The sequence below is a fragment of the Aeromicrobium sp. S22 genome, from assembly GCF_009661045.1.
Classification (GTDB): Bacteria; Actinomycetota; Actinomycetes; order Propionibacteriales; family Nocardioidaceae; genus Aeromicrobium; species Aeromicrobium yanjiei.
This window is the reverse complement of record NZ_WJWV01000001.1, coordinates 111296-167004: the sequence shown is the minus strand read 5'-3', so window position 1 is coordinate 167004 and position 55709 is coordinate 111296. Positions and strand designations below refer to the sequence as shown.

Annotated in this window: 53 protein-coding genes and 1 riboswitch (2 of these 54 running past the window's edge); of the genes, 29 read left to right on the top strand and 24 right to left on the bottom strand. The window is 70.6% G+C overall.

Annotation, left to right across the window (positions count from 1 at the left end):
* From GEV27_RS00855 to GEV27_RS00835, 5 genes are all read left to right on the top strand, one after another.
* Positions 1-194: the end of a nuclear transport factor 2 family protein gene (locus tag GEV27_RS00855; protein ID WP_153909755.1), read on the top strand. Its footprint begins 217 nt before the window's first position; 194 of the gene's 411 nt are visible here — the last part of the coding sequence; the start codon falls outside the window, past its left edge; its stop codon occupies positions 192-194.
* Complete coding sequence (locus tag GEV27_RS00850; RefSeq protein ID WP_153654836.1) at positions 191-2215, top strand: NADPH-dependent 2,4-dienoyl-CoA reductase; 2025 nt, start codon at positions 191-193, stop codon at positions 2213-2215. Before GEV27_RS00855 ends, GEV27_RS00850 begins: the two co-directional genes overlap by 4 nt.
* A 144-nt stretch (positions 2216-2359) precedes the next feature.
* Positions 2360-2884 carry a DUF1697 domain-containing protein gene (locus GEV27_RS00845; RefSeq protein WP_309221954.1) on the top strand — a complete coding sequence of 175 codons (525 nt, stop codon included), beginning with the start codon at positions 2360-2362 and terminating at the stop codon, positions 2882-2884.
* Positions 2885-2918: 34 nt separating this feature from the next.
* Positions 2919-3806: a hypothetical protein gene (locus GEV27_RS00840; protein ID WP_153933228.1), complete on the top strand. Its 888-nt coding sequence runs from the start codon at positions 2919-2921 to the stop codon at positions 3804-3806.
* A gap of 36 nt (positions 3807-3842) precedes the next feature.
* On the top strand, positions 3843-4721 hold the full coding sequence (locus GEV27_RS00835; RefSeq protein WP_153933227.1) for an NAD-dependent protein deacetylase: 879 nt from the start codon (positions 3843-3845) through the stop codon (positions 4719-4721).
* On the opposite strand, the gene serA is transcribed toward GEV27_RS00835, so the two are convergent.
* Positions 4625-5869: a phosphoglycerate dehydrogenase gene (gene serA / locus GEV27_RS00830; protein ID WP_228764906.1), complete on the bottom strand. Its 1245-nt coding sequence runs from the start codon at positions 5867-5869 to the stop codon at positions 4625-4627. The genes GEV27_RS00835 and serA overlap by 97 nt on opposite strands.
* Before the next feature lie 45 nt (positions 5870-5914).
* A riboswitch (ZMP/ZTP riboswitch) is annotated at positions 5915-6002 on the bottom strand.
* Between the two features lie 7 nt (positions 6003-6009).
* Positions 6010-6453 (bottom strand): PaaI family thioesterase, encoded by a 444-nt coding sequence (locus tag GEV27_RS00825; protein ID WP_153654841.1) that lies wholly within the window; start codon positions 6451-6453, stop codon positions 6010-6012.
* Between the two features lie 55 nt (positions 6454-6508).
* On the opposite strand from GEV27_RS00825, the gene GEV27_RS00820 reads away from it, so the two are divergent.
* The 4 genes from GEV27_RS00820 to GEV27_RS00805 are packed head-to-tail and all read left to right on the top strand — an operon-like array spanning position 6509 to position 9836.
* A complete protein-coding gene (locus GEV27_RS00820) occupies positions 6509-7069 on the top strand; it encodes a DUF305 domain-containing protein (RefSeq protein WP_153933226.1) in 561 nt (186 codons plus the stop codon).
* On the top strand, positions 7066-7365 hold the full coding sequence (locus tag GEV27_RS00815; protein WP_153654843.1) for a metal-sensitive transcriptional regulator: 300 nt from the start codon (positions 7066-7068) through the stop codon (positions 7363-7365). The genes GEV27_RS00820 and GEV27_RS00815 overlap by 4 nt, the downstream gene beginning before the upstream one ends.
* A gap of 27 nt (positions 7366-7392) precedes the next feature.
* Positions 7393-7635, top strand: coding sequence for a heavy-metal-associated domain-containing protein (locus GEV27_RS00810; RefSeq protein WP_153654844.1), 243 nt, complete (start codon positions 7393-7395; stop codon positions 7633-7635).
* Complete coding sequence (locus GEV27_RS00805) at positions 7632-9836, top strand: cation-translocating P-type ATPase (RefSeq protein ID WP_153654845.1); 2205 nt, start codon at positions 7632-7634, stop codon at positions 9834-9836. Before GEV27_RS00810 ends, GEV27_RS00805 begins: the two co-directional genes overlap by 4 nt.
* Here GEV27_RS00805 and GEV27_RS00800 read toward each other — a convergent pair.
* Positions 9826-10806 (bottom strand): NAD-dependent epimerase/dehydratase family protein, encoded by a 981-nt coding sequence (locus GEV27_RS00800; protein ID WP_153933225.1) that lies wholly within the window; start codon positions 10804-10806, stop codon positions 9826-9828. The two genes, GEV27_RS00805 and GEV27_RS00800, sit on opposite strands and share 11 nt — an antisense overlap.
* Positions 10807-10919: 113 nt before the next feature.
* On the opposite strand from GEV27_RS00800, the gene GEV27_RS00795 reads away from it, so the two are divergent.
* The gene (locus GEV27_RS00795) at positions 10920-11228 is read left to right on the top strand and encodes a YbaY family lipoprotein (RefSeq protein ID WP_153654847.1); all 309 of its coding nucleotides are present in this window, start codon (positions 10920-10922) and stop codon (positions 11226-11228) included.
* Complete coding sequence (locus GEV27_RS00790; protein WP_153933224.1) at positions 11228-13237, top strand: ABC transporter ATP-binding protein; 2010 nt, start codon at positions 11228-11230, stop codon at positions 13235-13237. The genes GEV27_RS00795 and GEV27_RS00790 overlap by 1 nt, the downstream gene beginning before the upstream one ends.
* Before the next feature lies 1 nt (position 13238).
* Here GEV27_RS00790 and GEV27_RS00785 read toward each other — a convergent pair whose 3' ends face one another.
* Genes GEV27_RS00785 through GEV27_RS00775 form a run of 3 tightly spaced genes read right to left on the bottom strand, consistent with a single transcriptional unit; the run spans position 13239 to position 15538 of the window.
* Positions 13239-13925, bottom strand: a complete 687-nt coding sequence (locus GEV27_RS00785) for a hypothetical protein (RefSeq protein WP_153654849.1) — start codon at positions 13923-13925, stop codon at positions 13239-13241.
* Between the two features lie 60 nt (positions 13926-13985).
* Positions 13986-14879, bottom strand: coding sequence for an ABC transporter substrate-binding protein (locus tag GEV27_RS00780; RefSeq protein WP_153654850.1), 894 nt, complete (start codon positions 14877-14879; stop codon positions 13986-13988).
* Complete coding sequence (locus GEV27_RS00775; protein WP_243838816.1) at positions 14876-15538, bottom strand: DedA family protein; 663 nt, start codon at positions 15536-15538, stop codon at positions 14876-14878. Before GEV27_RS00775 ends, GEV27_RS00780 begins: the two co-directional genes overlap by 4 nt.
* Before the next feature lie 4 nt (positions 15539-15542).
* On the opposite strand from GEV27_RS00775, the gene GEV27_RS00770 reads away from it, so the two are divergent.
* On the top strand, positions 15543-17018 hold the full coding sequence (locus GEV27_RS00770) for a hypothetical protein (protein ID WP_153933223.1): 1476 nt from the start codon (positions 15543-15545) through the stop codon (positions 17016-17018).
* Positions 17019-17028: 10 nt separating this feature from the next.
* Here the strand turns inward: GEV27_RS00770 and dnaB are convergent, their stop codons facing one another.
* Complete coding sequence (gene dnaB / locus GEV27_RS00765) at positions 17029-18447, bottom strand: replicative DNA helicase (RefSeq protein ID WP_153654852.1); 1419 nt, start codon at positions 18445-18447, stop codon at positions 17029-17031.
* A gap of 364 nt (positions 18448-18811) precedes the next feature.
* On the opposite strand from dnaB, the gene GEV27_RS00760 reads away from it, so the two are divergent.
* Positions 18812-20134 carry an MATE family efflux transporter gene (locus tag GEV27_RS00760; RefSeq protein WP_153654853.1) on the top strand — a complete coding sequence of 441 codons (1323 nt, stop codon included), beginning with the start codon at positions 18812-18814 and terminating at the stop codon, positions 20132-20134.
* A 4-nt stretch (positions 20135-20138) separates the two neighbouring features.
* Positions 20139-20831 carry an alpha/beta hydrolase gene (locus GEV27_RS00755; RefSeq protein WP_153654854.1) on the top strand — a complete coding sequence of 231 codons (693 nt, stop codon included), beginning with the start codon at positions 20139-20141 and terminating at the stop codon, positions 20829-20831.
* Here GEV27_RS00755 and GEV27_RS00750 read toward each other — a convergent pair.
* The 6 genes from GEV27_RS00750 to GEV27_RS00725 all read right to left on the bottom strand — a co-directional run bounded on the left by GEV27_RS00750 (position 20815) and on the right by GEV27_RS00725 (position 25445).
* Positions 20815-22503, bottom strand: coding sequence for an ABC transporter substrate-binding protein (locus GEV27_RS00750; RefSeq protein ID WP_153933221.1), 1689 nt, complete (start codon positions 22501-22503; stop codon positions 20815-20817). The genes GEV27_RS00755 and GEV27_RS00750 overlap by 17 nt on opposite strands.
* A 55-nt stretch (positions 22504-22558) precedes the next feature.
* Positions 22559-23005 (bottom strand): 50S ribosomal protein L9, encoded by a 447-nt coding sequence (gene rplI / locus GEV27_RS00745; RefSeq protein WP_153654856.1) that lies wholly within the window; start codon positions 23003-23005, stop codon positions 22559-22561.
* A gap of 10 nt (positions 23006-23015) precedes the next feature.
* Entirely contained in the window at positions 23016-23252 is a 237-nt protein-coding gene (rpsR, locus tag GEV27_RS00740; RefSeq protein ID WP_108580638.1) for a 30S ribosomal protein S18, read from the bottom strand.
* 35 nt (positions 23253-23287) lie between these two features.
* Entirely contained in the window at positions 23288-23878 is a 591-nt protein-coding gene (locus GEV27_RS00735; RefSeq protein ID WP_153933220.1) for a single-stranded DNA-binding protein, read from the bottom strand.
* Positions 23879-23975: 97 nt separating this feature from the next.
* Positions 23976-24266 (bottom strand): 30S ribosomal protein S6, encoded by a 291-nt coding sequence (rpsF, locus tag GEV27_RS00730; protein WP_108580963.1) that lies wholly within the window; start codon positions 24264-24266, stop codon positions 23976-23978.
* Between the two features lie 186 nt (positions 24267-24452).
* Entirely contained in the window at positions 24453-25445 is a 993-nt protein-coding gene (locus tag GEV27_RS00725; protein ID WP_153933219.1) for a hypothetical protein, read from the bottom strand.
* A gap of 190 nt (positions 25446-25635) precedes the next feature.
* Between GEV27_RS00725 and GEV27_RS00720 the strand changes: the two genes are divergently transcribed.
* The gene (locus GEV27_RS00720; RefSeq protein ID WP_309221953.1) at positions 25636-26169 is read left to right on the top strand and encodes a molybdenum cofactor biosysynthesis protein; all 534 of its coding nucleotides are present in this window, start codon (positions 25636-25638) and stop codon (positions 26167-26169) included.
* Here the strand turns inward: GEV27_RS00720 and hrpB are convergent.
* The 6 genes from hrpB to GEV27_RS00690 all read right to left on the bottom strand — a co-directional run bounded on the left by hrpB (position 26150) and on the right by GEV27_RS00690 (position 33685).
* A complete protein-coding gene (gene hrpB, locus GEV27_RS00715; protein ID WP_153933218.1) occupies positions 26150-28576 on the bottom strand; it encodes an ATP-dependent helicase HrpB in 2427 nt (808 codons plus the stop codon). The genes GEV27_RS00720 and hrpB overlap by 20 nt on opposite strands.
* Before the next feature lie 74 nt (positions 28577-28650).
* Complete coding sequence (mgrA, locus tag GEV27_RS00710; protein ID WP_153654861.1) at positions 28651-29721, bottom strand: L-glyceraldehyde 3-phosphate reductase; 1071 nt, start codon at positions 29719-29721, stop codon at positions 28651-28653.
* 9 nt (positions 29722-29730) lie between these two features.
* Positions 29731-30351 (bottom strand): hypothetical protein, encoded by a 621-nt coding sequence (locus GEV27_RS00705; protein WP_153933217.1) that lies wholly within the window; start codon positions 30349-30351, stop codon positions 29731-29733.
* Positions 30352-30361: 10 nt separating this feature from the next.
* Positions 30362-31204 (bottom strand): transglutaminase family protein, encoded by an 843-nt coding sequence (locus tag GEV27_RS00700; RefSeq protein ID WP_153654863.1) that lies wholly within the window; start codon positions 31202-31204, stop codon positions 30362-30364.
* 13 nt (positions 31205-31217) lie between these two features.
* The gene (locus GEV27_RS00695) at positions 31218-32144 is read right to left on the bottom strand and encodes an alpha-E domain-containing protein (RefSeq protein ID WP_309221952.1); all 927 of its coding nucleotides are present in this window, start codon (positions 32142-32144) and stop codon (positions 31218-31220) included.
* Positions 32138-33685: a circularly permuted type 2 ATP-grasp protein gene (locus tag GEV27_RS00690; RefSeq protein ID WP_153655163.1), complete on the bottom strand. Its 1548-nt coding sequence runs from the start codon at positions 33683-33685 to the stop codon at positions 32138-32140. Before GEV27_RS00690 ends, GEV27_RS00695 begins: the two co-directional genes overlap by 7 nt.
* A gap of 192 nt (positions 33686-33877) precedes the next feature.
* Here GEV27_RS00690 and GEV27_RS00685 point away from each other — a divergent pair, with 192 nt between their 5' ends.
* Complete coding sequence (locus GEV27_RS00685; protein WP_153654865.1) at positions 33878-34315, top strand: HNH endonuclease; 438 nt, start codon at positions 33878-33880, stop codon at positions 34313-34315.
* Between the two features lie 127 nt (positions 34316-34442).
* On the opposite strand, the gene GEV27_RS18170 is transcribed toward GEV27_RS00685, so the two are convergent.
* Complete coding sequence (locus GEV27_RS18170; protein ID WP_153933216.1) at positions 34443-35324, bottom strand: siderophore-interacting protein; 882 nt, start codon at positions 35322-35324, stop codon at positions 34443-34445.
* 85 nt (positions 35325-35409) lie between these two features.
* Between GEV27_RS18170 and GEV27_RS00675 the strand changes: the two genes are divergently transcribed.
* Positions 35410-36546 carry a peptidoglycan bridge formation glycyltransferase FemA/FemB family protein gene (locus tag GEV27_RS00675; protein WP_309221951.1) on the top strand — a complete coding sequence of 379 codons (1137 nt, stop codon included), beginning with the start codon at positions 35410-35412 and terminating at the stop codon, positions 36544-36546.
* A 7-nt stretch (positions 36547-36553) separates the two neighbouring features.
* Positions 36554-37606, top strand: coding sequence for an alanine racemase (locus tag GEV27_RS00670; RefSeq protein ID WP_153933215.1), 1053 nt, complete (start codon positions 36554-36556; stop codon positions 37604-37606).
* 6 nt (positions 37607-37612) lie between these two features.
* Here GEV27_RS00670 and GEV27_RS00665 read toward each other — a convergent pair whose 3' ends face one another.
* Positions 37613-39820: a transglycosylase domain-containing protein gene (locus GEV27_RS00665; RefSeq protein WP_194944095.1), complete on the bottom strand. Its 2208-nt coding sequence runs from the start codon at positions 39818-39820 to the stop codon at positions 37613-37615.
* 193 nt (positions 39821-40013) lie between these two features.
* Between GEV27_RS00665 and GEV27_RS00660 the strand changes: the two genes are divergently transcribed.
* Together GEV27_RS00660 and GEV27_RS00655 are read left to right on the top strand one after the other, a co-directional pair.
* Positions 40014-40598: a PadR family transcriptional regulator gene (locus tag GEV27_RS00660; protein ID WP_153654870.1), complete on the top strand. Its 585-nt coding sequence runs from the start codon at positions 40014-40016 to the stop codon at positions 40596-40598.
* A 20-nt stretch (positions 40599-40618) separates the two neighbouring features.
* Complete coding sequence (locus tag GEV27_RS00655; RefSeq protein ID WP_153933213.1) at positions 40619-41698, top strand: inositol-3-phosphate synthase; 1080 nt, start codon at positions 40619-40621, stop codon at positions 41696-41698.
* Positions 41699-41748: 50 nt separating this feature from the next.
* Here the strand turns inward: GEV27_RS00655 and GEV27_RS00650 are convergent, their stop codons facing one another.
* Both GEV27_RS00650 and GEV27_RS00645 read right to left on the bottom strand, forming a co-directional pair.
* Positions 41749-42360, bottom strand: coding sequence for a TetR/AcrR family transcriptional regulator (locus GEV27_RS00650; protein WP_153654872.1), 612 nt, complete (start codon positions 42358-42360; stop codon positions 41749-41751).
* An 8-nt stretch (positions 42361-42368) separates the two neighbouring features.
* Entirely contained in the window at positions 42369-42965 is a 597-nt protein-coding gene (locus tag GEV27_RS00645) for a TetR/AcrR family transcriptional regulator (protein ID WP_153654873.1), read from the bottom strand.
* 58 nt (positions 42966-43023) lie between these two features.
* On the opposite strand from GEV27_RS00645, the gene GEV27_RS00640 reads away from it, so the two are divergent.
* The 5 genes from GEV27_RS00640 to GEV27_RS00620 are packed head-to-tail and all read left to right on the top strand — an operon-like array spanning position 43024 to position 47826.
* Positions 43024-43839, top strand: coding sequence for an ABC transporter ATP-binding protein (locus GEV27_RS00640; protein WP_153909737.1), 816 nt, complete (start codon positions 43024-43026; stop codon positions 43837-43839).
* Positions 43839-44558: an ABC transporter ATP-binding protein gene (locus GEV27_RS00635; protein WP_153654875.1), complete on the top strand. Its 720-nt coding sequence runs from the start codon at positions 43839-43841 to the stop codon at positions 44556-44558. The genes GEV27_RS00640 and GEV27_RS00635 overlap by 1 nt, the downstream gene beginning before the upstream one ends.
* A 1-nt stretch (position 44559) precedes the next feature.
* A complete protein-coding gene (locus GEV27_RS00630) occupies positions 44560-45438 on the top strand; it encodes a branched-chain amino acid ABC transporter permease (protein WP_153654876.1) in 879 nt (292 codons plus the stop codon).
* A 2-nt stretch (positions 45439-45440) separates the two neighbouring features.
* Positions 45441-46544 (top strand): branched-chain amino acid ABC transporter permease, encoded by a 1104-nt coding sequence (locus tag GEV27_RS00625; RefSeq protein ID WP_153933212.1) that lies wholly within the window; start codon positions 45441-45443, stop codon positions 46542-46544.
* Positions 46537-47826, top strand: a complete 1290-nt coding sequence (locus GEV27_RS00620) for an ABC transporter substrate-binding protein (RefSeq protein WP_153933211.1) — start codon at positions 46537-46539, stop codon at positions 47824-47826. Before GEV27_RS00625 ends, GEV27_RS00620 begins: the two co-directional genes overlap by 8 nt.
* Before the next feature lie 3 nt (positions 47827-47829).
* On the opposite strand, the gene GEV27_RS00615 is transcribed toward GEV27_RS00620, so the two are convergent.
* Positions 47830-49263, bottom strand: a complete 1434-nt coding sequence (locus GEV27_RS00615) for a CCA tRNA nucleotidyltransferase (RefSeq protein ID WP_375335579.1) — start codon at positions 49261-49263, stop codon at positions 47830-47832.
* 68 nt (positions 49264-49331) lie between these two features.
* Between GEV27_RS00615 and GEV27_RS00610 the strand changes: the two genes are divergently transcribed.
* The 4 genes from GEV27_RS00610 to trxB all read left to right on the top strand — a co-directional run.
* On the top strand, positions 49332-51398 hold the full coding sequence (locus tag GEV27_RS00610; RefSeq protein ID WP_153933210.1) for a DUF6049 family protein: 2067 nt from the start codon (positions 49332-49334) through the stop codon (positions 51396-51398).
* On the top strand, positions 51391-53058 hold the full coding sequence (murJ, locus tag GEV27_RS00605) for a murein biosynthesis integral membrane protein MurJ (RefSeq protein ID WP_153933209.1): 1668 nt from the start codon (positions 51391-51393) through the stop codon (positions 53056-53058). Before GEV27_RS00610 ends, murJ begins: the two co-directional genes overlap by 8 nt.
* A 75-nt stretch (positions 53059-53133) precedes the next feature.
* Positions 53134-54702, top strand: coding sequence for a protein kinase family protein (locus GEV27_RS00600; protein ID WP_153933208.1), 1569 nt, complete (start codon positions 53134-53136; stop codon positions 54700-54702).
* 88 nt (positions 54703-54790) lie between these two features.
* Positions 54791-55709, top strand: the 5' portion of a protein-coding gene (gene trxB, locus GEV27_RS00595) for a thioredoxin-disulfide reductase (RefSeq protein WP_153654883.1). It continues 65 nt past the right edge of the window; the window shows 919 of its 984 coding nt (coding positions 1-919); it begins with the start codon at positions 54791-54793; the stop codon falls past the right edge of the window.

The window sequence follows — 55709 nt, the reverse complement described above, 5'->3', positions numbered from 1 at the left end:
TCGAGACGTACGTCGACGGCACGAGCGTCAACGGCATCGACCTGATCAGGCTCGACGGCGAGGGCAGGATCGCAGAGCTCACCGTGATGGTCCGACCCCTGTCGGCCGCCAACGCGCTGGCCACGGCCATGGCCGCCGAGTTCCCCCAGATCCAGGCCGAGGCCGCGGCCGCGATGAGCGGAGAGACCCCATGACCCCCTATCCGCACCTGCTCGAGCCGCTCGACCTCGGCCACACGACCCTGCGCAACCGCGTGGTCATGGGCTCGATGCACACCGGCCTGGAGGACCGCGCCAAGCACCTGCCCGAGCTCGCGGCGTACTTCGGTGAGCGCGCAGCGGGCGGGGTGGCCCTGTCCGTGACCGGCGGCTACGCCCCCAACTGGCACGGCTGGCTGCTGCCGTTCGGCTCCCAGATGACGTCGCGGCGGTTCGCCGACAAGCACCGCATCGTGACCGATGCGGTGCACGAGCACGACGGCAAGATCGTGATGCAGCTGCTGCACGCTGGCCGCTACGGCTACCACCCGTTCAAGCGGGCCGCCTCGGCGATCCCCTCGCCGATCACCCCGTTCGGCAAGCCGAGGGCGATGACGACCAAGGAGGTCGACCGGACGGTCGACGACTTCGCGGCGTCCGCCCGGCTCGCTCGCCGGGCCGGCTACGACGGCGTCGAGATCATGGGCTCCGAGGGCTACCTCATCAACCAGATGCTCACGGCCCGCACGAACGACCGGACCGACCGATGGGGCGGCAGCGCCGAGAACCGGATGCGTTTCCCGGTCGAGATCGTCGAGCGGGTCCGCGAGGCCGCCGGCGAGGACTTCATCGTGATGTACCGGATGTCGCTGCTCGACCTCGTCGACGACGCGCAGAGCTGGGAGGAGACCGTCGAGCTGGCCACGAAGCTGCAGACCGCCGGCGTCTCGATCATCAACACCGGCATCGGCTGGCACGAGGCGCGCATCCCCACGATCGTCACGTCCGTGCCGCGGGCGGCGTTCGCGTGGGTCACCGCCAAGCTGCGGTCCGAGGTCTCGGTGCCGGTCGTGGCCTCCAACCGCATCAACACCCCCGAGGTCGCCGAGGAGATCCTCGCGTCGGGCCAGGCCGATCTGGTGTCGATGGCCAGGCCGCTGCTCGCCGATCCGTTCTTCGTCGTCAAGGCCGCCGAGGACCGCGCCGACGAGATCAACACGTGCATCGCGTGCAACCAGGCCTGCCTCGACCACACGTTCGTCAACAAGCGGGCCAGCTGCATGGTCAACCCGCGGGCGGGCCACGAGACGCAGCTGGTGCTCACCCCGACGCGGACGGTCAAGCACATCGCCGTCGTCGGGGCCGGCCCCGCCGGGCTCGCCGCCGCGACCGAGCTGTCCGGTCGCGGACACACGGTCGAGCTGTTCGAGGCGCTGCCGGAGGTCGGCGGCCAGTTCCGGCTCGCGATGCAGATCCCCGGCAAGGAGGAGTTCCGCGAGACGATCCGCTACTACTCGCGCCGACTCGAGGTCGCAGGCGTCAAGATCCATCTCGGCACGCGCGTCGGTGTCACGGACCTCGCAGGCTTCGACGAGATCGTCCTGGCCACGGGCGTCGAGCCACGGGTGCCGGCGATCCCGGGCGTCGATCATCCCTCCGTCGTGGACTACCAGGACGTCATCCGCGGCACCGTGCCGGTCGGCCGCACCGTGGCAGTGGTCGGCGCCGGCGGCATCGGCTTCGACGTCTCCGAGTTCCTGCTGCACGAGCCCGACGAGTCGCTCGACGACTGGATGCTGCGCTGGGGAGTCACGGATCCCGCGCTCGAGCGCGGGGGTCTCACCACGAAGGTCGCGGCGCCGCCTCGGCGCGAGGTGTTCCTGCTGCAGCGCAAGACGACCGACCTGGGCAAGGGCCTCGGCAAGACGTCCGGCTGGGTGCACCGCCAGACCTTGAAGGACTCGGGCGTCCAGATGCTCAAGGGCGTCACGTACGACCGGATCGACGACGCCGGCCTGCACATCACCGTCGCGACCGGCAAGGACACCAGCGAGACGCGCGTCCTGGACGTGGACACGATCGTGCTGTGCACGGGGCAGGAGTCCGTGCGCGATCTCGTCGAGCCGCTCGAGGCCCTCGGCACGCCCGTGCACGTGATCGGCGGCGCCGACGTCGCCGCCGAGCTCGACGCCAAGCGTGCGATCAAGCAAGCCACCGAGCTCGCCGCCCGCCTCTGACCCCCCGCCGCCCCGCCCGCGGATTCCCAGGAGAACCCCCTTTCCTGACACCTCACCCCTGTTGCAACCGGGGTGAGGTACCGGCTCCCGGGGATCTCCTGGGAATCGACCACCCCGGGGGGCGGGCGGGGTGATACTGGCCGAGTGAGCACCCGCATCGTCCTGCTGCGCGCCGTGAACGTCGGTGGCGCGCAGCTGCCGATGGCCGATCTGCGGGCGATCGCGACCGACCTCGGGGCGCGCGACGTGTCGACGTACATCGCCTCGGGCAACCTGCTCGCCGACGTCCCGGACGAGCCCGAGACGTTCGACCGGGCGCTCGAGCGGGCCGTCGAGGAGCGCTTCGGCTTCTTCCGCGAGGTCATCTCGCGGACGCCCGCGCAGGTCGCCGCCGCGCTGGAGGCGCACCCGTTCGAGGTGCTCGAGCCGAAGTTCTCCTACGTCTCGTTCCTGGCGGGCGAACCGACCGCCGAGGCGATCTCGAAGGCCGAGACGTACGAGACCGGCGACGACCGCTGGCAGGTCATCGGCACCGAGATGCACATCCGCTACGCCGACGGCGCCGGCCGCCCGCAGATGAAGGCCAACTCGATCGGCCGCGCGCTCCGGGTGCCCGGCACGGCCCGCAACCTCAACACCGTGCGCAAGCTCCTCGACCTCGCGGGCTGAGCCGTGACCATCGGCAGGCCGTACGGTGTGGGCCATGGGACTCCTGAGCTTCTTGAGCGGCAACCGCAAGCCCTTCGACCCCGTCGCCGCCGCGGGTCGCGTCGAGGCACTGCAGTCGGCGCTCCCGCCCGGGACGAAGATCAACCTCCTGGAGCCCGACCGTGACCTGCGCCGGCTCGTCTACATGATCGAGCTCGTGGGTGACCGGCAGCTGGCGTCGCAGATGCTCGGCACGGCCGCCGCGATCGTCGCGTCGACCGAGGAGCGCTGGGACCTCGACCTGTCGGTGCACGACACCGCCGACGAGGAGTCGACGTACTCGTCGTTCGCCCTGCCCGACGTCCAGGTGGAATGGGTCGACGTGCTCGGTCGGGCCCACGACGAGATGTACGCGATCGCACCGGAACAGACGATCGTGCTGGACGCCGACGGCGGGGACTTCACCATCAGTGACCTCCCCCGCGGAAAGGCACTCGCGATCGCCACGGCTGCAGTCCGCTGGTGGGAGGGCATCCTGCGGGACACGGCCGGTCGCTGGTCCGACTCGACCCTGTCGGTCGAGGCCGGACCCGTCGGTGACGGCGTGAGCTCCGAGGTCATCTACAGCGCCACGGTCGAGCGGGACCCCGACCCGATGGGCTACAACAAGACCGCGACGGGATCGAAGCGCGTCACCGACGAGGAGTGGTCCCAGCGCGTCTTCGCCGCCTGGAACCAGAACCTGCCCGCGTTCGAGGCCATGCTCCGGCTGCCCGTCCCGGCAGGCCACGAGGCGGAGATCTCGTTCACCGCCACGAAGCTCAAGCCCCGCCTGTCCGTCCGGTCCCACGAGTCGTACAGCGACGAGGACAAAGCCGTCGCGAAGGATCTCGTCGCGACGATCCGCAGCCAGATCCCGGACTCCAAGCTCAAGGTCGAGTGACCCCGAGGACCACCACCGCGTACGTACGCTGGAGACATGCCCGATCAGCTCATGGACGTCCTCGGCGACCGGCGCTTGCTGGTCCTCACCGGGGCAGGGGTGTCCACCGACTCCGGCATCCCCGACTACCGCGGACCGGGGTCGCCGGTCCGCACCCCGATGACCTACCAAGAGTTCATCCGCGAGCCCGACGCTCGCCAGCGCTACTGGGCGCGGGCGCACGTCGGCTGGAGCCGCATGAAGACGGCCGAGCCCAACACCAGCCACCTGCTGCTGGCCCAGCTCGCACACGAGGGCCGGCTGACGGGACTCATCACGCAGAACGTCGACGGGCTCCACACCCGCGCGGGCCACCCCGACGTGATCGACCTGCACGGACGCATCGACCGGGTGATCTGCCTCGGCTGCGGACGGACCACCTCGCGCGCCGAGCTCCACGAACGCCTCGCAGCGCTCAACCCCGGCTACGAGGAGCGCATCGGCGAGATCGCCCCCGACGGTGACGTCGTGCTCGACGACACAGGCGACTTCCGGGTCGCCCCCTGCCTCGCGTGCGGGGGACGGCTCAAGCCCGACGTGGTGTTCTTCGGCGAGAACGTCCCGAAGGACCGCGTGGCTCGCTGCTACGCGCTCGTCGAGGAGGCCGAGGCGCTGGTCGTGCTCGGATCGTCACTGCAGGTCATGTCGGGCCTGCGGTTCGTGCGCGCCGCCCGCAAGCGCAGCATCCCGGTCGCGATCGTCAACCGCGGCGCGACCCGCGGCGACGACCTCGCGACGCTCAAGCTCGACGCAGGATGCGCCGAGACGCTGTCGGCGGCTCAGCTGAGCTGGCGCAGCCGAACCGTTTCGGGCAGCGAGGCGAGCTCGCGCAGCACGTCCTCGCCGATCTCGTCCGCGACGTCGGTCACGACGTAGCCGATCTCGCCGCGGGTCGACAGGGACTGGGCCTCGATGTTGACGCCGTGCTCGCCGAGCAGGCCGTTGATCGTCGCGAGGACGCCCGGCGCATTGCGGTGCACGAGGGCCAGGCGGTGCTTGGACCCATCGGCCGGCAGGTTGAGCTCGGGCATGTTCACGCTCAGCGACGTGCCGCCGTACGACGCGTAGGACCGCAGCTTGGAGGCCACGAAGCGCCCGATGTCCTGCTGCGCCTCCTCGGTCGAGCCACCCACGTGGGGGGTCAGGATGACGTTCTTGAGACCGCGCAGGTCCGAGTCGAACGCATCGCCCTGGCGCTTGGGCTCGATCGGGAAGACGTCGACCGCGGCGCCCGCGATGTGGCCGGACTCGAGGTTCTCCCGCAGCGCGGCGGTGTCGACGGCGATGCCGCGCGACAGGTTGAGGAACAGCGAGCGCGGCTTCATCTGCGCCATCTCCTCGGCGCCGAACAGTCCTGCGTTGCCGGGACGGCCGTCGACGTGCAGCGTGACGACGTCCGAGACCGCGAGCAGCTCCTCAAGGGTCGAGCAGCGCTTGGCGTTGCCGAGGGCGAGCTTGTCGTCGATGTCGTAGAAGACGACCGACAGACCCAGCGCCTCGGCGATGACCGAGAGCTGGCTGCCGATGTTGCCGTAGCCGATGATGCCGAGCGTACGTCCGCGGATCTCGTGGCTGCCGGCAGCGGACTTGTTCCACACACCCGCGTGCATGTCGGTCGACTTCTCGTGCAGGCGGCGCGCGAGCGAGATGATCTCGGCGATCGCGAGCTCGACCACGCTGCGGGTGTTGGAGTAGGGCGCGTTGAACACCGCGACGCCCTGGCGGGTCGTGGCGGTGAGGTCGATCTGGTTGGTGCCGATGCAGAACGCACCGATCGCGAGCAGGTCGGGAGCCGCGGCGAGGACCTTCTCGGTGATGTACGTCGTCGAGCGGATGCCGAGCAGGTGGACACCCTGGATCGCCTCGATCAGGTCGTCCTCGCCCAGGGCGCCGTCGCGGGTCTCGACCTGGAAGCCCTTGCCACGCAAGAAGTCCGCACCGTCGGTGTGGATGTTCTCGAGCAGCAGGACGCGCACGTCGCCGTCCTCGAGCCGTGCAGTGGGGAACGGAGCTGTGGTCGTCATGGTCATCATCATCGCGGTTGCCTTCAGGTCAGCGGAACTCGGCTGACGTGGGGCCCAGGCGAACGGTCCCGATGTCGTGTGTCGCAGCCGCTCCCCGGTGGTATCCACCTCAACGCCAGTCGCACCTGCTTGCGCCGAGTCTAGCGGGACTCCCCACCCAGCTCGTACGCTCCGGTGAACTGTGAGATGAGCTCCGGCGGGAGCTGCTTGTCGAGGTTCGCGAGGCGGACCTGGCCCTGTGCGATGAGCCGGCCGTCCTGGTCGGTCGAGTCCAGGTGCCAGAGCTGCTGGCTGCGACCACGGTGGATCGGTGTGGCCGTCACGGTGATCGTGTCACCGAGCTTGGCCTGGCGGATGAAGTCGGTCGAGTTGTTGCTGCCCACCACGATGCCCTTGTCGCCGAGCCAGATCTGGCCCGCGACGCTCGCGGTCGACTCGTGCACCGCACAGTAGACGCCGCCGTGCGGGATGCCGAACGGCTGCAGGTGCTGCTCGCCGATCGTGAACTGCGCGACGACCTTGTCGGGTCCTGCCTCGACGTGCTCGACACCGAGGGTGCCGTCCAGCCCGGGGATCTCAGTCATGTCCCCAGCCTAGGGACCCCTTGAATCGGGTACCCCCTGGGGGTATGGTCGCCATATGAAGACGATGCTGACCGGCCTGGTCCTGCTCCTGCTGGTCTCGGCGTGCGCCGGCGGCACCAAGCGGAGCGACAGCTCCCCGTCCGACCACAACGCCGCGGACGTCGAGTTCCTGCAGCAGATGATTCCCCACCACGAGCAGGCGCTGGAGATGACCGAGATCGCCGGACGATCCAAGGCCACCGTGGTCATCGAGCTCGCCGACAGGATCGAGGCCGGCCAGCAGCCCGAGATCGAGCGCATGCGCGGCTGGCTCGACGACTGGGACGTCGACGAGCGCGCGGCCGCGGAGCACGGCAGCGATCGGCACGACGACATGGCCGGTGACGGCATGATGACCCGAGCCCAGATGGACGAGCTCGAGTCGATGGGCGACGGCAGCGCCTTCACGAGCTCGTGGATCGCGATGATGACCGAGCACCACGAGGGCGCGATCGCGATGGCCCGTACCGAGCTGGCCGAGGGCAGCAACCCCGCCGCCAAGAAGCTGGCCCGCGAGATCATCGCGACCCAGCAGCGTGAGATCGACGAGATGTCGGCGACGGGGGTGTCACGATGACCCACGACCACACGGCTCCCGGCTACTCCGACGACAAGGTCGCCGTCCTCAAGCGGCTCAAGCGCATCGAGGGCCAGGTGCGCGGGCTCACCCGGATGGTCGAGGACGACACGTACTGCATCGACGTCCTCACCCAGGTCTCCGCCACGACGAAGGCCCTCGAGGCCGTCGCGCTCAAGCTGCTCGACGAGCACCTCGCCCACTGCGTGGTCAACGCCGCGCGCGCCGGCGGCGAGGAGGCCGACCTCAAGGTCAAGGAAGCATCCGACGCCATCGCGCGCCTCGTCCGCTCCTGACCACCCACGTTCCACGAGAGGCATGACATGACCACCAGCACCGACACCTACCGCGTCACCGGGATGACCTGCGAGCACTGCGTCGCGGCCGTCACCGAAGAGCTCTCCGCCCTCGACGGCGTCGCGTCCGTCTCCGTCGACCTCGTCCCGGGCGGCACGTCCGCCGTCACGGTCGAGAGCGACGCCCCGCTGGACCCCGCCGCCGTCGCCGAGGCGGTCGACGAGGCCGGTTATGCGGTCGCGGGCCCCCGCGACCTCCCCTTGGCATGACGCAGGAGATCAAGCTCGACATCACCGGCATGACCTGCACGTCGTGCGCGATGCGGGTCGAGAAGAAGCTCAACCGGCTCGACGGCGTCTCCGCCACGGTCAACTACGCGACCGAGAAGGCGACCGTCGAGGCCGAGGACGACGTCGAGGTGCAGACGCTCCTCGACACCGTCGCCAAGACCGGCTACTCCGCGTCCGTACGTCCCGACGTCTCCCGCCCCCGGCACGACATGGCCGACGGGGACATGTCCGGCCACGACCACGAAGGGCTGCACGGGGCCGCGTCGATGCTGCGACGGCTCAAGATCTCCGCAGCGCTCGCGATCCCCGTCGTCATCTTGTCGATGGTCCCGGCCCTGCAGTTCGACAACTGGCAGTGGCTCGCCCTCACCCTCGCCTCACCCGTGGTGGTGTGGGGCGCGTACCCGTTCCACCGGGCCGCGTGGGTCAACGCCCGTCACGGCGCGGTCACGATGGACACGCTCGTGAGCGTCGGGGTCGGCGCGGCCTGGCTCTGGTCGCTCTGGGCGCTGTTCTTCGGCGACGCCGGGACGACCGGCATGACGATGCGCTTCTCGCTGCTGCCCGGATCGGCCGGCCACGACGAGATCTACCTCGAGGTCGCCGCCGCGGTGACGGTCTTCATCCTCGCCGGCCACTATCTCGAGGCCAACGCCAAGACCCGCTCGAGCGCCGCGCTCCGCGCGCTGATGGACCTCGGGGTCCGCGACGTCACGGTCCTGCGGGGCGGACGCGAGACGTCCGTTCCCCTCGCCGACCTGCACGAGGGTGACCGCTTCGTGGTGCGCCCGGGCGAGAAGATCGCGACCGACGGCGTGGTCGAGGACGGAGCGTCGTCCGTCGACGAGTCGATGCTGACCGGCGAGTCCGTCCCCGTCGAGGTGTCACCGGGCACGAACGTGACGGGTGCGACCGTCAACCAGGACGGCCGACTCGTGGTCCGCGCCACCGCGGTGGGTGCCGACACCCAGCTCGCCCAGATGGCCCGCCTGGTCGAGGAGGCGCAGGAGGGCAAGGCCGACGTCCAGCGTCTCGCCGACCGGATCTCCGCGTGGTTCGTCCCGGCGGTCATCCTGCTGTCGATCGGCACGCTGATCGCCTGGTACGCCGCCGGCTACACCTGGACCGATGCGTTCACGGCCGCCGTGGCGGTCCTCATCATCGCCTGCCCATGCGCGCTCGGTCTCGCGACGCCGACGGCCCTCATGGTCGGCACGGGACGCGGCGCGCAGCTCGGCATCCTCATCAAGGGCCCGCAGGTGCTCGAGTCGACCCGCGCCGTCGACACCGTGGTGCTCGACAAGACCGGCACCGTGACGACCGGCGAGATGGCGGTGGTCTCCGTCGACCCCCTCCCGGGTGTGGACGCCGAGGAGCTGCGGCTCGTCGCGGCCTCGCTCGAGCACTCCTCGGAGCACCCCATCGCCCGGGCGGTCGCGACGCTCGCCGATCCGGCCCCGGTCACCGACTTCACCAACCACGCAGGATTCGGGGTCAGCGGCACGGTCGCGGGACGCCACGCGCTCATCGGACGACCGTCCTGGCTCGCCGAGCAGGGTGTGGACGTCCCGCCGCTCGAGCCGACGGACGGCACGGCGGTGGCGGTGGCGTGGGACGGCCACGTACGTGGCACGGTCACGGTCGGCGACTCGGTCAAGCCGACGTCGGCGCGCGCGGTCGCCGACCTGCGCCGGCTGGGCCTGGAGCCGGTCCTGCTCACGGGCGACAACGAGGCCGTCGCCCGGTCGGTCGCGGACGAGGTCGGCATCGAGCAGGTCATCGCCGACGTCACGCCTGCCGACAAGCTGCGGGTCGTGCAGAAGCTCCAGGCCGAGGGCCGGGTCGTGGCGATGGTCGGCGACGGCGTGAACGACGCTGCGGCCCTGGCGGCGTCCGATCTCGGGATCGCGATGGGCACGGGCACGGACGTCGCGATCCAGGCCTCCGACCTCACCCTGGTCAAGGGCGACCTGGCCACCGCGGTGGACGCCGTGCGCCTCTCGCGCGCGACGCTGCGCACGATCAAGGGCAACCTGTTCTGGGCGTTCGCCTACAACGTCGCCGCGATCCCGCTGGCCGCCCTGGGCTATCTCAACCCGTTGATCGCCGGCGCCGCGATGGCGTTCAGCAGCGTCTTCGTCGTCACCAACAGCCTGCGGCTGCGCCGGTTCAAGGCCTGAGCTCGGCCAGCAGGGCGAGCTCGTCGTCCCGGTCCAGCCCGGCCCGACGGTCGCGATCGAGCCCCCGGGCGCGCTCGTCCTCGAGCGTGCCGCGCAGGGTCTCGGCGAGTGGCCGGCGCCGCAGCCCCGTCGCGAGGGCGCGGGCGTCGTCCATCATCCCCATCCCGTGGTGGTCCGGCGGCAGCCACAGGGGCAGCGACCGTGGGCCCATCCACTCCTCGACGTCGTGCGCGCGGAGCCAGTCCGGGCCGGCAGCCACCCGCTCGCCCCGGTGCCCCGCCACCTCGGCGGACAGGCCGATCAGCTCGCCGACGGTCGTCGGCTCCCCGGCGCCGTGCACGATCCCGGTCGCCCGGTCCTCGGCCGAGCGGACGATCCAGTCCGCGAGGTCGCGCACGTCGATCACCTGCATCGGCTGGTCGGGGACGTCGGGCACCAGCACCGGCTGGTCGCCGGCCAGGGCCAGCCGCGAGACGTAGTAGCCGAGCCGGTCCGAGCGGTCTCCCGGCCCGCCGACGAGGCCCGCACGCACCACGAGATGGGTGGGCAGCTCCCGGACGTACGCCTCACAGGCGACCTTGCCCTCGCCGTAGCGCTCGGCGTCCGCGACGTCCTGCTCGAGTGCCGGCAGCAGCGGGGAGCTCTCGGACAGCGCGACGCCTTGGTCGGCGTAGACCGAGCCCGTCGAGACGAGCGTCCAGTGCCCCGCCAGGTCGCCCAGCGTCGCGACGGCCGAGCGGACCTGTCCGGGCTGCCTCGAGACGTCGACGACCATGTCCCAGCCACGACTGCGGACCTGGTCGTACGCTCCCTCGGTCGCCCGGTCGGCCCGGACGAACGTCGCCTCCGGCGGTGCGTCACCCGACTCGCCCCTGGCAAGACACGTGACCTGATGACCTCTGGCCGCGGCTGCGCGCGCGATCTCGCCACCGACCCACGACGTCCCGCCCAGCACCAGCATCTCGCCCATGCCCCTCAACCAAGCACGACCCGGCGCGGGCCGACAGGGGTGTTCACCATCGGCAGAACCCGCGCACCCCTCGACGCCGGGCCGGCGGGGGTGGGCGGGCATAACCTGTACGCATGTCTTCTGAGCTCCTCACCGTGACCGGCACCCTGCTGACCCCCGAGCGCATCGCCCTGCCCCCCGGTGGAGTCGCGACCGTCAAGCTCGTCGACGCGGCGGGCGAGGTCCTGGCGGGCACGGCGGTCGACGCGACCGACGTCCCGGTCGCGTTCACCCTCACGGTCGACCCGACGTTCGTCACCGATCCCGACTCACTGTTCCTCTGGGCCGCGCTGCGCTCCGAGGCCGGGGTGTGGGGCACGACCGAGATCGTCCCGGTGGAAGGCAGCTCCCCCGAGGTCGTGCTCGCCAAGATCGAGGACTGATGCCCCGGGGTGACAGCGCGCCGCGGGTCGTCCACCTCACCCCGGAGGACATCGCCGCCAGCCGCGCACCCGTGCTCGGGCGGATCGCGCAGATGCTGCGCCCCTATCGGACCAAGATGATCTTCGTGGCGGTCGCGGTCGTCGTCTCGGCGATCCTCACCTCGATCGTCCCGTTCCTCACCAAGGCCGTGTTCGACAAGGCCCTGTTCCCGGCCGGCGGCGAGATCCGCCTGCACCTGCTCGCGTGGCTCGTGGCCGGCATGTGCGTGATCCCGATCGTCACCGCGGTCATCGGCATCGGGCAGAACTGGCTGACGTCGACGATCGGCAACTCGGCGATGGCCGATCTGCGCGGTGACCTGTTCGCGCACCTGCAGAAGATGGAGCTCGCGTTCTTCACCGCCACCAAGACCGGGGCGATCCAGTCGCGCCTGGCCAATGACGTGGCCGGCGTGCGTACCGTCCTGACCGACACCGCGACGACGATCCTGCAGAACAGCGTGACGGTCACCGCCGCGTTCGTCTCGATGGTCATCTTGTCGTGGCAGCTCACGATCCTGACGCTGATCCTCATGCCGCTGTTCATCGCCATCCAGCTGCAGGTCGGCAAGCGCCGCCAGCGGGTCGCCCGCAAGACGCAGGAGTCGCTGTCGGAGATGACCGCGATCACCGAGGAGGCGCTCAGCGTCTCGGGCATCCTGCTGTCCAAGGTCTTCAACCGGGCCGACTCCGAGGTCGAGCGCTACCGCCAGGCCAACCGCGAGCAGACCCGGTTGCAGGTCGACCAGGCCATGACCGGCCGGGCGTTCTTCGCGACCGTGCAGACGTTCTTCGCCATCACACCGGCCGCGATCTACCTCGTCGCGGGCTACATGCTCCAGGGCGGCACGTCGCTGACCGCCGGCACGCTCGTCGCGTTCACGACGTTGCAGGCGCGACTGCAGATGCCCCTGCTACAGCTAATGCGGGTAACGCTCGACGTGCAGACCTCGCTGGCGTTGTTCCGCAGGCTCTTCGAGTACCTCGACCTCAAGCCGGCGATCACCGAGAAGCCCGGCGCGAAGGTGCTCGAGGCGGCCGATCTGCGGGGGGAGATCGAGTTCCGCGACGTCTTCTTCCGCTATCCCGAGCCGCGCACGCTGTCGGGGACCGTGCGGGGTGACCGCTTCGGCGACTCGGGCGTCCGCATCGACCGCATCGACCCGGTCGAGGAGGCGCCCACCCCCGGATGGGCCCTCGAGGGCGTCTCGCTCACCGTCAAGCCCGGACAGCTCGCCGCGATCGTCGGCCCCTCCGGCTCCGGCAAGACCACGATGACGTACCTCGTCCCGCGCTTCTACGACGTCAACGAGGGTGCGGTCCTCATCGACGGCACGGACGTCCGCGATCTCACGATGGGCTCGGTCGCCGAGGCCGTCGGCATGGTGACCCAGGAGCCCTATCTGTTCCACGGCTCGATCCGCGACAACATCGCGTACGCCAAGCCCGACGCGACCGCCCAGGAGATCGAGCAGGCCGCCCGCGACGCCAACATCCACGACCGCATCATGTCGTTCGCCGACGGTTACGAGACCATCACCGGCGAGCGCGGCTATCGCCTCAGCGGCGGCGAGAAGCAGCGCCTCGCGATCGCCCGCGTGCTGCTGATGGACCCGCGGATCCTGATCCTCGACGAGGCGACGTCTGCGCTCGACACCGAGACCGAGCGGCTCGTGCAGGACGCCCTCGAGCGCGCCACGCACAACCGCACCACGATCGCGATCGCCCACCGGCTGTCCACGATCCACAACGCCGACGTGATCTTCGGGCTCGAGGACGGCCACCTCGTCGAGCAGGGCACCCACGACGAGCTGCTCGAGCTCGGCGGTCTCTACTCACGGCTCTACGTCGAGCAGTTCGGCGCCGGTCAGATCGAGGCCCGTTTCACCGACGGCGTCCGGTTCGTCGACGGGGCGACCTACTGCGACAAGCCCGGTCCGGACGACCGCCGCGCCGACGTGGCGTTCTGAGTCAGCTCGCGGCCAGCACGCGCTTCTGTGCAGAGGCCAGGACGGACGTCACGGTCCGCTCGACCTTGGGCGTCTGCTTGAGGCCCGGCACCGAGTAGATGACCGACGTGAGGTGACCACCGGTGCACGTCTGGGCGGACAGGCCGAGGTCGGACTCGGTGATCGGCACGGGCGTGATCGTCGTGGTGGAGCCCTTCTTCGCCCCGCCGATCTCGGCGAGCGTCACGAACGCCTTGCAGGCCTCGGCGTCCGTGAAGTCGTCCGCGCCGGCCAGGAGCTTCTTGGCACGGGCCAGGTCCTTGCGGTCGGCCGCCGAGCCGTCGGCGCTCGACTTCTCCAGCTGGGCGACCACGTCGGGCAGCGAGGTCGCCCACCGCTTGGCCGGCAGGGTCGTCACCTGGATCAGTGCGTCGGGGGTCTGCCAGCGGCACTGGCTGCTCCCGCCCTCACGGGCGTCCGAGCTCACGACGATGTCGACCGCCGACCCGGCGAGCTTCTTGCGGTCGGCCGCCGTCAGCAGCTTGCACGCGGCCGACTCGTCGACGTCCGCGGTCGGCCCGTCCGAGGCCGATGACGACTCGGACGCCTTGGACCCCTTGGGCTCGTCGTCCGAGCCGCTGCAGCCCGCGACCGCGACGAGGGCCAGTGCCAGCGCGGGGACCAGCAACAGCGAGCGTGAAGTCGTCATCCGGCCACTGTAGGTCGCGGTCCATCGCGGCCGGAACGACGGCTCCGACCGAGCCCGTGCTCATGGAGTACGCGGCGTAGCCACCCGCCGGACCAAAGTGCTCGGTGCGACCGCGCCCGGGTGCAGCACCGAGGCGATCGCCTCGACCCCGTCGACGAGTCGGGGCCCGGGCCGGACGACGACCGCGTCGCCGTCGATCGCCCACACCTGCGCGCCCGGCAGCTCGCGCGCGACGACCTCCGCCTGCTGCGCGGCGCCGTCGAGGCCGAAGCCGCACGGGGCGACCACGACCACCTCGGGATCGGCCTCCCGCAGCTCGTCCCACGACCCCGGGCCCGAGGCGGCGTGCGGGTGCCCGCCGACGGGGACGCCTCCGGCGGCCGTGACCTGGTCCGGGATCCAGTGCCCGCCGGTGAACAGCGGATCGACCCACTCCACGACGGCCGTCCGGGGCCGGGATGCACCTGCGACCGCCGCGGCGACGGCGTCGAGGCGTGCCTGGAGACTCTCGACCAGTGCTGCGGCACGATCCGGTACGCCCGCCGCGCGTCCCACCGTGTGGATCGTGTCCAGCACCTCTCGCAGCGAGTACGGATCGAGCGTCACCACGTCCGCGACACAGCCCAGGTGCTCCAGCGCGGCGTCCACCTGACCCGTGGGCAGGGCGCAGACCCGGCACAGGTCCTGGCTCAGGATGAGATCGGGGCGCAGGGCCCCCAGCGCCCCCTCGTCCAGCGTGTAGAGGTCACGGCCGGCCGCGAGGCTCTCGCGGACGTAGGCGTCGATCTCGGCGGGGGTCAGCTGCGAGGTGTCCGCTCCACCGACCACCACCTGGTGGTCGGTGCGCGCGCGGGCGGGCTCATTGCACTCGAACGTCACGCCGACGAGGTGCTCGTCGAGGCCGAGGGCATAGACGATCTCCGTCGCCGAGGGCAGCAGCGAGACGATCCTCACGGCGTCGAGGACCGGCGCATGTCGCGGACCCGCAGGAACACGAAGCCCACGATGACGACCACCACCGCGAGGATGACCAGCTTCTGGAAGGCGTCGGCGTACGGCTCGACCTCGTCCCAGTTCTTGCCCAGGCGGTATCCGGTGACGACGAAGATCGAGTTCCAGATCGCGCTGCCGAGGGTCGTGAGCAGCAGGAACAGCCAGAAGTTCATCTTCTCGACGCCCGCGGGCAACGAGATGAGGCTGCGGAAGATCGGCACCATGCGACCGAAGAAGACTGCGGCTGACCCGTGCTTGAGGAACCAGGCCTCGGTCTTCTCCATGTCGCTGACCTTGAGAAGCGGCACCTTCTCGAACACGAGCGCCGCGCGGTCGCGGCCGAAGATCGCGCCGAGCCAGTACAGGATGACCGCACCCGTGACCGATCCGAGGGTCGTGGCCACGAGTGCTCCGGCCAACGAGAACGTGCCCTGGCTGGCAGCGAAACCGGCCAGCGGCAGGATCACCTCGCTGGGAATCGGCGGGAAGACGTTGTCCATCCCGACGGCCAGCCCGGCTCCGAACAGCCCCAGCTTGTCCATCAGGTCCACGGTCCAACCGGCGAGCCCGGAGTCGGGTGCGTTGCCGGTCGAGGCCGTGAGAGCGGTCAGTAGGGTCACGGGCATGAGCGTATCTCTCGGGCTCAATCGCTACGTCGTGATCACCTGCGCGGTGGCCGTGCTCCTCGTCGCCGGCGCTGTGCTCGTCCGCGCGGACGACAACGACGCGGCGGGTGGTCGGGCGGCCGGCACCCTCAGCAGCACGCCCACGCGCGCGCTGGAGGTGATCGACTCGCGCACTCCCGCGCAGTCCGCGGCAGGCGTCTCGCGGCGGCTCTTCACCTCGGCCGACACGGTCGTGGTCGTCGACCGCAAGGACCGGGCAGCCCAGCGCCGCGGCATCGCCGAGGCGACCGCGAGGGGGGTTCCGGTGCTGGTCTCGGACCCCTCGGTGCCGCGCGAGGTCGACCGTCTCGGGGCGACGACCGTCCTGACGTCCGGCCGGGTGCGGGAGGTCCCCGGCGTCCGTGCGCGTCGTCTCCCCGAGACGCCGACGACAGCCGCGCACCCGACCCGCCGGATCGACGCGATCGTGCTGACCCGCTCACGGAGCAAGAACGCCGTAGCGGTCGCGTCGGCCCGCATCGCCGGGGCCACCGTGCTGGAGGTGCCGGGAGCGGACCCACGCCTGACGCCCGCGGTGGCGAAGACCCTGCGGAACCGACCGGACAGCCCGGTCCTCGCGCTCGGACGACCGTTCGTGCGCAACCTCCCCTACACCCTGCAGACGGTCCGCCGCGACGTCCAGCAGCCGACCGGCGGCTATCTCGCGCTGCCCGGCAAGCACTACGCCGCGATGTACGGCCACCCGGGCGCACCCCAGCTGGGGGTGCTCGGCGAGCAGGGGGTCGGGGACTCGGTCGAGCGCGTCGAGCGACTCGCTCGCAAGTACCGACGGCTCGGGACGGCCACGATCGTCCCCACGTTCGAGATCATCGCGACCGTGGCATCCGCAGGGCCCGGCAAGGACAAGGACTACTCCACCGAGGCCTCGATCAAGAAGCTCGAGCCGCTCGTCGACGCCGCCGAACGGCACGGGGTCTACGTGATCCTGGACCTGCAGCCGGGACGCACCGACTTCCTGACCCAGGCCAAGCGCTACCGGCCGCTGCTCGAACGTCCTCACGTCGGCCTCGCGCTGGATCCCGAGTGGCGACTCAAACCGCACCAGAAGCACCTGCGGCAGATCGGCTCGGTGGGGATCGGCGAGGTCAACCGCACCGCGGACTGGCTCGCGGCGCTGACCCGCCGCAAGGCCCTGCCGCAGAAGATGTTCGTCCTGCACCAGTTCTCGACGTCCATGATCAGGGACCGGTCCCGGCTCGACACGGGTCACGCGGAGCTCGCGACGCTCATCCACGTCGACGGCTCGGGACCCCAGGGCGCCAAGCAGGACACCTGGCGTGTGCTGCGCAAGAACGCCCCGGACGTCGCCGGCTGGGGGTGGAAGAACTTCATCGACGAGGACGAGCCCATGCTCGACGCCCGGCAGACCTGGACCCGGGTGAAGCCGAGACCGGACCTCATCACGTACCAGTGACGCGCGGCGCTCAGCCGAAGAAGTCGCCCGCCGCAGGGGCGCCCGGCGGCGGCTCGGCGTCGCGCGCCATCGGCGTGAACCGCGAGTAGTGACCCTGGAAGCTGACCGCGATCTTGTTGGTCGGGCCGGAGCGGTTCTTGGCGATGATGATGTCGGCCTCGCCCGGACGGTCGGACTCCCCCGCGCCGAGGGCGTCGGGGCGGTTGAGCAGCAGCACGATGTCGGCGTCCTGCTCGATCGATCCGGACTCACGCAGGTCAGAGATCTGCGGGGTCTTGTCGGTGCGCTGCTCGGAGCCACGGTTGAGCTGGCTGATCGCCACGACGGGGACCTCCATCTCCTTGGCGAGCAGCTTGATGTTGCGGGAGAACTCCGAGACCTCGACCTGACGGTTCTCGACCCGCTTGCCCGACGTCATGAGCTGCAGGTAGTCGATGACCACGAAGCCCAGACCGTACTGCTTCTTGATGCGCCGGGCCTTGGACCGGATCTCGGGCATCGTCATGTTGGGGCTGTCGTCGATCACGATGGGGGCGCTGTTGACCCGGGGCATCGCCTTGGTGATGGCGTCCCAGTCGCGCTGGTGCATGCCGCCGCCGCGCATGTGGCCGATGCTGACGCGGGCCTCGGCCGAGAGCATGCGCATCGCGATCTCGGCGCCGGTCATCTCCAACGAGAAGATCGCGCACGGGATCTGGTGGCGGATCGCGGCCGAGCGCACGAAGTCCAGGCCCAGGGTCGACTTGCCGACGCCAGGACGGGCGGCCACGACGATCATCTGCCCGGCGCGGAAGCCGGTCGTGAACTTGTCGAGATCGGGGAAGCCCGAGGGCACGCCGCTCAGCGAGCCGTCGCGGCCCTGGATCTCCTCGATCTCGTCGATCGTGAGGGGCATGAGCTCGGAGACCGCGCGATAGTCCTCGGCCTGGCTCGTGCCGTCGACGTCGAGCACCTCGGCCTGGGCCCGGTCGACGATCTCGGCGACCTCGCCCTGGCCGGCCTGACCGAGCTGGGCGATGCGCTGACCGACCTCGACCAGGCGGCGCAAGATGGCCTTCTCCCGGACGATCTCGGCGTAGAAGTCGACATTGGACGCGATCGGGACGGCCTGGACCAGATCGTGCAGATAGGGCGCTCCGCCGATGCGGCCCATCTCGCCGCGACGGTGGAGCTCGGCGGCGACCGTGATCGCGTCGGCCGGCTCGCCACGGTTGGCCAGATCGGTGATGGTGTCGAAGATCAGCTCGTGCGCGGGACGGTAGAAGTCACGCCCCTGCAGGATGTCGGCGGCCGGGTCGATCGCGTTCTTGCTGATCAGCATCGCGCCGAGGACGCTCTGCTCAGCGGCGATGTCCTGTGGCGGAACGCGTCCCGAGGTGGGATCCTCGCCGGGTCCTGGACCCGCCTCGTAGAGGTCCGTCACGCTCACCGATGAGCCCCTTTCGTCGTCATGCCCGAGCGTAGATCTCGGCGCCGACACAACTGCCGACCCGTCACAGTAGGCCCCGTGCGTGTCGTCACCAAGACGGCGCCGCACAGGGGGTGTGCGCAACTGTCCCGATGCTGTGGAAAACGCCGCCCGCCCATGTGCACAGCCGGTGGACGAACATGTGGACAACGGAATTGTTTATTTGTCCTCACCCCCTCTGACCTGCACAAACGCAGTTTGTTCGGTGTGGAGACAAAATAGTTCTTGGTCGAAGTTCATCCACGGGTGCCTGTTCATACACTTGTCGACAAACCCCGTCACTTTGGTCCCAGTTCACCCAGTGGTCACGTCCAGGAAGGCCCGCATGCGTCTTCGCGCCGACGTCGATCGGCAGATCTTGGCCGTCGCCGTGCCCGCGTTCTTCGCCCTGGTGACCGAGCCGCTGATGCTGCTCGCCGACACCGCGATCATCGGCCACCTGGGCACCCCCGAGCTGGCCGGGCTGGCAGCCGCCGCCGTGGTGCTCGGGACCGTCGTCGGCCTGTGCGTCTTCCTCGCGTACGGCAGCACCGCGGCCGTCGCCCGCCACCACGGCGCGGGCGAGGTCAGCGCGGCGTACGGCCTCGCGATCAGCAGCCTGTGGCTCGCGGCGGGGCTCGGCGCCGTGCTGGGCATCGGCCTCGCCGCGACGAGCGGGCCCCTGTCCGCGGCGGTCTCCAGCTCGCAGGCCGTCGCGGACCTGGCCCAGCAGTACCTGCTCGTGTCGACCCTCGGCCTGCCCGCCGTGCTGGTGGTGCTGGCGGCGACCGGCGCGATGCGCGGCAGCCTCGACCTGCGCACCCCGCTGGTCGTGACCGTCGTGGCCAACGTCGTCAACGTCGTGCTCAACGTGGGGCTCGTCTACGGACTCGACTGGGGAGTGCGCGGGGCCGCGACCGGGACCGTGCTGGCCCAGTGGCTCGCCGCAGCGTGGCTCGTGGCGGTGATAGTGCGGCGTTCACGGCGGGCGGCAGCACCCCTGGCGCCCCGCGTGGGCGAGATCCTCGACGCCGCACGCCAGGGCGTCCCCCTGATCGTCAGGACGTTGACGCTCCGCGTCTCGATCGTCCTGGCCACGCTCGTCGCAGCAGACCTCGGCGACGTCCCGCTCGCGGCGCACCAGATCGCTGCCGCGCTCGTCGGCTTCCTCGCCTTCGGGCTCGACGCGATCGCGATCGCCGGCCAGACCCTGACCGGACGTGCCCTGGGCGCGGGCGACGCCGGCCTGACCCGGGCGCTGACCCGCCGGATGATGGCATGGGGCGTCGCCACCGGGTTCCTGGCCGGGTTCGTGCTGGCCGTCTGCGCACCGTGGCTGCCGCACCTGTTCACCTCCGACGTCGAGGTGCGCAACGCCCTGGTGCCCGCGCTGCTCGTCGTGGCAGCGATCCAGCCGCTCTCGGGGCTGGTCTTCGTGCTCGACGGGGTGCTCATCGGGGCCGGGGACGGCGTCTACCTGGCCGTCGCGGGACTCATCGTCCTCGCGGCGTACACGCCGCTCGTCCTGCTGGTCGCCTGGACCGGGGCCGGCTTCACCTGGCTCTGGGTCGCCTACGGCGGATTCATCGCGGCACGGCTCGCGACCCTGTGGCACCGCGAGCGCGGCGACGCCTGGCTGGTCCTCGGGCCCGGTCGTTCGGCAGACTGAGGCCATGACGCGCACCGAGGAGCCCACACCCGGACGACACATCGACGTACGAGGTGAGGGCCCCGTCGTCCTGCTGTGGCACGGCCGCGGGGCAGACTCCCGCGGCGTCCTGGACGCCCTGAGCGAGCTGATCGCGGCGCACGGCCTGACCGTGGTGACCCCCGACTGGGACGCCGGCCACCCCGACGGCGGGCGAGCCGACCTGCTGACGTCGGTGCGCAGGGCCCGGGAGATCGCGGCCGAGCAAGGCCAGGACCCCGACACGATCGTCGTGGCCGGCTGGTCGCTCGGCGGGGTCGCCGCCGTCAGCCTCGCGCTCAACGCCTCGCGCATCGGCGCCGGCGTGGGCGGGCTGGTGCTCATCGCCCCCGCCGACGGTCCGCGCGCGCTCGACCCCCTCACCGGGCAGCCACTGCCCACCGAGTTGCCGTCCGGAGCCGGCCGCTGCCGCGTCGACATCGTGTACGGCGAGGACGACACCATCACCCCGCCCGACATGGTGTGCGGGCTCGAGCTGCGGCTGCGGGCCGCGGGCTGGTCCACGTCACTGCACGCGATCGACGCGGACCACGGCGAGGTGGTCGGCGCGACGTACGACGAGCGGCGCGATGCCTTCGTCCCCGCGCGTACGGAGCGCGCCCGGGACGGCGCGCGCACCGTCGCGCAGATCGTCGCTGCGGCTACTTCTTCTTCGTGAACCCGACGCGGGTCCAGTCGGGCTGCTCGAACTGCGCAGCACCGTAGTTGACCACGTCCTTGCGCACCGCGACCACGATCGGGGTCACGGCCAGGGGGACGGCCGGCACCTCCTCGAGCAGCCACTCGTCGAGCTTGGCGATGCGCGTGAGGCGCCGCTCGTCGCCGAGGGTCCTGATGACGGCGTCGAACCCCTGGCCGATGCGCTTGGGACCGATGCCGGTGAAGTTCTGGGGTGAGTCGATCGGGTAGTACAGCGGCTTGGCCGCGGTGATCGGGAAGGCCGATCCGCGCCGCTGGAAGGTCACCAGGTCGAAGTCGAGCGGGATGACGATCTTCTCGTAGAAGTCCACCCCGGTGGGGGCGGAGCGCCGCTTGACCCTGATGCCGACTTGCTCGAGGTCTGCGGCGATGGCCTTGGCACGGGCGCTGCTGGTCGGGGTGTCCTTGGGCACCGGCATGATCAGCTCGAGTGGCTTGCCGCGCTTGGAGCGCATGCCGTTGGCACCCTTGGCATAGCCGGCGTCGTCGAGGATCTCCTCCGCGCGGTCCGGCTCGTACGCGATGGGATCGGAGGAGTCGCGGTAGCCCTTCTGGCCCGGCAGCAGGAGCAGGCTGCCCAGGGGTGCGGGAGGCCCGCCAAGAGCCCTCGCGGTCGTGACCGCGATCGGCACGCGGTTGATCGCGCGGGCGACCGCACGTCGTACGGCGACGTCCTTGAGCGCGCCCCGGCCGCCGTTGAGCGTGACCTGCGACCACTCGATGCCCGCCGCGCGCTGCACGACCCCGGTGCCCTTGGCCTTGGCGTACGTCGAGGCCTCCAGGTCGACCGCGTCGAGGCCGCCGTCGACGTACGCCTCGGCCTGCAGGCCGGGATCGGCGATGTTCCACGTGACACCCGCCAGCTTGGGCTTGGCCCCCCACCAGCGCGGATTGGGGCGCTGGACGATGAGGCCCTTGCGGGTGTCGATCGAGGAGACCAGGAACGGGCCGTTGGAGGGGATCGCCCGCTTGCGGAACGCCTGGTTGAACAGCTTGGGCGAGGAGGAGATGTTCTTGGGCAGCCGCGGGTAGACGTAGAGCGGCCACTCGGCCGTGGGCTCGTCGAACGTCACCGTGTAGGAGAATCTGTCGCGGCCTTGCTTGACGCCCGAGATGTCGTCGTAGCCCGCACTCGAGATGACCTCGAAGTCGTCGTCGGAGCCGTTCTGCGCCTTCCAGAACGCGGTCATGTCGGCTGCGGTGATCGGGGTGCCGCCCTGCCAGACCGCGTCGGGGTTGAGCGCGACGCGGATCTTCAGCGGGCTCTTGTCGACGACCTCGACCGAACGGGCGTAGTCGGGATCGACCATCCAGCCACCGTCGGCGGTGATGCGGATGGCGCCGCCGGTGGTCGGGGCGAGGATCCGCGCGGCATCGGAGTTGGCCGAGTCGGCCTGCAGCGGATTGAAGTTGGTGGGCAGCGTGGTGGCTGCCAGGCGCAGGGTGCCGCCAGCGGCGACATCGGCCGGATCGGCGTCCTGCCAGGCCGTGCTGGGCAGTGCCTTGTTGCTGTCGGTGGACGGCGTCGCGGTCGGCTTGTCCTCGTCGTCGTTGGACGAGCCTGTGCACCCGGAGAGCACGAGGCTCCCGGCGAGGAGGAGGGACGCGGCCGCTGCGACGGGGGTACGCATGACGGTGATCCACCGGCGACGGGCCGGCACCTGGGGTGCCGGCCCGTCAGGCGGACTACTTGGAGGCCACCACGTTGAGCTTGACCTGCGCGCTCACCTCGGGGTGAACACGCACGGCCACGGTGTGGGCGCCGAGCGACTTGATCGGGTTGCCGACCTCGATACGACGCTTGTCGACCTTGGCACCGGCCTCGGCCAGCGCCTCGGCGATGTCGGAGACCGTGACGGCGCCGAACAGGCGTCCGCCCGCACCGGCGCGAACCGGGACGTTGATCGGCGAGGACTCGAGGTTGCCCTTGATGCTCTTGGCTTCCTCGAGATCGTGCACGGCGTGCGCGTCGCGCGCAGCCTTGATCGACTCGACCTGCTTGGCAGCGCCCTTGCTCCACCGGATGGCGAAGTTGCGCGGCAGCAGGAAGTTGCGGCCGTAGCCGTCCTTGACCTCGACGATGTCGCCGGGGGTTCCGAGGTTCGTGACCTCGTGCGTGAGGATGAGCTTCATTCCAAACCCCTTAACGACCGGTGGTCGTGTAGGGAAGCAGAGCCATCTCGCGGGCGTTCTTGATGGCCTTCGCGATGAGGCGCTGCTCCTGGACGGTGACACCCGTGACGCGGCGCGCGCGGATCTTGCCGCGGTCCGAGATGAACTTGCGCAGCAGCGCGGTGTCCTTGTAGTTGATTTCGGTGACCTTGGCCGCAGCGAGCGGGTTGCTCTTCTTCTTCGGCTTCCGGACGACTGGCTTTGCCATGTTGCTCCTGGTTTCGTTTCTCTGACGTGAAGGGGTTAGAAGGGGGGCTCGTCGGACGTTCCCGCGTTGCCGCCCCAGTCAGATCCACCCTGCGAGCCGCCGCCGGAGCGGGGCTGCGTCGACCACGGGTCGTTGCCGCCCTGGGCCGGTGCGCCGCCGCCGAAGCCGCCTCCACCGGAGTTGCCCCCGCCGGAGTTGCCGCCGCCGAAGCCGCCACCTGAGTTGCCGCCGCCACCGCCGCCGAAGTCGCCGCCGCCGGAGCGGTTGACGCGACTCGTCTTGGCCGTGGCAAAGCGCAGGGACGGGCCGATCTCGTCGACCGTCATCTCCACGCTGGTGCCCTTGGAGCCGTCCTGCCGCTCGTAGTTGCGGACCTTCAGGGCGCCCGTCACGATGACGCGCTGACCCTTCTGGAGCGACTCGGCGACGTTCTCGGCCAGCTGGCGCCACGCATCACAGCGGATGAACAGCGCGTCGCCGTCCTTCCACTCGTTGGTCTGCCGGTCGAACGTACGGGGCGTCGACGCGACGGTGAAGTTGGCAACTGCCGCGCCCGAAGGAGTGAACTTCAGCTCCGGGTCGTTCGTCAGGTTGCCGACGACGGTGATGTTGGTTTCGCCTGCCATGGGGCGCAGCCTTTCAGGTGTGTGGGTGTCTGACTTAGTGAACCGCAGCCATGTGACAACCGCAGCGGGTTGTCCACAGTGGGTCCGTGGATCAGGCCTACTTCACGTCGGGACGTGTGACCTTCGTACGCACAACGGACTCGTTGAGCGTCAGCTGGCGATCGAGCTCCTTGACCGTGGCCGGCTCTGCCTGGAGCGTGACGACGGCGTAGATGCCCTCGTTCTTCTTGTTGATCTCGTAGGCAAGACGGCGCTTGCCCCAGACGTCGACGTTGTCGACGGAGCCGCCGTCCTGGCGCACGACGTTGAGGTACGTGTCCAGGCTGGGGGCGACGGTACGTTCTTCGAGGTCGGGATCAAGGATGATCATGACTTCGTACGGGCGCAATGACATTCAGTCTCCTTCGGACTAAACGGCTACGGGGAATTCCGTAGCAGGAGTGGGTCACCTAGTGGCAACCGCACAAGTCTACGGGACCACCGCCACCAGAGGCCAATCGCGCCCCGATTCCGCGACTGGCGCAAACTGAAGGTTTTGGGACGGCGAGTCCTCCACTTTCGCGCCACTCGCGGCTCAGGTTGCGCCACTCGCGGGCTTGGCGGACCGCGGCGAGGTCATCCGGACGAATCTCGCGAGGCGGCGGCGCAGGGCCGCTTGACCCGCCGACGAGATCGACGCCGCCCGCGCCTCGGCCCGCCACCCGTCGACCCGTCCCGGGACGTGCCGCATCCCGTGGGCCTCCTCGGCGTCGCGCACGATCCGCTCCGGCGTGTGCACGATCTCGGTCGCGATGTAGCCGTAGCGTGCCAACCCCTCCCGCGCGAGCCGCTTCTCGCGGGCCAGGTCGCTCTCGTGCTGGGCGCGCACCCGGTGGTCCGAGCCGTCGTACTCCGCGACCCGGTTCGTGCCGCGGATGCGCAGGTCGACGCGCGCCACCTCGACCCCGGCAGCGTTCGTGATGACCTCCTGCGGGTCGACCGCGAAGCCCGCGAGCACGTGCAGCAGTCGCAGCATGGTCTCCCACCACGACTCGCTGCGCCCGTCCGCGAGGTCGAGCGCCCGGCGCAGCACGCGTACGCCACGCCGTCCCGGACGCATCGTCGCGCGGATGCCGTCGATCGTGACGTCCCCGCGGTGCAGGGCGCAGTCGATCACCGCGACGAGGTCGAGCAGGGCAAGATGCTCGGCGAGCTCGACGATCGTCCACTCCGGCGACGCGACCGCGAGATCACCGATCCGGTGCCGGTGGCCCGGCGGGATCGCGCACCTGCGGACGTACACCCCCCGTCGGTCGTGATGCGGTGCGTCCCGGTCGGTGCACGCGATGATCGGGACCCCGTCGAGCATCGGGAGCCACCAGCCGCGGAGCTGCGCGCTGGTCAGGTGGGTGAAGACCGCGTCGTCGGGCAGCTGCAGCGCGACCGCCCGGCACGTGGACGCCAGGTCGTCCGCGCTCGCGGCCAGCTGCGCGACGCCCGCGACGGGGTGGACGAAGTGCGGGGACGTGCGCAACAGGTGCGGGGTGAAGCCTCGTTCGTACGCCTGGGCGTGCCTGATCGGGTCCATCCCGACACGCTCGCGCCCGGCGGCGTACGTCTTCGAGACCGCGCGAGCAACCTGTGGACGTACGGGCTGGATCCACACCTCGCCCCCGACTGGCGCAGACCGAGCCGCGACTGGCGCAGAAGTGGACGACACGCCGTCCCAAAACCTTCGGCTTGCGCCAGTCGCGGGGAGGGTGGGTAGCGTCGGGGGCGTGGAGCTGGAGATCGTGGCACTGGTGGTCTCACCGGTGCATCGGTACGAGGGGCGCCCGCGCGACGGGGTCCTGCCGTACGACGGCGACGAGTCCCCCACGACCGTGCAGGTGCGGGCCCACCGCGGCCTGGTCGGCGACCGGTTCTTCGGCACCCGACACTCTCGCTACGCCGTGACCTTCTTCGCTGCCGAGCAGATCGACTGGCTCCAGGACGAGATCGCCGGGGAAGGGCTGTTCCCTGCCACCACCGAGCCGTTCGACCCCGTGCTCGCCCGGCGCAACGTGGTGACGCGCGGCCTGGACGTCGACGCGCTCGTGCGGACGACCTTCACGATCGACGCGGGCCACGGGCCGATCCGGTTCATCTCGCGCACCGCCGCGAGCCCGTGCGCCTGGATGAACGAGGTGTACGCGCCCGGCGCCCACCGCGCGCTGCGGGGGCGTGGCGGCATCCGCGCCGAGCCGCTGGACGACGGCGTCCTCGCCGTCGGCCCCGCCACGATCGGCGAGATCAGCCCCCTCGGCGCGTAGGGTCCTCGGGCCACGCGTGCTTGGGGTAGCGCCCGCGCAGCTCGGCACGGACCTGCCGGTAGGGCCCGGCCCAGAACGACTCCAGGTCGGCGGTGACCGCGGCCGGTCGGCGTGCCGGGGTCAGCAGATGCAGCAGCAGCGGGACCCGCCCGCCCGCGAGCCGGGGCGTCTCGGTCCAGCCGAACGCCTCTTGCAGGCGGACCGAGACGAGGGGCTGCTCGGTGCCGGTCGGCCCGTACTCGACCCTGGCCGTCGAGCCCTTGGGCAGGGTCACCCGCTCGGGGGCCAGCTCGTCGAGACGTCCCGCCTCGGGCCACGGCAGCAGCCTGCGCAGCGAGCCGAGGACGTCGAGGCGGGCGAGGTCACGGCTGCCCCGCACCCGCGCCAGGGCCGGTCCGAGCCAGGCGTCGATGCCGGTCAGCAGCGCCTCGTCGCCGACGTCGGGCCACGGATCGCCCACGGCGTGGTGGAGGAAGGCCATCCTCCGGCGCAGGGCGACGGCCGCGTCGCTCCAGGGCAACAGGTCCAGGCCCTCGCGGGAGAGCCCGTCCGCGACCGCCGAGGCGACGGCGTCGGGCGGCGGATCGTTCAGGGGGGCGGCGGAGAGCTCGATCGCGCCGAGGCGGGTGACCCGGCGGGCCACGATCCGGCCGTTCGTCCACACCACCTCGTCGGCCTCGGTCCACGTCCCGGACGCCGCGTCGAGCGCGATGTCCTCGTCGATGGGCGCTGCCGAGCGGATCGTCGCGTCGCGCGCCCCGGGCCGGCGCTCGGCGTCGGCGATCGCGATCCACGGCACCCCCGCGAGCGCCGGGTCGGCGGCGCGGAACGACGCCCCCGTTCCCGACACCATGAGGTACGCCGTGCCGCCCGGCCGGCGCCGTGCGATGCGGCCGGGGTGCGCGAGCGCCACGACGGTGCCGACCGCGAGGTCGTCGGTCAGCTCGGTACGGCGCGGGCGCTCCGGCAGCAGCGACTCCAGCCGCGCCACGGCGTCCGACCACGAACGAGCGGTCGGTCCTCCCCGGCGCATCATGCGCAGCGCCGCGACCAGGTCGCCACCCGGAGCGCGGACGTCGTCGTCGAGCAGCGCGACGACCTCTGCCGCGCGGTGCGCACCCACCGCCTCGGCGCCGTCGAGCAGCGCCCGGGCCAGGCGGGGATCGGCCGGGATCTGCGCCATCGCCCGCCCCCGTGCCGTGATCGCGCCCGCGTCGTCGAGCGCGCCAAGCTCGACCAGCGTGTCCCGGGCCGTCTCGAGGGCGGCGGCAGGGGGCGGGTCGAGAAGAGCGAGACCGCTCGCGTCGACATCGCCCCACGCAGCCAGCTCGAGGCAGAAGCCGGTCAGGTCCGCCACCGCGATCTCCGGGGCCGGGTGGGGGTCCAGATGGGTGTGCTCGGCCCGGGACCAGCACCGGTAGACGGCACCGGGCGCCTCCCGCCCGGCTCGGCCGGCGCGCTGCTCGGCCGCCGACCGGCTGACCCGCACGGTCACGAGCGCGGGCAGTCCGCGGACCTGATCGGTGCGCGGCTCGCGCGACAGCCCGGCGTCGACCACCACGCGTACGCCCGGCACGGTCAGCGACGACTCGGCGACGGCGGTCGACACCACCACCCGCCGTCGCGGTCCGCGGGTGAGTGCCAGGTCCTGCTCGGCGGGACGGAGTCGGCCGTGCAGGGCGACCACGTCGACGCCCGGGAGTCCGGACAGCCGTCGCATCACCCCGTCCACCTCGCCGACGCCCGGGACGAACACCAGCACGTCGCCGGTCTCGGCCGACACCGCCTCGCGGACCGTCGCCGCGACGTGGTCGAGGAAGCGCGGCGGGACCCCGCGCTCGTCGACCGGCAGCACGCCGGGCGGCGGGGCCGCCCAGTGCTGGGCCACCGGGTGCAACGCACCGGGGACGTCGATGATCGGGGCCGGACCGGGATCGATCGTCGCCGCGGTGCGCTCTGCCTCGACGGTGGCCGACATCGCGACGAGCAGCAGGTCGTCACGCACCGTGGCGCGGACGTCGACCAGGAAGGCGAGCGTCAGATCGGCGTCGAGCTGCCGCTCGTGCACCTCGTCGAGGACGACCGCCGCAACCCCCGGCAGCTCGGGATCCCGCTGCAGCCGGCGCAGCAGCACCCCGGTCGTCACGAACTCGATGCGGGTGCCCGGGCCGACGGCCCGGTCTCCGCGGACCGTGTGGCCCACCGTCTCACCGACCCGTTCGCCGAGCAGGCCCGCGAGTCGGCGCGCGGCCGCCCGTGCGGCGATGCGCCGCGGCTGCGTGACCACGACCCGGCCACCGTCCCGGGCCAGCATCGCCGCCACCGCGGGCGGGACGAGCGTCGTCTTGCCGGTGCCCGGAGGCGCCTGCACCACAGCGACGCCCTTGGCATGCAGCGCCGCGGTCATTGCCGGCAGCCCCGCCAGGACCGGGAGGTCGGGCGGGCTGTCCAGCAGCTGCCGGACCGGATCGGGACGTGCGCTCAGAGCTCGGCCGAGACCTTCCAGATGTCGACGCCCTCGGCATCGCCGGCGAACTGCTCGATCGCAGCGAGCTCCTCGTCGGTGAAGTCGGTCTGCCCGGCCGCCGCGAGGTTCTCGTCGAGCTGCTCGGTCGACGAGGCGCCGATCAGCGCGGACGTGACGCCGCCGGGACGCAGGATCCACGAGATCGCCATCTGCGCGAGGGACTGGCCGCGCTTCTTCGCGATGCCCGCGAGTCCCTGCAGTCGCTCGACGTTCTCCTTGGTCAGCACGCCCTCGTCGAGGCTGACGCGATCGACCGCACGCTCGACCGGGTCGTCGCCCAGGTAGCGGTCGGTGAGCAACCCCTGGGCGAGCGGCGAGAAGCCGATCGCGCCGAGCCCGTGCTCGTTCAGCACGGTGAGCAGTCCGCCCTCGACCCAGCGGTTGAGCATCGAGTAGGACGGCTGGTGGATGACCAGGGGCGTGCCCAGGTCGCGCGCGATCGCGACGGCCTCGGCCGTGCGCTCGGGCGAGTACGACGAGATGCCCGCGTAGAGCGCCTTGCCCTGGCCGACCGCGGTGTCGAGCGCCGTGATGGTCTCCTCCAGCGGCGTGCCCGGGTCGACCCGGTGGGAGTAGAAGATGTCGACGTAGTCGACGCTCATCCGCTCCAGCGAGGCGTCCAGGCTCGACAGGAGGTACTTGCGCGAGCCGAGCTTGCCGTACGGTCCGGGCCACATGTCCCAGCCGGCCTTGGTCGAGAGGATCAGCTCGTCGCGGTACGGCTTGAAGTCCGTGCGCATCATCCGGCCGAAGTTCTCCTCGGCCGATCCGTAGGGCGGGCCGTAGTTGTTGGCCAGGTCGAAGTGCGTGATGCCCTTGTCGAATGCGTGCCGCAGCACCTCGCGCTGGGTGTCGAAGGGGCGGTTGTCGCCGAAGTTCCACCACAGGCCGAGCGAGATCGGCGGCAGCAGCAGCCCGGACGTGCCGACGCGCCGGTAGTCGAGCTGCTGGTAGCGGTCCTCGGCGGCGACGTACGGGCGGTGGAGGTCAGGAACGGGGTCCGCGTAGTAGCGCTCTTCGGTCATGCGCCCACGCTAACGCGCCACCGCGAGGAGCACCGGCTCGTCCTGTCCCGCCCAGGTGCCGGTCAGCGTCTCGCCGCCCATGGCCCACGCCCCGCCAAGGACGCGCAGCAGCTCGACCTCGGCGCCGGACGTCACCACGACCGTGGATCCGTCGGCGTCGCGGACGTCGACCAGCCCCACCGGCTCGTGCTCGGTGCTGCTGCCCCCGCCGACGACCCGCATGTTGGGCTCGACCGGCTCCATCGTCCCGTCGGGCAGCCGGCGCTCCAGGTCTGCCTGGGTGCCGCCGGTCACGATGGTCCGGACGATCGCGGCCGCGTACACGGGGTCGCCGCACCCGTCGTAGACCCAGCGGGTGCCGAGCACGGTGTGCTCGGTCGTGCCGACCAGGAACTCCTCGGCTCCCGCCAGCGGCTCGGCCCGGTACGTCAACGGGATCTGCAGGACGGGCCCGTCACCCGAGCGCACCAGCAGCGTCTCGATCCCGACCTCGCCGTCGGGGTCGTCGAACCGGTACGCCCCGACGGGCTCGAGCTGGTCGTCACCCTCGAACCACGGCTGGGTCGGCACCCAGGCGCGGAGCAGCTCGATCTTGCTCGGATGCATGTCTGCGGTGTGGAGGAGAGCCATGACCCCGACGCTAGCGCAGGCGGGTGATCTCCACACCGACGAACAGCTCGGAGCCGCCCGCGGTCGAGAAGATCCCCCGCAGCGGCGGGCTGTCGCCGTAGTCGCGTCCCTTGGCGACCACGACGTGCCGGGGCCCCGGGGCGATCGCGTTGGTCGGGTCCCAGCCGACCCACTCGCCGTCCCACCACTCGATCCAGGCGTGCGACTCGCCCTCGACGGCCACGCCGACGACGGGGTCGGGCGAAGGGTGGAGATAGCCCGAGACGTAGCGCGCGGGGATGCCGGCGGCCCGCAGCGCGCCGAGGCTGAGGTGGGCGAAGTCCTGGCAGACGCCGGTCCTGGCGTCCCACGCGTCGGCGGCGGTCGTGGTGACCTCGGTGCTCCCCGGCACGTACGCGACCCGGTCGTGCAGGTGCCGCATCACGGCCTCGACGTAGTCCGACGGCCGCTCGGCCTCGGCGCGGAAGCCGGCGATCTCGTCGGCGAGCCCGGCGGCGGGGGCCACCCAGTCGCTGAGCACGAGGTACTCGCACCACTCGTCGCGGACGTCGTCGACGAGGTCCTCCCACGCGATGCCGTGCGACTTGGGCGCGACCTCCTGGGTCTCGACCGTCGACGTCGCGACCACCGTGAGGTCGGCGTGCGGATCGTGCACCTCGAACGAGGTGACCGTCGTGCCCCAGTAGTCGCGGTACTCGTACGACCACGGGGTCGGCGTGATGTCGAGGCGCGAGCGCAGGACGTACTGCTCCGACGTCGTCATCGGCGTCATGCGCGCCTCGTTGAAGGACGCCATCGCGCCCTTCTCGTAGTGATAGCCCGTCGTGTGCTTGATCCTCAGCTGCATGGTCATCGCGTCACCCCGCTCATAGAACAACCCCTCCGCGCCAGGTGTGCATCTCGGACTCGGCGAAGTAGCGCGCGGACACCGCGTCACTCGCTGCGGCGCAGCTGCGCTGCAGCCGCTCCATCTCGACCGGCAGGTCGAAGACGATGTCGTTGAGCGGTCGGTACTCCAGCTCGGTGCGGGCCCGACCGAGGAGCCGCTGGGCCTCGTCGCTGAATCCCGATCGCTGGCCGGACGAGCCGAGCTTGCCCAGGGCACGTTCGGCCTCGGCGAGCGACGACACGATCGAGCGCGGGAACCATCGGTCGAGCAGCAGGAACTCGGCCGCCTGGCGATCCGCCTCGATCCCGCGGTACGCCCGGATGAAGCTCTCGTACGCTCCGCAGGCCCGCAGCGTCGTCGGCCACGCGACCTGGGGGCCCGAGGCGAGCGCGGCGGTGGACAGCAGGCGGGCGGTCATGTCGACGCGCTCGATGCTGCGTCCCAGCATGTAGAAGTGCCAGCCGTCGTCACGCGACATCGTGGCGTCCGCGATGCCGGAGATCATCGCGGTGCGGTTGCGGACCCAGCTGAACATGTCCGGGGCGCGCATCGCACGGGCCGTGCCGAGGCCACGCCACGTCGTGTTGATCGCGGCCCAGATGTCGGTCGACAGCGTCTCGCGGGCACGGCGAGCGCTCTCGCGGGCCGCGCCGATCGCTGTCGCGATCGAGGTCGGCGACTCGGGGTTGTGGGCGAGCAGGTCCAGGAGCATCCAGCGGTTGGGCTGCCCGGTGTAGTTCTCGACGCCCATGACCGAGAGCAGCTGCTCGCACGAGGTGCGCTCGTCCATGCCGGGGTCCTCGATGAGCACCTGCATCTGGACGTCCAGGATGCGGGCGGTGTCGTCGGCCCGCTCGAGGTAGCGACCGATCCAGAACAACGACTCGGCGATGCGGCTCAGCACGTCTTGTCTCCTGCCTTGGGGTCACCCTGCTGTTGCTGCTGCTCCTGCTCGTGGACCTGGAGGTCGGGCACCTCGGCCTCGAGCGCCGGGCCCGCGGACTGGCTGATGCCGGTGACCGGGGTGGCCGTCGGGGCGACCTCGCCCTCGTCGTCGGGATCGGTGGGCCGGGCCAGCACCCAGGTGTCCTTCGACCCGCCGCCGCGGCTGGAGTTGACGATCAGCTCGCCCTCGGGGAGGGCGACGCGGGTCAGGCCGCCGGGCAGGACGAACACGTCGTCGCCGTCGTGCACCGCGAACGGGCGCAGGTCGACGTGGCGGGGACGGATGCCGTTCTCGACCAGGGTCGGGACGGTCGACAGCGAGACGACCGGCTGCGCGATCCAGGCGCGCGGGTCGAGCAGGATCTTGGTGCGGAGCTCCTCGAGCTCCTCCTTCGACGCGGCCGGGCCGATCACGATGCCCTTGCCGCCCGAGCCGTCGACCGGCTTGAGCACGAGCTCGTCGAGGCGGTCCAGCACCTCCTCGCGCTGATCGGCCTCACCCATGCGCCAGGTGTCGACGTTGCGGAGGATCGGCTCCTCGGAGAGGTAGTAGCGGATCAGGTCCGGCACGTACGTGTAGAGCAGCTTGTCGTCCGCGACGCCGTTGCCGACCGCGTTCGCGATCGTGACGTGACCCGCGCGGGCCGCGTTGATGATGCCGGGCACGCCCAGCGCGGAGTCGGGGCGGAACTGCACCGGGTCGAGGAACTCGTCGTCGATGCGGCGGTAGATCACGTGGACCGGCTCGAGGCCCTGCGTCGTACGCATCATGACCCGACCCGAGCGGCACACCAGGTCGCGACCCTCGACCAGCTCGACGCCCATCGTGCGCGCCAGCAGGGTGTGCTCGAAGTACGCCGAGTTGTAGACGCCCGGCGTCAGCACGACGACCGTCGGATCGCTGACGCCCGCGGGGGCGGCCTTGCGCAGCGCCGCGAGCAGCCGCTGCGAGTACTGCGAGACCGGACGGATGCGGTGGTCTGCGAACACCTCGGGCAGCGCCGCGGACAGCGCGCGCCGGTTGGTCATGACGTACGAGACGCCGGACGGGACCCGGACGTTGTCCTCGAGCACGCGGAAGTCGCCGTTGCCGTCGCGGATCAGGTCGACGCCCGCGACGTGGACGCGCACCCCGTTCGCGGGCTCGAGACCGGCCACGACCCGGTGGTAGTGCGGGGAGGTGACGACTGTTTCACGGGGAACAACGCCGTCCGCGAAGAGCTCGCCGGGTCCGTACGCGTCCGCGAGGAACTTCTCGAGGGCCAGCACGCGCTGGCGTACCCCCTGCTCGACGTGGTCCCAGTCCTCGGCCTCGATGAGCCGCGGGACGATGTCGAGCGGGAACGGTCGCTCCTCGCCCTCGACGCCGAACGTCACGCCCTGCTCGAGATAGGACGAGGCGAGCGAGTCCGCCCGCAGGCGTACCTCGTCGGCGCCCATCTTCTGGAACGAGGCGTGAACCTGACCGTAGCTGTCGCGTACGTCCGACCCCTCGAACATCTCGTCAAATCCTGCGATCGGTCCGTAGCCGTCGAAGAGCTCTGAGGTGTCCACGGGGATCACCGTAGGACAGAACCGGGGGCCGTGTGTCGCGGTGGTGGGGTGCCGCCCGCCACACCGGGGCGTTTCTCCTCATCTTCCGGGCCGGATCGCGCCACGGGGACTACGCTCGGGCTCAGGAAGGGACCGGCCATGGCGGATGCGTACGTGCTCGTGCTCAACGCGAGCTACGAGCCCCTGCAGCGCGTGTCCATGCGCCACGCGATCAAGATGCTGGTCCGTGAGGTCGCGGTGATCGAGGAGGAGGCCGGCGGGACGTTCGGCCCCTTCCCGGTGCCGAAGGTGCTGCGGCTGGTCCGCTACGTCGTCACCCGGTGGATGCACCGGCGCGGGTCGATGTGCACGAAGTCCGCGATCAAGGCACGCGACAAGATGTGCGCCTACTGCGGCGGGCAGGCCGAGACCGTCGACCACATCGTGCCGCGCAGCCGCGGCGGGACGCTGACGTGGGACAACGCGGTCGCCGCGTGCCTGCGGTGCAACCACCGCAAGGCCGACCGCACCCCGTCCGAGGCCGGCATGTCCCTGCTCGTCGTCCCCACCGAGCCCCGCTACACCGTCGCCCGCTGACGCGCGCCCCCCGTCCGCTGACGCGCGCCTCCGGTCCGCTCAGGGGAGCCCCCGGTCCGCTGAGGGGAGGCTCCGGTCCGCTGACGTACCACCCTTCGGCGGACGGGAGGCGCGCGTCAGCGGTGGGTCAGAGGCCGACGGACTCGTAGATGTCGTCGAGGGCGTCCAGGTAGGCGCCCTGGTCGTCGCCGACCTTCTGCTGCACCTCGGCGGACATCTTGACGACCTCCTCCGCGACCTCCTCGTAGCGGGCGTTCCACTTCTCGGCGTCGATCTGCCAGTAGCCGCACGTGTAGAAGTCGGCCTGCGGCCACCTGAGCTCGCGCCGCAGGTGCCGGCGCACCGCACGGCTGGAGCGGGCCTCCCCCGCAAGCCACACGTAGCGGTCCCCATCCGGCAGCTCGCGTGAGGTCACGGCCGCGGTGAGCGCCTCGCAGACGTCGGTCTCCTTCGCGACCACCTGCCAGGTGAGATCGACGTCCGCGGCGCTCGGCAGCGCGATCTGGTCGCCCGGATCGGTCAGGACGACGTGGACGACGGCCTTCTGCTGCGCTGACAGCCCGCGCAGGATGCGAGCGACCGCGGGCAGTCCGGTGATGTCGGCGACCAGCAGCTGCCAGCCGACGTCCACCGGCGCGGCGTACAGCCCGTGCGGCTCGATGACCCCCACGACGTCGCCCGGCCGGCAGCTGCGCGCCCAGCTCGAGCCGACGCCCTCGTCGTGCAGGGCGATGTCCAGGTCGACGCGGGTCTCGCCGTCCACGACCCGGTGGTCCGAGATCGTGTAGACGCGGAAGTCCGGCTCGATCGCGCCCTCGGGGTACGAGATGGTCCACTTCTCGTCGATCTGCGGGAGTGCCAGCTCGGCCCCGGCCGGCGGGATCAGGACGCGGATGTACTCGTCGGGGACGCCCGTGGACGCCCAGCCGCGAAGACCACCCAGGGTCACGGTCACGAGGTGCGCCGAGAGCTGTCGACGACCGAGCACCGTGGCGGTGTACGTCTTCACAGTCGGATCCTTCCGTCGGGAGACTTAGGCAAGGCTAACCGACGGACCGGCTCAGGACCACGGCGCCGGTTGGTAGCGTGGAGCGGTGACGTCAGCCTCCCTCCCCGGACCCCTTCGTGTCAGGCCCATCAGCGACGCCGAGCACCTCGACTTCATCCGGAGCCGACCGTCCGTCAGCTTCCTGCAGACACCTGCGTGGGCGGTGGTCAAGAGCGAGTGGCGCGGCGAGTCGATCGGCTGGTTCGACGGCGACCGCGTCGTGGGTGCCGCACTCGTGCTCTACCGGCAGCTGCCGAGGCTCAAGCGCTATCTGGCGTACCTGCCCGAGGGCCCCGACATCGACTGGCTCGGCGGCGACCTCGCCCGCTGGCTCGATCCCCTGCGCGCCCACCTCAAGGAGCAGGGCGCCTTCGGCATCCGCATGGGCCCGCCCGTCGTCACCCGCCGCTGGCACGCGGGCACGATCAAGCAGGCGATCGCCGATCCGGTCCTCGGGACGCTGTCCGACGTGCCTGCGGACGTCAGCGACGCCGCGGCCCTCGCGGTCGCGACCGAGCTGACTGCGCTGGGCTGGAAGGAGCTGCCCACCGAAGGTGGCTTCTCAGCCGGCCAGCCCAAGTTCAACTTCCAGGTGCCGCTCGCGGGCCGCACCGAGGAGGACCTCCTCGCCGGCATGAACCAGCTGTGGCGGCGCAACATCAAGAAGGCGGCCAAGGCCGGGGTCGAGGTCACCACCGGGAGCCGCGACGACCTCGCGGAGTTCCACCGTGTGTACGCCCAGACGGCCGAGCGGGATCACTTCACCCCGCGCCCCCTGTCGTACTTCGAGCGCATGTGGGACGCCCTGACGACGGAGGAGCCCGACCGGCTCGTGCTCTACCTCGCCCGCCACGAGGGCGATCTGGTTGCCGCGACCACGATGGTCCGCGTCGGCGAGCACGCCTGGTACTCCTACGGCGCCTCGACGACCGCGAAGCGCGACGTCCGCGGCTCCAACGCGATCCAGTGGCAGATGATGCGCGACGCGCTGGCTGCCGGGGCGACGACGTACGACATGCGGGGCATCACCGAGACCCTCGACCCCGCGGACTCGCACGTCGGCCTGATCCAGTTCAAGGTCGGCACCGGCGGGGAGGCCGTGGAGTACCTCGGCGAGTGGGACCTGCCGATCAGCCGGGCCCTCCACCTGGGCTTCACCACCTACATGAAGAGGAGAGGGTGAGCCGCGCATGAGTGCAGGATTCGAGCTCGACGTCGACACCCAGCGCTGGCGACGGCACCTGGACACGATGGTCGAGGCCACGCCCGGCATCGTCCCGGTCATCAAGGGCAACGGCTACGGCCTCGGCCGTGACCTGCTGGCGGCGGAGTCGACCCGTCTCGGCCTCGGCAGCATCGCGGTCGGCACGTACAACGAGGTGCCCGAGGCACTGGCCGCCTTCGACGGGGACGTCATGGTGCTGACGCCGTGGCGACCGTTCTTCGACCACGTGCTCCTGGACGACCGGGTCATCCACACGATGGGCCGGGTCGCGGACATCGAAGAGCTCGCAGCGCAGGCACCGGGCGCACGCATCATCCTCGAGGGTGAGACCTCGATGGCCCGCCACGGCCTGGACCGCCACGAGCTCGCGGCCGCCGTCGCGGCGCTCGGGGACCTGCGCGTCGAGGGCTTCGCGATCCACCTCCCGCTCGGCCCGGCAGGCCGGGCAGGGGGCAACTTCACCGAGGCCCAGAGCTGGGCCGCGGCGCTCGAGGCCTCGCAGGTCGACACGACCACGCTGTACGTCTCGCACCTGACCCCCGCCGAGCTCGCGGCGCTGCGCACCCACCGCCCGCACCTCGACGTGAGACCGCGCATCGGCACGTCCTTGTGGCTGGGCGACCTGGGTGCCCTGTCCGTACGCGCGACGGTCCTCGACGCGCACCTGGTCGCCCGCGGCGAGCACATCGGCTACCGCCAGCGAGCCATGCCCCGCGACGGGACGCTGCTGATCATCTCCGGCGGCACGAGCCACGGTGTCGGCCTCGAGGCGCCCAAGGCGTCGTCGGGCGCCGTCCAGCGCGGCAAGCTGCTGGCCAAGGGCGGGCTCGAGGCCGCCGGGCTGTCGCTGTCGCCGTTCACGATCGACGGCAAGCAGCGCTGGTTCGCCGAGCCGCCGCACATGCAGGCCAGCATGATCTTCCTGCCGGCCTCGGCCACCGCCCCCGCGGTCGGCGACCGCGTCGACGTCGCGGTGCGCTTCACCACCGCGACGTTCGACGCCGTCAACCTGCGCTGAGCCGGGTCACTCCCTCGACTGGGGCGACGGCGTGGTCGGTGCCGGCGTCGCCGGCGTCGTCGGCTGCGTCGGATCGGGCGCCGTCGGCTGGGGCGCCGTGGGCTTCGGCGTGGTCGGCGACGGGGTCGTCCGCGTCGGCTCGGGCTTCGGCTTGGGCTTGGTCGTCCGCTCCGGCTTGGGCGCCGGCTCCCGGTAGACGGGCCCCTTGTCGCTCTGCAGGTTGGCCGGCGGCGGGAACGTTCCGCAGTCGCTCGGGTCGAGCACCTGGTCCATGTAGAGCTTGAACGTCTGGGCCGGGATCTGGCCACCGAAGAACGGCACCATGTAACCCTCGAGATCGGCGTTGCCGAGCTTGCCGCGGTTGTACATCACCGCGGTGGCCAGCTTGGGCGTGAACCCCGCGAACCACGAGGACGACACGTGCTGGTCGTCGTCCGGCCCGGCCGTGGCCGTGCCAGTCTTGCCCGCGGTGGTGCAGACCGTGTTGCCGTTGGTGCCGGTGCCCGAGCGCACGACGCCCTGCAGCGCCGCGATCGTGTCGGCGGCGACGTCCTCGGGGATCGTCTGCTTGGTCTTGACCTCGTGCTTGTACAACGAGTCGCCGCGGTAGTCCGACACCTTCTGGATCACGAACCAGTCGGCTCGCTTGCCGCCCGCCGCGAGCGTCGCGTACGCATTGGCCATGTCGACCGGGGCGACGCCGAAGTAGCCGAGCGGCGTCACCAGCGGGAACGAGCCGTTCTCGTTCTTGCGCTCCCGGTCCAGCAGACGCTTGGGGATGCCGGCCTGCTGCGCGGCCTTGATGACCTTGTCCGGGCCGTCCTCCATCTGGTCGACGAGATCGACGAACGCCGTGTTGACCGACTCCTGCGTCGCGGTCGACAGCGGGATGAAGCCGAACGACTTGCCGAGGCTGTCGCCCTGGTTGAAGGCGATCTCCTTGCCGTCCTTGAACAGGGGCGAGTTGCCGTTGAGGCGGGTCGTGAGGCTGTAGCCGTCCTCGAGGGCCGCGATGACCGCGAACGCCTTGAAGGTCGATCCGGGCTGCGTGGGCGCGGTGGCCCAGTTGACCTGGTTCTTCAGGTAGTCGCGTCCGCCGTACATCGCGCGGACCGCTCCGGTGCCTGGCTGGACCGAGACGAGCGCCTGGTGCAGCTCCTTGGCGTCGGGGCGCAGTGCCTTGACCGACTCGATGGCCTTCTTCTGCTTGTTGTAGTCGAACGTCGTCACGATGCGCAGGCCGCCACCGTAGATCTGGTCGTCGGTGAAGTCGAGCGACTGCATCTGGTTCTGCACGAGCGACAGGAGGTAGCCCTTCGACCCGCTGAAGCGGCTGCTGTTCTTCTTGTCCACGACCGAGGGGATGCGGTCGGAGAACTTGGCCGCCTGCTCGGCGGTGATCGCGCCGGACTTGACCATGCCGTTCAGGACGTAGGAGAAGCGCGGCTGGATGCGATCCTTGGCGCCCTCGGCGTAGGGGTCGTAGTAGCTCGGGCTGTTGATGATCGTCGCGAGCAGCGCGGACTGCGCGTAGTTGAGCTTCGAGGCAGGCTTGCCGAAGTAGGTCTGCGAGGCGACCTCGACGCCGTACGCGCCGTTGCCGAAGTAGATCGTGTTGAGGTAGCCCTCGAGGATCTCCTTCTTGCTCAGCTGGTTGTGGATCTTGACCGAGAGGATCGCTTCCTTGACTTTGCGGGAGTAGGAGCGCTCCTGCGTCAGGTACAGGATCTTGACGTACTGCTGGGTGATCGTGGAGCCGCCGGACTGCACCGATCCGCTCGTGGTGTTGTCACGGGCGGCGCGGATGATGCCCTTGATGTCAATGCCGCGGTTGGAGTAGAACGAGCGGTCCTCGGCGGCGATGGCGGCCGCCTGCATCGAGGCGGGGACCTCGTCGATCGAGATGCTCTCGCGGTCCTGCCGCGCGAACTCACCGAGCTTGTGCTTGCCGTCGGAGTAGTAGACCTGCGTCGTCTGGGTCTGGAAGTCCGCGTTGGCGTCCGGGATCGCGATCGCGCGGTAGAGGATGAAGAACGTCGCCGCGAGGGCGAGCGCTCCGGCGACGCCGAGGAATGCGACCCACCGGATGAACTTGCTCCACCACGGTCCGCGACCGCCGATCCTGCGTCCGAAGCCCTTCACGCGGTTGCCGAAGCCGCTGCCGCCTGCGGCGCGGCCACTCTTCGTGGTCGTGCGCTTTCGCTGTGTTGCCAAGGGTCCGTCTACCTCCATCGAGGATCCGAGATGCGGATCCGCCCCGTCAAGTGTGCCGAACCTACCGAAGAATGCCGAATCACAGGGGCCATCAGTGTCACGACTCACCCCGCCCGGGGTGTTGGCGAAGATGCTGGATCGATGTATCGTCTCGATATAACAAATGGCACCATATGTCAGGACAGGGCAACACATGACACGACGCGGCGCGGCGCTGGAGGTGGCGGTCCTCGGACTGCTGCACGACGCCCCGATGCACGGCTACGAGCTGCGCAAGCAGGTCAACGCCTTGCTGGGCTGGGGTCGCATCCTGTCCTACGGGACGCTCTACCCCGCACTGAAGGCGCTCGGCAAGGCCGGCTACATCGTGGCCGACCAGACCGAGTCGCTCGAGGGCAAGGGCAGGCGCGCCCGCATCGTCTACCAGCTCACGGCCGAGGGCAAGGAACACTTCGCCCAGGCGCTCGAGGACTCGGGCCCGTCGACGTGGGACGACGAGACATTCGGCGTGCGGTTCGCCTTCTTCTCGCGCACCGACGCCGCCTCGAGGGTTCGCATCCTCGAAGGTCGCCGAAGCCGCTTGGAGGAGCGGCTCGAGCACGTCCGCAAGGCCGGGCAGCGCAAACGTGACCGCGTCGACTCCTACACCTTGGAGCTGCAACGTCACGGCCTGGAGTCAGTCGAGCGCGAGGTCAAGTGGCTGACCGAGCTGATCGATCGTGAACGATCGGGCGGCTATCCCGATGCGGACGCCCCAGACAACCAACCAACGAAGTGAAGAACAACGAAGGAGAACCCATGGGTTCGGTACGCGTAGCAATTGTGGGTGTGGGCAACTGTGCCACGTCCCTGATCCAGGGCGTCGAGTACTACAAGGATGCCGACCCCGAGGCCGGCGTCCCCGGACTCATGCACGTCAAGTTCGGTGAGTACCACGTCAACGACATCGAGTTCGTGGCCGCATTCGACGTCGACGCCAAGAAGGTCGGCTTCGACCTGGCCGAGGCGACGCAGGCCAGCGAGAACAACACGATCAAGATCGCCGACGTGCCCCCGACCGGCATCATGGTCCAGAAGGGCAACACGCTCGACGGCCTCGGCAAGTACTACCGCGAGACCATCGAGGAGTCCGACGCCCCGGCCGTGGACGTCGTCCAGGTCCTCAAGGACACCCAGGCCGACGTGCTGGTGTCCTATCTCCCGGTCGGGTCGGAGGAGGCCGACAAGTTCTACGCGCAGTGCGCGATCGACGCGAAGGTCGCCTTCGTCAACGCGCTGCCCGTCTTCATCGCCTCGGATCCGGAGTGGGCGCGCAAGTTCGAGGACGCCGGCGTCCCGATCATCGGCGACGACATCAAGAGCCAGGTGGGCGCCACCATCACCCACCGCGTGATGGCCAAGCTGTTCCAGGACCGAGGCGTCGTGCTCGACCGCACGTACCAGCTCAACGTCGGCGGCAACATGGACTTCAAGAACATGCTGGAGCGCGACCGCCTCGAGTCCAAGAAGATCTCCAAGACCCAGGCCGTGACGTCGAACATCAACCACGACCTCGGTGCCAAGAACGTGCACATCGGCCCGAGCGACTACGTCCAGTGGCTCGACGACCGCAAGTGGGCGTACGTGCGGCTCGAGGGACGCGCATTCGGCGACGTGCCCCTCAACCTGGAGTACAAGCTGGAGGTCTGGGACTCGCCCAACTCCGCCGGCATCATCATCGATGCGATCCGCGCGGCCAAGATCGCCAAGGACCGCGGCATCGGCGGCGCCCTGCTGTCGGCCTCGTCCTACCTGATGAAGTCGCCCCCGGAGCAGCGTCCCGACGACCTCGGTCGCGAGATGCTCGAGAAGTACATCGCCGGAGAGGTCGAGCGCTGAGCGCCTGACCTGCACGCACGAGGGGGCCGGTTCCGTGAGGGACCGGCCCCCTACGTCGTGCCCGGGCCCGGGCCGTGCAGCAGCAGACGGGCCACGGACTCGCGCATCACGGCACGCGCCGCGTCGACCTCCAGGCCCAGGTCGTGGCGCAGCGACGACCACGTCGGCCAGCTCGACGCGACGAACAGCGCCGCCTCGAGCACCCCACGGCGCTCACCTGCGGCCGCGAGCTCGGGTCCGAACACGTGGGCCAGGTCGTCCCGCACCCGGTCGACGTGCTGCCGGCGGCTGTCCTGCAGGGCCCTCGAGAACGGCTCGCCCAGCGCGGCCGAGCGGGCCGCGGGGTCGAGATGCTCGAGCCGTCGCACCCGCATGTCGAGGTACTGCTCGAGGCGCTGGTCCAGCGGCAGGTCGGGGCTGATCTCGGTCCGCAGGGCGGCATCGGCATCGAGCCAGTACGCAGTGGTGGCGCCCAGCAGGGTCTCGGTGTCCTTGTAGTTGAGCCACAGGGTCCGCACCGAGATGCCGGCCCGCTCAGCGATGACCTTCGCGGTGGGCTTGAGCACGCCTTCGCGCAGCAGCGCGGTGTGCGCCTCGACGATGGCATCTCGTGTGCGTTGACCTCGGGCGACCCTGCCGTCGGTGTGCTGATGTACGGCCATGTCGTGCCTCAGGATACGCCCGGAGCTTCGAGCACGAGACGGAAACCATGTCGTACGACGTCCGTGGCCTCCTCGACGCTCAAGCCCTCGTCGTCGCGCAGCAGCTGCCAGGTCATGCTGTTGGCGAGCGCGAAGAGCACCCGGTGGGCCACGGAGTCCCGGCCGGCGCCGAGCTCGGCCCCGAAGGTCGCCACCAGATCTGCGTGCAGGCGGTCCAGGTGCTGCAGCCGCGCCGCGCGCAACGCCGGGGAGAACGGCTCGCTGGTCAACCCCGATCTCGCCGCCGGGGCTAGGCCCTCGAGCCGCGCAGCGCGCTGGACGCAAAAGGCCTCGATGCGCATCGTGAGCGCCAGGTCCGCAGGCACCGACGTCCAGCTCGACGCGTCGTGGTCGAGCCAGTAGCGGCCGGTCGCCTCCAGCAGGGACTCGATGTCCTTGAAGTTGAGCCACAGCGTCCGCAGCGACACCCCCGCGCGCTCGGCGACCGCCTTGCCCGTGGGCCGCAGCTCCCCCTCGCGAAGGAGCGCCGAGTGCGCGGCGATGATCGCCTCCCGCGTGCGCTGGCCGCGGGCGACCCGGCCGTCGGGGTGCTGCCGAGCGGTCATCTCTCCTCCGTCCTGGTGGGTGGTTGACGCGTGCGGCAAAAACATACACTCTGTGTGCATGAACATCGAGACGCACGTCACACCGCGTGACGGCAGCCGGTCGGGTGCCCACCTGACGGTGCAGGACGTGACGGTGCAGTTCGGCGGTCTGACGGCTCTGTCGGACGTGGGCTTCGAGGTCCGACCGGGCCAGGTCCTCGGCGTGATCGGTCCCAACGGAGCCGGCAAGACCACCTTGTTCAACGTCGTCTGCGGGTTCACCCGTCCGCAGACCGGGCACCTGACGCTCGACGGCCGGCCGTTCCGGCCCGCACCGCAGCGGCTGGTCCGTGCAGGGGTGTCCCGCAGCCTCCAGGGACTCGGTCTGTTCCCGGGGCTGAGCGTGCTCGAGAACATCGTCGCCGGGGCAGGCGGCGCAGCACGGACGGGATGGTGGTCGGGCCTGCTCGCCCTGCCGCGCACCGACCGCGACGAGCGGGAGCTGCACGACAGGGCCGCAGCCCTGATCGACGAGCTCGGGCTCGGCGCCCACGCGCACGCCCAGCCCGGGACCCTCCCGTACGCGGTCAGCAAGCGGGTCGCCCTGGCCCGCGCGCTCGTCAGCGAGCCGCGCCTGCTGCTGCTCGACGAGCCGGCCGGCGGCCTCGGCCACGACGAGGTCCTCGAGCTGGGTGAGCTCATCATGAGCCTGCCGTCGCGCGGCGCCGGCTGCTCGGTGATGCTCGTCGAGCACCATGTCGACCTCGTGATGCAAGTGTGCGACGAGCTGGTCGTGCTCGACTTCGGCCGGGTCATTGCGACCGGCACACCCGCAGTCGTCCGCGAGGACCCCGCCGTCGCGGAGGCCTATCTCGGGGCCGAGGTGGACGTCTGATGAGCGACTCGCTGCTGGCCGTCCGCGGTCTGACCGCAGGATACGGCGGCGCGCCGGTGCTCCAGGGCATCGACCTCGACGTCGCCGCCGGGACGATCGTGGCGGTCGTGGGCGCGAACGGCGCCGGCAAGACCACCCTGCTGCGCGCCCTGTGCGGGACGATCCCGGTCTCCGCCGGCACCGTCACCTGGGACGGGGACCCCCTGCGCGGGACGCGTACCGAGGACCTCGTCCGCCGCGGCATCGCCCACGTCCCCGAGGGTCGTGGGGTCATCACCGAGCTGACCGTCGAGGAGAACCTGCGTCTCGGCCACGTCTGGCGCAAGGACAAGGCCGACGGACGGCGCGCGACCGACGAGGTCTACGAGATGTTCGAGCCCCTCACGCGCCGGCGACGCAGTGCCGGGCACCAGCTCTCCGGCGGCGAGCGGCAGATGCTCGCGATCGGCCGCGCGCTCGTCGCCCGTCCGCGGCTCATGATGCTCGACGAACCCTCGCTCGGTCTGGCCCCCAAGGTCAGCGCCCAGATCATGGCGCTGCTCAAGAGACGGTGCGACGAGACCGGCCTGACCGTGCTGCTCGTGGAGCAGAACGTCCGCAGCGCGATGTCGATCGCCGACCACGGTGTGGTCCTGTCGCTCGGGCGGGTCGTCGCCAGCGACTCCGCCGACCGCATCGCCGCCGACGACGACCTCCGACACGCCTACCTGGGGTTCTGACATGGATCGCTTCATCTTCCTCACCGTCGACGGTCTCGCCCGCGGCGCCGTCTTCGCCGCGTTCGCGCTGGCGCTCGTGCTCATCTGGCGCGGCGCCCGCATCGTCAACTTCTCCCAGGGCGCGATGGCGGCCGCCTCGACGTACGTCGCGTACAGCGTCACGACGGCGACCGGCTCGTACTGGCTCGGGCTCGCGGCCGCGATCCTCAGTGGCTTGCTCATCGGCGCCGGCGCCGAGCGTCTCGTGATGCGCTTCGTCGACGCCCGGCAGCCGCTCAACGCGGTGATCGTCGCGCTCGGGCTCGTGCTGGTGATCCAGGCCGTGCTCGGCATCGTCTACGGCAGCGAGTACCGCCCGATGAAGGTCCCGTTCAGCCGCACGCCCCTCAGCATCGGCGACCAGGCACTGCTGTCGCCGTACGACCTGTTCGTCTTCGGCACCGTCGTGGTGGTCATGGTCGGGCTCGGCTGGGCGTTCACCCGCACCGATCTCGGCCTGACGATGCGAGCTGCGGCCTTCGCACCCGACATGGCCCGGCTGCTCGGGGTCAACGTCGGGCGGATGCTGACGCTGAGCTGGGGCCTCGCCGGTGCGGTCGGCGGGCTCGCCGCACTGCTCGTGGTCCCGACCGAGCTCGGGGCGCACCCCCACGCGACCGACCTCGTCTTCGTCTACGCCTTCACGGCCGCCGTCGTCGGCGGTCTGGACAGCCCGATCGGTGCGGTCGTCGGCGGGCTGGGCGTGGGGCTCGTGCTGTCGTACGTCAGCGGCTACTCCGGCAGCGACATCTCCGCGGTCGTGATCCTCGGGGTCCTGATCGGCGTGCTCCTGCTGAGACCGTCCGGACTGTTCGGCCACACCTCGGCACGGCTGGTGTGACGATGAGCTTCCTCTCGCGCCACACACTGGCCCGCCACACGCTCCTGCTGCTCGTCGCGGCCATGGCCGTGCTCGCCCTCACGTACGGTCTCTCGCCGTACCGCAACTACCAGCTCGCCACGATGGCCGCCTACCTGTGCGCGACCGCGGGTCTGACCGTGCTGGTCGGCCTCTCCGGGCAGCTGTCGCTCGGCCACGGGGCGCTCATGGCGGTCGGTGCGTACGCCTGTGCGCTCAGCTCGGCCGAGCTCGGCGACCGCGGCACCACCGGACCACTGCTCCTGCTCGTGCCGCTCGCCTGCGCGATCGTGGCCACGGCCGTGGTCGGAGCCGTCGTCGGGCTCGCCGGGGCCCGGCTGCACGGCCCCTATCTCGCTGGCCTGACCCTGACCCTGACGATCGTCGTCCCGGCCATCACGACCACGTTCGCCGACCAGCTCGGCGGCGACCAGGGACTCTCGGTGCTGGTCGAGCCCGCACCCGTGGGGCTCGGCGCGACGTTCCCGCTCGAGCGGTGGCAGGCGTGGATCGCGTGTGCCGCCGCCCTGCTGACGGTGTTCTTGCTGGCCAACCTCGTCCACAGCCGCTTCGGCCGCGAGATGCGGGCCGTGCGCGACGACGAGGTGGCCGCACGCCTGGCGGGCATCAACGTGGGTCGCACCAAGGTCATCGTCTTCGTCGTGAGCGCGGCGACCGCCGGCCTCGGCGGCGGCGTCCTCGCGGTGCTGACGCAGGCGGTGTCGCCCGGCGCGTTCTCGCTCGCGTTCAGCCTGTTCCTCCTGATGGCGGTCGTGATCGGCGGCATCGGCCACCTCGCGGGTGCCGTGTGGGGCGCGCTGCTCCTGGTCGCGCTGCCCGAGCTCACGGGATCGCTCGCCGACCGGATCGACGCGTCCCCGGCCCTGGCCGAGCGCCTCGACGGCAATCTCTCGCTGCTGGTCTTCGGGCTGGTCCTCGTGCTGGTCACGATCCTGTTCCCCCGCGGCATCCACGGCCTGGTCACCACGGCGTTCGGACGACTGCGTCGCCGCACCCCCGACTCCCCTCCCGGCACCACCGCAGCACGCCCATCCACCACCACCAGTACGGAGTCCATCGATGCCTAGCTCACTGCCCCACCTCCGGCGATCGGTCACCGCGATCGCCTCCCTCGGCCTGATCGGCACGCTCGCCGCGTGCGGAGGAGGCAGCGACTCCGCGGCCTCCGCGCCGGGGGTCACCGACACCTCGATCGTCGTGGGCACCCACCAGCCCCTGACCGGACCCGCTGCTGCGGGCTACTCGACCATCTCGCCGGCCACCAAGGCGTACTTCGACTACGTCAACGACAACGGCGGCGTGCACGGCCGCACGATCAAGTACCTCGTCGAGGACGACGGCTACAACCCGGCCAACACCCAGACGGTCGTGCGCGAGCTGGTGCTGAAGGACAAGGTCTTCGCGATCGTCAACGGTCTCGGCACCCCGACCCACACGGGCGTGCTCGACTTCCTCAAGACCAACAAGGTGCCTGACCTGTTCGTCGCCTCGGGCAGCCGGAGCTGGAACCAGGCCGAGAAGTACCCGACGACGTTCGGCTTCCAGGCCGACTACACGACCGAGACCAAGGTCCAGGCGACGTACATCAAGGAGAACCTCGCGGACAAGAAGGTCTGCTTCCTCGGCCAGGACGACGACTTCGGCCAGGACGCCCTGCTCGGCCTGACCCAGGTGCTCGGCGAGGACGGCGTGGCCGAGCGGCAGAAGTACGTCACCAGCAACACCAACGTGGCTCCGCAGATCGGCAAGCTGAAGGCGGCCGGCTGCGAGGTCGTCTCGCTGGCGACCGTGCCGGGCTTCACCGCGCTCGCGATCGGCACCGCGGCCCGCCTCAAGTTCCAGCCGCAGTGGATCAGCACGTCGGTCGGCGCGGACTACGCGACGCTCAGCGCCGCGCTCGGCGAGGCGGCACCGCTGCTCGAGGGCTTCCTCAGCACCAACTACCTGCCGTCGGCGTTCGACGACTCCGATCCCTGGATCACGCTGTTCAAGAAGATCAACAAGGACTACAACGGCGACAAGCCGTTCACCGGCAACACGGTCTACGGCATGACGGTCGGCTACCTGTTCGTCCAGGCGCTGCAGGAGACCGGCAAGGACCTGACCCGCGAGGGTCTGGTCGAGACCATGGAGTCCGGGGCGCTCGACGGACCCGGTCTCACGTCGCCGCGCTACTCCAAGGACGACCACGCTGGCTACGGCGGTGCGCAGATGGCCAAGGTCACCGGCGACTCGCAGGAGTACTTCGGACCGGTCTACGCGACGGACGACCAGGAGGGCACCGAGGTCGCGGTCTTCGACGGCGAGGCCACCGCGCCTCCTGCGAAGGGCATCCCGGCGGCCAAGTAGTCCTCAGTCTCGGGCCGCCCAGAAGGCCCGGAGCGCCTCGGTGGCGTCTGCTTCGCTCAACGGACCTCGATCCATCCTCAGGTCCAGCAGGAAGCGGTACGCCTCACCGACCTCCGGGCCGGGCGGGATCCCGAGGATCGCCATGATCTGCCCGCCGTCGAGATCGGGACGGATCGACCCGAGCTCCTCCTGCTCCGCGAGCACCGCGATGCGCTCCTCGAGCTCGTCGTACGTGCGTTGCAGGCGCAGGGCCTTCTTGGCGTTGCGGGTCGTGCAGTCCGCACGGGTGAGGATGTGCAGCCGCTCGAGCTGATCGCCCGCGTCGCGGACGTAGCGGCGCACGGCCGAGTCGGTCCACTCCCCGGAGCCGTAGCCGTGGAAACGCAGGTGCAGCTCGACGAGCTTCGCGACGTGGTCGGTCAGCTCGTTGCTGTAGCGCAGCGCACGCATGCGCTTGCGGACGAGCTTGGCTCCCACCACGTCGTGGTGGTGGAACGTGACCGTCCCGCCGTCCTGGAAGCGACGGGTGCGTGGCTTGCCGATGTCGTGCAGCAGGGCGGCGAGCCGGATCGTCAGGTCGGGCGCGTGCTCGAGGCGTCCCTCCAGCGCGATGGCCTGCTCGAGCACGGTCAGCGAGTGCTCGTAGACGTCCTTGTGCCGGTGGTGCTCGTCGCGCTCGAGCTTGAGGGCGGGCAGCTCGGGGAGCATCTGCTCGGCCAGGCCGGTGCCCACCAGCAGGCGCAGGCCCGCGACCGGGTGCGGGCTCAGCAGGAGCTTGTTGAGCTCGTCGCGGATCCGCTCGGCCGACACGATCTCCAGGCGCGGGGCCATCGCCGCCATCGCGGCCTCCACGTCGGGGGACGCCGTGAAGCCGAGCTGGGCGACGAACCGGGCGGCCCGCATCATGCGCAGCGGATCGTCGCTGAACGACTGCTCGGGGGTGACCGGGGTGCGCAGCAGCCGATGGTCGATGTCGTCGAGGCCGCCGAACAGGTCGACGAACTCGCGCGACGGCAGCCGGATCGCCATGGCGTTGACCGCGAAGTCCCGGCGCGCCAGGTCGCCGTCGAGGGAGTCGCCGAACATGACCTCGGGCTTGCGGGACCCCGCCTCGTACTCATCGCTGCGGTACGTCGTGATCTCGAGCTGGTGATCGCCCTTGCGGACGCCGATCGTGCCGAACTCGCGTCCGATGTCCCACACCGCGTCGGCCCACCCCGCGACGACGGACTCGATCTCGTCGGGCCGGGCCGAGGTGGTCAGGTCCCAGTCGTTGCCGGGTCGTCCCAGCACCGCATCGCGAACCGGGCCACCCACGATCGCCAGCTCGTGACCCGCGGACTCGAACAGCACGCCGATCTCGGCCAGGAACGGGTTGGCGGCGAGCTCGGCGTCGATCCTGGCCTGGCGGTCGGGGGTCAACGGGGACGTGGGCACGGGGACATACTCTATCGGCCCCGACCTGGGTGCCCCTCCGCTGCCGGGCCGACGTCTAGCATGTTCGGGTGAGCAGCCCCCGCCGTACGATCCTCGTCGCGCTGCTCGTGACGATCCTCGGTGCGGTGCTTGCCCCCGTGGTGCCCGCCCAGGCCGCAGGCGAGGACCCCGATCTGCAGGTGTCGATCCGCTCGCTGGACCCCAGCCGGCTGACCCGCGGTGCCGACGTCACCATGACGGGCACCGTGACCAACCGCAACGACCACGCCTGGACGGCCGCGCAGGTGTACCTCGTGATCCCGGCCTCGCCGTTCACGACCCGCGCCCAGGTCGACGAGGCCATGGCGAACAGCAAGGCCTACACCGGCGTACGTGTCGTGGAGACCGGCGCATTCGACGAGCTCGGCGACCTGGCTCCTTCCCAGACCAAGCGGTTCCGCATCTCGGTGCCCTATGAGCAGCTGGGCATCACGGGCGCCGAGGGCGTGTATCCCGTGGGGGTCCAGGTGCTGGCGACCGACACCGACGGCTCCCGCAGCCCCGAGGCGCTGGCGGGGGCCACGACGACCCTGCCGCTGATCTCCTCCGACCGCGAGGCCGTGCCGACCTCGATCCTGTGGCCGTTCCTCATGACCGACACCCGGACCGGCGCGGGCACGTACGCCCGTCCCGACCGGCTCCTGCGGGCCGTCAGCCCCGGCGGTCAGCTGCGCAACCTGCTCGACCTGGCGTCCGGGTCCTCCGGCGGCGGCGCGGGCACCGCCCTCGTCGATCCCGCGCTGCTGGTCGGGGTCGACGACCTCGCCAACGCCCGTCACCTGCCCGACGACCTCGAGCTCACCGATGAGCAGCGGGCCGGCGCCGCCACGTTCCTCGAGGACCTGCTGCAGTACGCGCGGACGCACAGCCCGTGGATCCTCGGCTACGACCGCCCCGACGTGCTCGCGCTCGCCGAGAATCCCGATCTGGAGGGACCGCTCGTGCGGGCGATCGATCGCGCGACCGACACGGTCCTCGCGAAGTACCAGCTCAGCGGCCGCCGGGTCTCCTGGCCCACGCGCGACGGCGTGACAAGGGGACTGCTCAGCAACCAGCGCGGCAGCGGCGACAGTCCTGTCATCGTGAGCTCGTCGTCGCTGCCGGACTGGGAGCCCCGCCTCGGGTCGCTCGTGCAGTACACCTCCGCGAAGGGGCCGCTGCCGCTGCTCGTCAACGACCCGAAGCCGACCGGCTCGACCGGTCCCGAGACCGTGCTGGTCCTGCGCCAACGTGTCCTGAGCGACGCCGCGCTCGCGGTGCTGGAGCGGGCCATCGACCCGGACTCGCGTGCGGACTCGTTCACCATGGTGGATCCGCAGTGGGACCCGGGCGTCCGGTGGTCCACGGGCCAGCTGTCGACCGCGTTCACGGTCCCGTTCACGCGGGCGACGAGCCTCGACGCACTCCTCACCCAGCGCCTCATGTCCTACAAGGGCGACGTCCCGACGACTGCCGAGGCGCGTCCGCTGTCCCGGGCACAGGTGCTCAAGGCCACCGAGATCGTCGAGATGGGCGCGACGCTGAGCTCGATCATCTCGCAGTCCGCCGACGTCGACGACACCCTCGCCCGCGAGGTCGCCAGCGTGCTCGGCGTCCGGTGGCGCCTCGACCGGTCCGCCGGCTTGGTCCTCGCGACGTCGTACGCGCGGCGGATCTCCTCCGAGCTCGACAAGATCTCGATCGAGGCGCCGCCGTCCGTGACGCTCTCGAGCTCCAAGGGCGGCTTCCCGCTCACGATCCGCAACGACACCGACGAGGCGATCCGCATCGGCGTCGACCTCGACTCGAGCAATCCGGCCCTCACCATCCCGACCCTGGACGACGTCGACGTCGCAGCCGGCGAGCGGCGCACCATCACCGTGCAGGTCGATCTCGGCCGCCAGCGGACGACCTTCCTCACCGCCCACCTCGTGACCGCGAACGGCACCGACGTCGGGTCGCCGACGACGTTCAAGGTGCGCTCGAGCAGCATCGGCACGGTGCTGTGGGTCGCGATGGGGCTCGCCGCACTGTTCGTGCTGGCCGCCCTCGTGCGCCGCTTCCACCGCCGCCGGACCGCCTCGTCCGCGATGCCCGTGGGGGACGACGATGACTGACGAGCCGCGCCCCGACGCTCCGGACACCGAGGAGCAGACCGTCGCGAGGGCCAGCGCCTGGATGGCGCTCGGCACGGTGATCTCGCGGGTGACGGGCTTCGGCCGCCTGATCCTGCTGGCCTGGGTCATCGGCGTCGCGCTCAACGCCGACCTGTTCGAGGCCGCCAACACGATCCCCAACGCGCTCTACATCCTGGTCGCGGGCGGCATCTTCAACGTCGTGCTGGTGCCCCAGCTCGTCCGTGCGATGAAGAACGATCCCGACGGCGGCGATGCGTACGCCAACCGGGTCATCACGCTCGGCGTGGTCGTGCTGGGCATCGCCACGGTCCTGCTGACGCTGGCCGTCCCCGCCCTGCTGCACCTGGTCTTCGAGGACGAGCTGTTCACGCCCGCCCTGCAGCACCAGCGCGAGTCGGCCGAGCTGCTGATGATGCTCTGCATGCCGCAGGTGTTCTTCTACGGCGTGTTCGTCCTGGTGGGACAGATCCTCAACGCCCGGAAGCGGTTCGGACCCATGATGTGGGCCCCGATCGCCAACAACGTCGTGGCCTGTGCCGTGATCCTGGTCTACTACTTCATCTTCGGCGCGAGCAACGGCGCCGACGGCTTCACGACAGGTGAGGCCCTGCTGCTGGGCGTCGGCTCGACGGCCGCGATCGCGCTCCAGGCCGTGATCCTCGTGCCCTACCTGCGCGCTGCGGGCTTCCGCTACCGGCCGCGGTTCGACTTCCGCGGGGTCGGGCTCAGCCACACGCTGCGACTCGGCGTCTGGACCCTGCTGTTCATCCTGGTCAACCAGATCGCGTACTTCGCGATCGCTCGCATCGCGACCGGTGCCAACCTCGAGGGCACGGTCGACGGCAAGCCCGCCGCGGGCCTCGCGGTCTACAGCATCGGCTTCCTCGTCAGCCAGCTGCCGCACGGCGTCATCACCGTCTCGCTGGCCACCGCGATCATGCCCACGCTCGCGGCCCTCGCCAACGAGCGGCGCTACGACCGGTTCCAGCTCGAGCTCGGCCGGACCCTCCGGATGGCCATGGTCATCATCGTCCCGCTCGCGGTCGCGGTCGCGTGCCTCGGCCAGCCCGCTGCGGCCATCGCCGGGGCGATCGGCTCGCTCGGCGGCAACACCGTGGCGATCGGGCAGACCATCTCGGCGTTCTCGCTCGCGATGATCGCCTTCACCCTGCACTACATGATGCTGCGGGGGTTCTACGCCAACGAGGACACCCGCACCCCCTTCTTCATCCAGCTGGTGATCTCGATCGTCAACATCGTCTGCGCGGTCGTGCTCACGTCGCTGGTCGAGCCGTACCGGGTCGCCGCCGTGCTGGCGCTGTCCTACGGCATCTCGTACGTCGTGGGGTCGATCCTGTCGCTGACGCTGCTGACCCGCTCGGTCGGACCGGTGATCGATCGGGAGATGGTGTTCTTCGTGCGCCGGCTCGTCGTCGCGGTCGCCCTCACGGCGTTCGTCACGCTGGGGGTCGCCCGCGGGCTCGACGTCGCCGGCCTCGAACCGGCCCGGGCCGTGGGTGGCCTGATCACCACGGTGATCGCCGGTCTCGCCGGCGCCGTCACGTACGTCGCCGCGGCCCGCGTCGTCGGCCTGACCCAGCTGACCCACCTCGTCGACTCGCTGCGGCGCCGCGGCTAGGACAAGGCGTCGACCCGCCGCCGACTACCATGGGCCGCAGCACGGGGACAGGTGCTGGACAAGGGGCGCGGACCGATGAGCGAGAGGCGATCACTGGCCTCCGGTGACGTCCTCGCCCGACGCTACGAGCTGCAGGACCTGGTGAGCGAGCGCCTCGGCTCCAGCACGTGGCGGGCCCATGACAAGGTGCTCAACCGCAATGTCGGCATCGAGCTGATCGCAAGCGACGACCCCCGGGCGGACCACTTCCTGTCCGCGGCCCGCGACTCCACCGCCGTGACCGATCCGCGGTTCCTGCGCGTCCTCGACCTCATCGAGAACGAGCAAGGCCACCACATGGTCGTCCGCGAGTGGGCCCGCGCCTTCGGCCTGGACCAGCTGCTCGCACAGTCCTCGCTGCCCAACCGCCGCGCCGCCACCGTGGTTGCCGAGGTGGCCGAGGCGCTCGCGCACGCCCACGAGCACGGGGTGTACCACCGCCGGCTCACCCCGCGCCACGTGCTGCTCAAGCAGTCCGGCGCGGTGCGGGTCGTCGGCCTCGGGGTCGCGACCGCGCTCGCACCCGCAGGGCGACAGGACACGCTCGCGGACCTGCAGGAGTACGAGCAGCTGGACGTGCAGGCGTTGGGCAAGCTCCTCTACGCGTGCGTCACCAGCCGGTGGCCGGGCGCGGACGTCGACGGGCTCCGGGCCGCGCCCACCGAGCACGGACGGCTGCTGCGCCCCCGCCAGGTGCGCGCGGGCGTCTCTCGCGACATCGACACGACCGCCGACCGCATCCTCGGCTCCCCTCCCCGCAACCACGAGACCCCGCTGCGCACCGCAGCGTCGATCGCGCGGACACTGCGCCTGTCCGGCGAGGACGACGACCTGGTCGACGACCAGCCGAGTCTCGCCGGGCTGTCGTCGCCCGATCTGCTCCGCCTGGACCCCGTGATCGTCCCCGAGGGCCCACCGCCCGGCCTCGAGCCACCGCGCCGGCGCCCCAAGGCGTACGAGCCTGCGCCGCCGACCACGCTCGAGCGAGGACGCGCGCGAGCCCGCAGGGCCGCCAAGGGCGACCGAGGCCTGGTGCTGCTGGGCGTCGTGGGCGCCCTGGTCATCGTCTCGCTGCTGGCGGTGCTGGTCAGCCGGTCCAAGGAGGAGGCGTCCGGACCGGTCGACCCGACCTCCCCCGTGCGCGTGCTGCCGGTGCAGCGGGTCGTCGACTTCGATCCGCTGGGCGAGGACGGCCGGGAGAACGGCGACCAGGCCCCGTCGATCGTCGACGGCAAGCCGTCCACGAGCTGGCGCACGTCGACCTACTTCGGCAGTCCCCGCCTCGGTGGCCTCAAGGACGGTGTCGGCGTCGTGCTCGACCTCGGCGGGCCCCGCGAGGTCACCTCGCTGCGGCTGCGGCTGGTCGGCGACCCGACCGACATCGAGATCTTCACCGCGACGGACGACACGCGTCGGCTGCCCTCGTCCCGACGCGGTCTCGAGCAGGTCGCCGGACTGCAGGGCGCCGCCTCCGACGCCAGCATCTCGCTGCCCCGCGACACGATGACCCGGTACGTCGTGGTGTGGCTCACGTCGCTCCCGGAGGTCGCCCCGGGCGAGTTCCGCGGTGAGATCTCCGAGGTCGTGGTGCGCGGTCGCTCCTGACGGCGCCGACCGGGGCTCCGGGGAATGTCCAGCCCCTAGGATGGGTTGAGACTCACGTACTCCGCGACCATCCGTCAAAAGGCATTCCATGACTGACACCGTCCGCAACCTCATCATCATCGGCTCGGGCCCCTCGGGCTACACCGCGGCGATCTATGCCGCGCGGGCCAACCTCGAGCCGCTCGTCTTCGAGGGCTCGGTCACCGCCGGCGGCGCCCTGATGAACACGACCGACGTCGAGAACTTCCCGGGCTACCCCGACGGCATCATGGGTCCGGACCTCATGGACAAGCTGCGCGCCCAGGCCGAGCGCTTCGGCGCCGAGCTCGTCTCCGACGACGTCACCGCAGTCGACCTCAACGGCGAGATCAAGACCGTCACCCTGGGTGACGGCAGCACCTACCGCGCCAAGGCGGTCGTCCTGGCGATGGGATCGGGCTACCGCAAGCTCGGCATCGACGGCGAGGACCGGCTCTCGGGCCACGGCGTCAGCTGGTGCGCGACGTGTGACGGCTTCTTCTTCCGTGAGCAGAACATCGTCGTCGTGGGCGGCGGCGACTCGGCGCTGGAGGAGGCCAACTTCCTGACCCGCTTCGCGTCCAAGGTCACCCTGGTGCACCGGCGCGACGAGCTGCGTGGCTCCAAGATCATGCAGGACCGCACGCTGGCCAACGACAAGATCGAGATCGCCTGGAACTCCGAGGTCGCCGAGATCATCGGTGAGGACAAGCTCGAGGCGCTCACGCTCCGCGACACGGTCACCGGCGAGACCCGGCGTCTCGACGCGACCGGCCTGTTCATCGCGATCGGCCACGATCCGCGCTCGGAGCTGCTCACCGGCCAGGTCGACCTCGACGACGAGGGCTACGTCCTGGTCGAGCCCGGCTCGACCGCGACCAACGTGCCGGGCGTGTTCGCCGCGGGCGATCTGGTCGACCACACCTACCGTCAGGCCATCACGGCTGCCGGCACCGGTTGCTCCGCTGCCCTCGACGCCGAGCGCTACC

Excerpts from the sequence above, each read along its gene's own strand:
- GEV27_RS00850 (WP_153654836.1), top strand. The coding sequence starts at position 191 with ATGACCCCCTATCCGCACCTGCTCGAGCCGCTCGACCTCGGCCACACG.
- GEV27_RS00840 (WP_153933228.1), top strand. The coding sequence starts at position 2,919 with ATGGGACTCCTGAGCTTCTTGAGCGGCAACCGCAAGCCCTTCGACCCC.
- GEV27_RS00835 (WP_153933227.1), top strand. The coding sequence starts at position 3,843 with ATGCCCGATCAGCTCATGGACGTCCTCGGCGACCGGCGCTTGCTGGTC.
- serA (WP_228764906.1), bottom strand. The coding sequence starts at position 5,869 with ATGACGACCACAGCTCCGTTCCCCACTGCACGGCTCGAGGACGGCGAC.
- GEV27_RS00825 (WP_153654841.1), bottom strand. The coding sequence starts at position 6,453 with ATGACTGAGATCCCCGGGCTGGACGGCACCCTCGGTGTCGAGCACGTC.
- GEV27_RS00820 (WP_153933226.1), top strand. The coding sequence starts at position 6,509 with ATGAAGACGATGCTGACCGGCCTGGTCCTGCTCCTGCTGGTCTCGGCG.
- GEV27_RS00815 (WP_153654843.1), top strand. The coding sequence starts at position 7,066 with ATGACCCACGACCACACGGCTCCCGGCTACTCCGACGACAAGGTCGCC.
- GEV27_RS00810 (WP_153654844.1), top strand. The coding sequence starts at position 7,393 with ATGACCACCAGCACCGACACCTACCGCGTCACCGGGATGACCTGCGAG.
- GEV27_RS00805 (WP_153654845.1), top strand. The coding sequence starts at position 7,632 with ATGACGCAGGAGATCAAGCTCGACATCACCGGCATGACCTGCACGTCG.
- GEV27_RS00800 (WP_153933225.1), bottom strand. The coding sequence starts at position 10,806 with ATGGGCGAGATGCTGGTGCTGGGCGGGACGTCGTGGGTCGGTGGCGAG.
- GEV27_RS00795 (WP_153654847.1), top strand. The coding sequence starts at position 10,920 with ATGTCTTCTGAGCTCCTCACCGTGACCGGCACCCTGCTGACCCCCGAG.
- GEV27_RS00790 (WP_153933224.1), top strand. The coding sequence starts at position 11,228 with ATGCCCCGGGGTGACAGCGCGCCGCGGGTCGTCCACCTCACCCCGGAG.
- GEV27_RS00785 (WP_153654849.1), bottom strand. The coding sequence starts at position 13,925 with ATGACGACTTCACGCTCGCTGTTGCTGGTCCCCGCGCTGGCACTGGCC.
- GEV27_RS00770 (WP_153933223.1), top strand. The coding sequence starts at position 15,543 with ATGAGCGTATCTCTCGGGCTCAATCGCTACGTCGTGATCACCTGCGCG.
- GEV27_RS00760 (WP_153654853.1), top strand. The coding sequence starts at position 18,812 with ATGCGTCTTCGCGCCGACGTCGATCGGCAGATCTTGGCCGTCGCCGTG.
- GEV27_RS00755 (WP_153654854.1), top strand. The coding sequence starts at position 20,139 with ATGACGCGCACCGAGGAGCCCACACCCGGACGACACATCGACGTACGA.
- GEV27_RS00750 (WP_153933221.1), bottom strand. The coding sequence starts at position 22,503 with ATGCGTACCCCCGTCGCAGCGGCCGCGTCCCTCCTCCTCGCCGGGAGC.
- rplI (WP_153654856.1), bottom strand. The coding sequence starts at position 23,005 with ATGAAGCTCATCCTCACGCACGAGGTCACGAACCTCGGAACCCCCGGC.
- rpsR (WP_108580638.1), bottom strand. The coding sequence starts at position 23,252 with ATGGCAAAGCCAGTCGTCCGGAAGCCGAAGAAGAAGAGCAACCCGCTC.
- GEV27_RS00735 (WP_153933220.1), bottom strand. The coding sequence starts at position 23,878 with ATGGCAGGCGAAACCAACATCACCGTCGTCGGCAACCTGACGAACGAC.
- GEV27_RS00725 (WP_153933219.1), bottom strand. The coding sequence starts at position 25,445 with ATGGACCCGATCAGGCACGCCCAGGCGTACGAACGAGGCTTCACCCCG.
- hrpB (WP_153933218.1), bottom strand. The coding sequence starts at position 28,576 with ATGACCGCGGCGCTGCATGCCAAGGGCGTCGCTGTGGTGCAGGCGCCT.
- mgrA (WP_153654861.1), bottom strand. The coding sequence starts at position 29,721 with ATGACCGAAGAGCGCTACTACGCGGACCCCGTTCCTGACCTCCACCGC.
- GEV27_RS00705 (WP_153933217.1), bottom strand. The coding sequence starts at position 30,351 with ATGGCTCTCCTCCACACCGCAGACATGCATCCGAGCAAGATCGAGCTG.
- GEV27_RS00700 (WP_153654863.1), bottom strand. The coding sequence starts at position 31,204 with ATGACCATGCAGCTGAGGATCAAGCACACGACGGGCTATCACTACGAG.
- GEV27_RS00690 (WP_153655163.1), bottom strand. The coding sequence starts at position 33,685 with ATGTTCGAGGGGTCGGACGTACGCGACAGCTACGGTCAGGTTCACGCC.
- GEV27_RS00685 (WP_153654865.1), top strand. The coding sequence starts at position 33,878 with ATGGCGGATGCGTACGTGCTCGTGCTCAACGCGAGCTACGAGCCCCTG.
- GEV27_RS00670 (WP_153933215.1), top strand. The coding sequence starts at position 36,554 with ATGAGTGCAGGATTCGAGCTCGACGTCGACACCCAGCGCTGGCGACGG.
- GEV27_RS00660 (WP_153654870.1), top strand. The coding sequence starts at position 40,014 with ATGACACGACGCGGCGCGGCGCTGGAGGTGGCGGTCCTCGGACTGCTG.
- GEV27_RS00655 (WP_153933213.1), top strand. The coding sequence starts at position 40,619 with ATGGGTTCGGTACGCGTAGCAATTGTGGGTGTGGGCAACTGTGCCACG.
- GEV27_RS00650 (WP_153654872.1), bottom strand. The coding sequence starts at position 42,360 with ATGGCCGTACATCAGCACACCGACGGCAGGGTCGCCCGAGGTCAACGC.
- GEV27_RS00645 (WP_153654873.1), bottom strand. The coding sequence starts at position 42,965 with ATGACCGCTCGGCAGCACCCCGACGGCCGGGTCGCCCGCGGCCAGCGC.
- GEV27_RS00640 (WP_153909737.1), top strand. The coding sequence starts at position 43,024 with ATGAACATCGAGACGCACGTCACACCGCGTGACGGCAGCCGGTCGGGT.
- GEV27_RS00635 (WP_153654875.1), top strand. The coding sequence starts at position 43,839 with ATGAGCGACTCGCTGCTGGCCGTCCGCGGTCTGACCGCAGGATACGGC.
- GEV27_RS00630 (WP_153654876.1), top strand. The coding sequence starts at position 44,560 with ATGGATCGCTTCATCTTCCTCACCGTCGACGGTCTCGCCCGCGGCGCC.
- GEV27_RS00625 (WP_153933212.1), top strand. The coding sequence starts at position 45,441 with ATGAGCTTCCTCTCGCGCCACACACTGGCCCGCCACACGCTCCTGCTG.
- GEV27_RS00620 (WP_153933211.1), top strand. The coding sequence starts at position 46,537 with ATGCCTAGCTCACTGCCCCACCTCCGGCGATCGGTCACCGCGATCGCC.
- murJ (WP_153933209.1), top strand. The coding sequence starts at position 51,391 with ATGACTGACGAGCCGCGCCCCGACGCTCCGGACACCGAGGAGCAGACC.
- GEV27_RS00600 (WP_153933208.1), top strand. The coding sequence starts at position 53,134 with ATGAGCGAGAGGCGATCACTGGCCTCCGGTGACGTCCTCGCCCGACGC.